Raw genomic sequence first — 42,574 nt, forward strand, 5'->3', positions numbered from 1 at the left:
GGCCATTTTACTGATTCGAAACAGCGCGTCAAGCGTTTATTTCAACTCAATTTTTGAGGCCTTCGCCGTACCGATTTAAGTGGGCGTTTCCGCTGCGGGAGCCGCTCTCCGTGTCGGTGAGGCGGCATTATAGGGAGGTCTAAAAATCTGGCAAGGGCTTTTTTGAGGTTTTTTATGAAAAACGGTGCGTTCGATTACTTTTCACCCAAAACGGCATTAAAGTGAACGAAATCGCTCTGAAAAGTCCTTCACTCTATCCCAGTTGGTGTACTCAACTTCTTTAGTTGGGTCAGTTTCGCCGCCTGTCATCTTCATGATGAACTGAATCATGACACGATCGAAAAGCTTATAGCGGGGATAATAGAGCGCACCGGCGAACACATCTTGCAGTTCTGGCTGCCAAGGCGACAGTTTTCTGAACTTCTTCATATAGACACTACCTTCCGGTGTGTCTTTACCAGGTTTGCGTGCTGTCAGATTCACGCAGAAAAAGGCAGCTTTCTTTTCGTTGAGCGCAGAAAGGTTGTTTTCGATAAAACGGTATAGCTTCTTATTAAGGTGACCATAGCGAATTGACGCACCAATCAGTACCTTGTCATATTCCGCCCAATTCACCTCGGGCATGTCGTGCAGGTCCACCAGCTCACATTCGTAATTGCCTGACAATTCACTTTCAATAGAACGAAGAATCTTTACTGTCTGACCTTCACGACTAGAGTGAAGTAAAAGCGCCTTTTTCATCATTATTCCTATAAAAGCTATTAGCTACGCCAGAAGGTCGGCGTAAACAGAACCAGTAAGGTGAACACTTCGAGACGTCCGAACAGCATGGAGACAATCAGTACCCATTTCGCACCACTATTAATATCGCCAAAGTGAACTGCTACCTCGCCCAAACCAGGACCGAGATTATTGAGGGTCGCCGCAACCGCAGAGAATGCCGTTAACTCATCAATACCCGTAGCGATAAGCCCCAGCATACAGATGACAAATACCAGCGCATAGGCAGAAAAAAATCCCCAAACTGCATCCACCACCTGTTGAGGCAAGGCTTTGTTGCCCACTTTGATGGTGTACACCGCCCTTGGGTGCACCAGACGTTTCAGTTCACGAGAACCTTGTAGTGACAGCAGCAGGATTCGAATCACTTTCATTCCGCCACCTGTTGAGCCTGCACAACCACCTATAAAAGAGGAAAACAGTAGAAGCACCGGCAGGAATAATGGCCACTCGGAAAAACTCGTCGTGGTATAACCCGCTGTCGTGGAAATCGATACGGTCTGGAAGATAGCCTGGTTAAAAGCCTCAAACTCAGACTCGTAAGTGCCATGGTTAATCAACATGCCAAACACAATCGCCAGCAGAATAAGCTGGATCACGATAAACGCACGGAACTCTGGGTCTTTGAAATAGAAACCGGGATGTAGCTTGCCACTGGCAAAAGCGGCAAAGTGTAGCGAGAAATTGCACGCTGAGATAAAGAGAAAGAACACCGTGATGAAGTTAATCGCCGGGCTGTTGAAATAGCCGATACTTGCATCATGGGTTGAGAATCCGCCGATAGCGACCGTCGAGAAACTGTGGCTGATAGCATCGAACACCGACATCCCCGCCAGCCAGTAAGCTGATGCGCAGGAAACTGTCAGCGCAAGATAGATGTACCACAGCGCTTTCGCCGTTTCTGCAATACGCGGTGTCATCTTGCTGTCTTTAACCGGCCCCGGGATTTCAGCACGGTAAAGCTGCATACCACCGATACCAAGCACTGGCAGAATAGCTACCGCAAGCACAATGATACCCATGCCCCCGAACCATTGCAGAAGCTGGCGATAAAACAGTACCGCTTTTGGCAGGTTATCGAGCCCCACCATCACCGTTGCCCCAGTCGTCGTCAGGCCTGAGAAGGATTCAAAGAAGGCGTCGGTTACCGACATATTGGGCTGTTCCGACAGCATGAACGGAATAGACCCTGCACTGCCGATTACCGTCCAGAACAGCACCACAATCAAAAAGCCATCACGGGCTTTCAATTCATGTCTGAAACGTCGGTTAGGAAACCAGAGAAGACCACCGCCCGCGAGAAGAAGGAAGAAAGTGAGAACAAAAGGGAAACCTTCACCATCGCGGTAAATGAATGCCACCACGGCTGGCGCCAGCATGGTGATACTGAAAAGGGCAAGAAGAAGCCCGACAATCCGGATAATTGAACGAAATTGCATAGCCTTGGACGGCTCATCCTTATATTCAGGCGTGAGCCTGAATTATGTATTTTTATCAAGCCCGGCCACGCTAACCTGACCGCGGGAGCGATTAAAAATCTCCGCTGCGATCTGTTCGGCACTCCGTGCATCCACTTCCACTGTCATCTCCACATTATGGCTGAATTCAGTATTAACCTGAACCGCGTTATGGGAAGCCAGTATCGATTCGATCAAGGCAATGTGAGGGTATTCACAGCTTATTGTGAACTGAACCGTAATCGCCTTCTCTTTCGTTGCCAGTTGCAGTAGCGCCTGTTGCACACCGCCACCATAAGCTTTGACAAGCCCACCAGTCCCCAGCCGGATACCACCATAGTAGCGCGTCACCACTGCAGTGACCTCACCCACACCACTGCCAGATAGCTGCGCAAGGATAGGCTTACCGGCCGTACCGGAAGGCTCTCCATCATCACTGAAGCCCCAACTCATCGAGTCCTCAGGACGCCCAGCAACGAATGCCCAACAGTTATGGCGTGCATCAGCATGCTTCGCTTTTATTTCTGCCACAAACGCTTTGGCACTTTCGATGCCAGGCGTATGGGCGAGATAGGTAATAAAGCGGCTCTTCTTTATCTCTTCTTCCGATATCACGGGTGACAACGGGATCAGATAAGGCGAGGTATTCATGCGAGTCACCATAAATTGAAAAGGCGCGGGATTTTAACACAAGAAAATCGTAACACAGCAAAAGCGCTAACTCGTTGAAATAGTGAGAACGCAAGATTTAAACAGATAGTTTAAACACAAATTTCAAACATCTGTTTAACATTTCTATTGCCTTTTTGTTCAGCCCGGCTCAGACTAAAGCTGACTATAACGACTACCCTCTACCTAAAGGTAAACCAAACCAGACAAAGATCTGGCAATACGGAGATAGAACATGATTTACCAAGGTGACACCCTGTCCGTGCGCTATCTGGAAGATGGCCTTGCGGAGCTGAACCTCGATGCACCCGGCTCTGTTAATAAATTCGACCTTGCAACACTGGAAAGTCTCAACGAGGCGCTTAATGCTCTCTCGCAAAAGTCTGACGTAAAAGCCTTGCTGCTGACATCAGCCAAACCAGCGTTTGTCGTAGGCGCAGATATCACTGAATTCCTCGGCTTGTTTGCCAAGCCAGAGGAAGAGCTCTCAAATTGGGTCACGCACGCGAACGATATCTTCAACAAACTCGAAGATCTGCCTTTCCCAACCGTTTCCGTCATTTCCGGTTTCGCGCTGGGCGGTGGCTGCGAGTGCATTCTTGCTACTGATTTCCGTATTGCTGATTCCACCGCGCGTATCGGCCTGCCAGAAACCAAACTTGGTATCATGCCGGGCTTTGGCGGCACCGTGCGTATGCCACGTCTGGTGGGCGCAGATACCGCGATGGAGCTCATCACCGCTGGTAAAGAAAGCAAAGCCGATGCCGCACTCAAAATCGGTCTGGTTGATGCCGTGACGGCACCGGATGACCTGCGTGATGCTGCGATTGCCCTTGCTAAGCAAGCCATTGAAGGCAAGTTGGATTGGCAATCACGTCGCGCACAGAAAAAAGCGCCACTGCAACTGAACAAGATAGAAGCCACCATGAGCTTCACCATGGCCAAAGGCATGGTGGCGCGTGTGGCAGGTTCTCACTACCCAGCTCCTATGACTGCAGTTATGGCGATTGAAGAAGCGTCACGCTCCGACCGCGACGGTGCCCTGTTGGTTGAGAACAAACACTTCGTCAAACTGGCGAAGAACGATGTCACTCAGGCACTGGTTGGTATTTTCCTCAATGATCAGTACCTGAAATCCAAAGCCAAGAAAGCCGCTAAAGAAGGCAAGCCAACTGAGCGTGGCGCTGTATTGGGCGCAGGCATCATGGGTGGCGGTATCGCTTACCAGTCAGCCAGCAAAGGTGTGCCGGTACTGATGAAAGACATCAGCCAGGCCTCGCTTGAAACCGGCATGAAAGAAGCCTCCAAACTGCTGAACAAGCAATTGGAGCGTGGTCGTCTTAACGGTTTGAAAATGGCAGAGGTACTTGCCTCTATTACCCCTAGCCTTCACTACGCAGGTATCGAGCAATCTGACGTAGTTGTTGAAGCCGTGGTAGAGAACCCGAAAGTGAAAGCGGCAGTACTGAGCGAAGTGGAAGCCTTGCTACCAGAAGGTGCAGTACTGACTTCCAACACCTCCACGATTCCTATCGATCTGTTGGCGAAATCGCTCAAGCGACCAGAAAATTTCTGCGGCATGCACTTCTTTAACCCCGTGCACCGCATGCCACTGGTAGAAGTCATTCGAGGTAAGGATACCTCAGAAGAAACCGTGGCACGCGTGGTGGCATATGCCGCCAAGATGGGTAAAAGCCCTGTTGTCGTCAACGATTGCCCAGGGTTCTTCGTAAACCGCGTGCTGTTCCCCTACTTTGCCGGTTTCAGCATGCTGCTTCGTGACGGCGCTGACTTCACCAAAGTCGACAAAGTGATGGAGAAGAAGTTCGGCTGGCCAATGGGTCCTGCTTACCTACTTGATGTCGTAGGCATTGATACTGCGCACCATGCACAGGCTGTGATGGCAGAAGGTTTCCCAGAACGTATGGCGAAAAGCTACCGAGATGCTGTCGATGTGATGTTTGAGTCCGAGCGCTTTGGTCAGAAGAATGGCGTCGGTTTCTACAAATACTCGGTTGACCGTAAAGGCAAGCCTAAGAAAGACGTGGATGCCGATGTCACAGGCCTGCTGTCATCAGTACTCGGTTCGGCGGCCGATTACAGCGACGAAGAAATCATCAACCGCATGATGGTGCCGATGATCAACGAAGTAGTGCGTTGTCTGGAAGAAGGCATTATCGCGACTCCTCAGGAAGCAGACATGGCGCTGGTTTATGGCCTTGGCTTCCCTCCATTCCGAGGCGGTGTATTCCGTTATCTGGATACCATTGGACTGGCAAACTATGTTGCTATGGCTGACCAACTGGCCAATCTGGGCCCAGCCTATGAAGTGCCACAAGGTCTTCGCGACAAAGCTGCCAAAGGCGAAGGGTATTTCGATGCCCAACGACAGTCTGCCTAACCACAAGGAATTGAGAGGGAAAACAACATGAAAAACGTCGTGATTGTCGATTGTATTCGAACCCCGATGGGCCGCTCCAAAGGCGGTGCTTTCCGCCACACCCGTGCGGAAGATTTGTCAGCGCACCTGATGGCATCACTGCTGGCACGTAACCCACAATTAGATCCAACAGAAATCGAGGACATCTACTGGGGCTGTGTGCAGCAAACTCTGGAACAAGGCTTCAACGTCGCCCGTAACGCAGCGCTGCTCGCTGGCATTCCACATACAGTAGCCGCGACTACGGTTAACCGTCTCTGTGGCTCTTCCATGCAGGCACTGCATGATGCCGCACGCGCCATTCAAGTGGGCGATGCCGATGTCTGCTTGATTGGTGGCGTTGAGCACATGGGTCATGTTCCTATGACTCACGGTGTCGACTTCCACCCGGGTCTTTCCAAGTCTGTGGCAAAAGCCGCCGGTATGATGGGTCTGACTGCAGAGATGCTGGGTCGCATCCATGGTATCAGCCGTGAGCAGCAAGATGCCTTTGCTGCCCGCTCCCACCAGCGCGCGTATGCTGCCACCGTGGAAGGCCGCTTTAAAAATGAAATCATGCCTACCGAAGGCCATGATGAGAAAGGCGGACTCTTCCTGATGGAAAACGATGAAGTTATCCGTCCGGAAACCACAGTGGAAACTCTTTCAGGTCTGCGCCCAGTATTCGATCCAGCTAACGGCACAGTAACCGCTGGTACGTCTTCCGCCCTGTCTGACGGTGCGGCGGCTATGTTGGTGATGAGCGAAGACAAAGCCAAAGCGCTCGGTCTGCCAATTCGTGCTCGCGTGCGCTCGATGGCAGTCGCAGGCTGCGATCCTTCTATCATGGGTTATGGTCCTGTACCGGCGACGCAAAAAGCCCTGAAGCGTGCAGGTGTCACCATTGATGACATCGGCATGATTGAGCTCAACGAAGCCTTCGCTGCGCAGTCACTGCCTTGTGCAAAAGATCTGGGCTTGCTGGATAAAGTCGACGAGAAAGTGAACCTCAACGGTGGCGCGATCGCACTGGGGCACCCTCTGGGTTGTTCAGGCGCACGTATCTCTACTACGCTTATCAACCTGATGGAGCACAATGATGTCGAGCTGGGCCTCGCCACCATGTGTATCGGTTTAGGTCAGGGTATTGCTACGGTGTTTGAGCGCGTTTAAACAAAAACGTGTCGTCATCAAAGCCGGGTTTAATACCCGGCTTTGTTATTTGTAGCGGAGCATAGCTATATAGCTATGCGCTTAACGCATATTAATCATGATTTAGTTTCATTATTTTCATGACCACTTTGGTTCTACACTGTATTTCATACGTTTATTCCCCTTTCCGGAGGACATCCCATGTTCAAAGCACTGGTACTGGACCAAGCTGACAAAATCACCACTTCAAGCATTCAAGAACTCGACGTTAGCCGACTGCCACAAGGCGATGTGCTGATCGACGTGGATTACTCCTCACTGAACTACAAAGATGGTCTGGCTATTACAGGCAAGGGCAAGATCTGTCGTGAGTTCCCAATGGTGCCAGGTATCGACCTGACAGGAACAGTGGCAGAATCTTCAGATTCACGTTTTACCACCGGACAGAAAGTGGTACTGACTGGCTGGGGCGTCGGTGAAACCCATTGGGGTGGCATGGCACAAAAAGCGCGCCTCAAAGCTGACTGGTTGGTTCCACTGCCAGAAAAGCTCTCTGGCGATCAGGCAATGAAAATCGGTACTGCGGGTTTGACAGCCATGCTGTGTGTACAGGCACTTCAAGATGCTGGCATCACACCAGAGAAAGGTGAAATCCTGGTGACAGGCGCAAGTGGCGGTGTCGGTTCAGTGGCAGTCACGCTGCTATCTGAACTGGGTTATCAAGTGGTAGCAGTAACAGGCCGTTCAAGCGAGAACGGTGATTGGCTGAAATCGCTGGGCGCGTCGCGCGTGGTAGAGCGTAGTGAATTTGAAGAGCCTGCTCGCCCATTGGAAAAACAAATTTGGGCAGGCGCGGTAGATACCGTTGGCAGCAAGATGCTAGCAAAAGTGCTGGCGCAGGTTGATTACGACGGCGCAGTCGCAGCATGTGGTCTTGCAGGAGGTTTCGACCTGCCAACCACAGTCATGCCATTTATCCTACGCGGCGTGAAACTGCTGGGTGTCGATTCTGTATACGCGCCTTTCGAGCGTCGCCAGAAAGCGTGGCAGCGTATCTCTGAGATATTGCCAGCAAGCTACTACGATAACGGCTGTCGCGAAATCTCACTGGAAGAAGTACCAGAAGCAGCAGAAGCCATCACCAATGGTCAAATCACTGGCCGTGTGGTGATCAAGCTGTAAGCCTTCTTTGAGGTATACAAAAAACGGAGCCCATGGGCTCCGTTTTTAGTTTTATACCAATCACAGTAGGTAGCTGATCAGAAATAGCGCAGGAAAAATGCTAGAGAACAAGGCGAAAAATTTCGATAAGTAGTTACTCTACAATCAAATTTTTCAACGCTGTTATCGAGCATTTTAACAAGCTAGGATGAGCAGATACTTACTATGATTGGTATTAAAGATTGAGGGTCAAACAAACCCCATATCTTTAATTCGCGTATCGATAAGGCGGCTGCATTCTTCTTTAATTAGGTTTCTAAGCCATACCTGCGCCGCGGAATGCTCCGTCCTTGGGTGCCAAATCAGGGAATAATCAAACGGCTTAAATTCGAACGGCAGTGGCTTAATCACCAAATCATATTTTTCACCCACGAGATACGCCAAGTCAGCGGGAACGGTAATGATAAGTGGCAGGCTATCCAACATCGCTACCGCCGCTTCCAGGTGATAAGCACGTAGCGCCAGTTTCGGCTCTGGATGTCCACGCAACGCGTCATCTATCAGCGCTTTCACTCCATCACTGATAGCAATCACTGCATGTGGATAAGCCAGGTAGTCTTCGAGCGTTAGCGCTTTATCGGCCAAAGGGTGATGCTTCGACACCATGCAAAATACGCTCACCAGTCCCAACCTGTCAGACTGAAGCGGGTCAACGGGACCGGTCGGGCGGCAAATCGCCATGTCACACCCTTCCGAGGTCAATTGACGCATTAACTGGTCATGCTGCAAAGGGGCGAACTCCAGTGACAAACCCGGCGCTTCCTCATAAATACGCGGCAATGCAAATGGCAAAATGGTTTGCATGGCGTAATCAGTCGTTGCGATCTTAAAAGACTGCTCACACTTGGCCGGATCAAACTCTTCAGGCGAAAGGACATGACGAAGTGTATCTAGTGGCGATGTCAGTTGAGCATTTAACTCCAACGCTCTTTGGGTTGGGATCAGCTGTTGTCCGTGCCGGGTAAACAAGGGATCGCCCGTAAGGCTTCTCAATCGTCCCAGAACCCTACTCATCGCTGACTGACTAAGGCTTAAACGGATAGCCGCTTTACTCACGCTACCTTCTTCCAGCAGCACACGAAGCGCGATTAGCAGGTTTAGGTCGCGGCGGTAGATATCTTCAAGTTCCATAACATGCCCAAAGAGTGGTAACGTTGCCATTATAAGCATGCCGGTCACCGATAAAGGTGATTAAGAAAGGCGTTTATTGATATTTGGCGAACGCCAGATAAAAAAAATCCCGCATTAAAGCGGGGAAGCCCAAGAAAACTGGGTGTGAGTGTAGTCGATGAGTGAGTTAGCCTAGCTGTTTCGCCATGTTCACGTTCGTTTGAACATCATTCGTTAACAACTTGTTAATTAAGTTACACATGTTTTTTACAAAACCAACCCCTGTTGAATATTTAGTCTTCATAAGTATGATCGGGTCGACGTTTTCAATGTGATAAATGCAGATGAGTTCAGAATTTGAAAATCCGGATCACTTTTTAGACGCAGAAGGCCTGCGTTGTCCGGAACCGGTCATGATGGTAAGAAAAACAATCCGCAACATGGCGGAGGGTGAAACCTTACTGGTGACGGCGGACGATCCGTCAACGACACGCGACATCCCAAGTTTCTGCCGTTTCATGGACCACACCCTTGTTGCCCATGAGTCAGAAACCAGCCCATTCCGCTATCTGATCAAGAAAGGTCTTTAAGATCTTCTGAACGGACAAACGAGCGGAAATGAAAAAGGCAGCCTTGGCTGCCTTTTTCGTGTCTGTCAGTAATCTGATGCTTGCTCAACGTCATTCACTTTCCGCCTGAGCGTGGCGTTTTCATGCTCCAGTTCCCGCATGGCCTTTTTCATTGGTAATACGTAACGCACTCTCACCATAGCATCAATAGATAAGTAAGTGGTTACTATTGCGCCAACCACCATAGGAACCCACATATCAGTTAACACCATTCCAAGAATATTCAGCGCCAGTGCAAAGTGGAACAGCCACATCTGGCTTTTAGGGCTGATCGCCAGAAACCTGTCCATAACACGCTCCTTAATCACGATGACACTAACGCCAAACTACCATGGAACCGTCGGAGAGGTTGCTGATGAAATCACACATTCAGGCGTCTGGTTATGTTTCTTATCGCATAAAGAAAGTACCGATCGCGAGTACCGCAAACAACCCTGCCGTCACATACCGTACAACGTTCAATGGCAATGCATTTGCAGCCTTGTGACCCAGTAAGACCACCGGGACATTAGCCAGCAGCATACCGATAGTCGTACCAATAATGACCATGGTCAGCGCTTCAGCATTTTGAGCACCGAGTACAGTCGTTGCCACCTGGGTTTTGTCGCCAATTTCTGCAATAAAGAAGGCGATGAAACTCGCCACAAATGGACCCCGGTTTGACACACTTTCTTCGTCATCGAGCTTGTCAGGGATTAGCACCCAAACAGCCATCACCGCAAAGCTGACGATCAGCACCCAACGCAAGACTTCTTCGGTAAGATAATCGGCAACAACCACACCCAGCCAGGCAGCAACCGCATGGTTAAGGATTGTGGCGAAAAAGATAGCAAGAATAATAGGTACTGGCTTTCGGTATCGACTGGCCAGTAACAGGGAAAGGAGTTGGGTTTTATCACCAATTTCTGCCAACGCAACGGTGGCAATGGATATCGCTAACACGCTCATTATTGTCTTCCAGGGCGAGGATTATTATTCGAAAACCATGACAACCCACGCGCCCCGCCCGGTTCGCGTAAAGTGTCATTGGTCTCGTCAAACCCACTATCGTGTGTCGCCATTACCATGAAGATTGAGCTTCAAATATGTTGATAATGGCCTCGCTGGCGCGAGAGACTACTCCCCAAGAGCGAGCGCATTTTAGCCTCAACGCCTGACGGAATACAACCTCTCCCCGTTTTACCTTTCGACCCCGCTCACCACCTTTGAAACCAAAGGACAAAAAACCGCCATTACCCCTACTTATCCCAAGCCTTGCGCGCTATAATCGCGTGTTATTTTCACTTCATTAAATCGCGCGAACCTGACGATGCAAAAATTCGACGTTAAAACTTTTCAGGGCATGATCCTCGCGCTGCAGGATTACTGGGCCCAACAAGGTTGTACCATCGTACAACCGCTCGACATGGAGGTAGGTGCAGGCACCTCTCACCCAATGACTTGTCTGCGTGCAATTGGTCCAGAGCCAATCGCAGCAGCTTACGTTCAGCCTTCTCGTCGTCCAACTGACGGCCGTTACGGTGAAAACCCTAACCGTCTGCAACACTACTACCAGTTCCAGACCATCCTGAAGCCGTCTCCAGACAACATTCAGGAACTGTATCTTGGTTCGCTGCGTGTGCTGGGTATTGACCCTGAAGTTCATGACATCCGCTTCGTAGAAGACAACTGGGAGAACCCGACACTGGGTGCCTGGGGTCTTGGGTGGGAAGTTTGGCTGAACGGCATGGAAGTCACCCAGTTTACTTACTTCCAACAAGTAGGTGGTCTTGAGTGTAAGCCTGTTACCGGCGAAATCACTTACGGCATCGAACGTTTGGCGATGTACATCCAGGCCGTCGATTCAGTTTACGATCTGGTATGGACTGATGGCCCATTCGGTAAAGTGACTTATGGCGATATCTTCCACCAAAACGAAGTGGAGCAATCGACCTATAACTTCGAATACGCTGACGTAGACTTCCTATTCACTTACTTCGACCAGTGCGAGAAAGAGTGTAAGTCTCTTCTCGAGCTTGAGAAGCCTCTGCCATTGCCAGCGTATGAGCGCATCCTGAAGGCAGGTCATGCATTTAACCTGCTGGACGCACGCAAAGCTATCTCAGTGACCGAGCGTCAACGCTACATCCTGCGTATCCGCAACCTGACCAAGTCAGTTGCTGAAGCGTACTACGCATCCCGTGAAGCTCTAGGCTTCCCAATGTGTAAAAAGGGTGAGGAGAAGTAAGATGGCGAACAATTTCCTGATTGAGCTGGGTACTGAAGAGCTGCCACCAACGCAACTTCGTACACTGGCTGAAGCATTTGCGGCAAACTTTGAGCAAGAGCTGAAAGACGCTGAACTGACCCACGAAGGTATGGTTTGGTACGCAACCCCTCGTCGTCTGGCACTGAAAGTCACTGCGCTGGCTGGCCAACAAGCTGACAAGATGGTTGAGAAACGTGGCCCTGCCATCTCTGCCGCTTTTGACGCAGACGGCAACCCAACCAAAGCCGCACAAGGTTGGGCGCGTGGTTGTGGTATCGATGTATCAGAAGCCGATCGTATGGTGACTGATAAAGGTGAATGGCTGCTGTTCAAGCAAGAAGTTAAAGGCCAGAACACCAAAGACATCGTTGTTGCACTGGCTGACAAAGCACTGGCGAATCTGCCAATCGCAAAGCCAATGCGCTGGGGTGACAAAGACACCCTGTTCATCCGTCCGGTGAAGACCCTGACTATCCTGTTGGGTGACGAGCTGATTGAAGGCACCATCATGGGTGTTGATTCAGCGCGTACCATTCGTGGTCACCGCTTTATGGGTGAAGCGGAATTTACCATCGACAATGCTGACCAGTATCCTGCGATTCTGGAAGAGCGCGGTAAAGTCATTGCTGATTACGAAGCACGTAAAGCCACTATCATCGCTGATGCCCAAAAGGCAGCAGAGCTGGTTGGTGGTATTGCTGATCTGGAAGATGACCTGGTTGAGGAAGTCACCTCTCTGGTTGAGTGGCCAGTGGTACTGACTGCAACTTTCGAAGAGGAGTTCCTGAAGGTTCCTTCAGAAGCCTTGGTTTACACCATGAAAGGCGATCAGAAGTACTTCCCTGTGTACAGCGAAGACAAGCAGCTTCTACCTAACTTCATCTTCGTATCAAACATCGAATCGAAGGAACCTCGCCACGTTATCGAAGGTAACGAAAAAGTGGTTCGTCCTCGTCTGGCGGATGCAGAGTTCTTCTTCGACACCGACCGTAAGCGTCCTTTGATTGACCGTCTGCCACAGCTGGAAACGGCTATTTTCCAAAAGCAGTTGGGTACCATCAAAGACAAGACAGACCGCATCACTGAGCTTGCCGGCTACATTGCTGACAAGATTGGTGCTGACGTCGAAAAAGCAAAACGTGCAGGCCTTCTGGCGAAATGCGACCTGATGACCTCCATGGTTTTCGAATTCACCGAAACTCAGGGCGTGATGGGTATGCACTACGCGCGTCATGATGGCGAAGCAGAAGACGTTGCCGTTGCACTGAATGAGCAATACATGCCGCGTTTCGCAGGTGATGAACTGCCAGGCAATGGTGTTTCTTCAGCACTGGCGATGGCAGACAAGCTGGATACCATCGTAGGTATCTTCGGTATTGGCCAGGCACCAAAAGGTTCTGACCCATTCGCGCTGCGTCGTGCTTCTCTGGGTGTCCTTCGCATTATCGTTGAGTACGGTTACGATCTGGATCTGACCGATCTGATTGCCAAAGCCAAATCGCTGTTCGGCGACCGTCTGACTAACGATAAGGTTGAAGCTGACGTTATCGAATTCATGCTGGGTCGTTTCCGTGCATGGTATCAGGACGAAGGCCATAGCGTTGATGCCATCCAAGCCGTGCTTGCGATGAACCCTACCCAACCGGCTGATTTCGACAAACGCGTGAAAGCTGTAACGCACTTCCGCTCACTGGATGCCGCTGAGTCTCTGGCAGCAGCAAACAAGCGTGTTGGTAACATCCTGGCGAAATACGACGGCGAATTGTCTGACACCATCAACCGTGATCTGTTAGTTGAAGATGCAGAGAAGGCGTTGGCAGAGAAAGTCACCACAATGGTTGAAACGCTGAAGCCTGTCTTTGCAGCCGGTGATTACCAAGCTGCACTGACCCAATTGGCAGACCTGCGCGAACCTGTTGATACCTTCTTCGACAACGTGATGGTAATGGCTGAAGACGAAGCGCTGAAGGCGAACCGTCTGGCACTGCTCAATACCCTGCGTGGCCAGTTTATGAATGTTGCAGATATCTCTCTGCTTCAGAAATAAGCTCGGCAAGAAAAGTTAATCAAGAGCCCCGTTTGAACGGGGCTTTTTTGTATCTATAAAATTGTCTTTCCACCAGCCTCATTCACAGCCTCTACAGCGATGTCTTCGATTCTATCTAATCTAAAATTTTCAGTATGTTTCACGTGGAACATTTCTCGAAACGCTTACTAACTCCCTCTCTTCCCTTATCTAAAACGACAGCTTTTCCGCCGTCCGCTACATGTTAAAAAGAAAGCAGAAATTGCATTCATTTTGTGCAATGAATCAGTTATGGTTTGTCGACTAACCTGAAGGAACAAAGGATTAAATAGGTTTCGCGCTATGCAGTTTTCTAAGTTTGGAAATAAGTTTTCTCAGCATTCCGGCATCACACAGTTGATGGACGATCTCAATGACGGACTAAGAAACCCGGATGCCATTATGCTTGGTGGTGGCAACCCAGCGGCGATTCCTGAAATGCTTGAGCATTTCGAAGACTTGAGTAGACGGATGCTAGATGATGGCTCTCTTGTCGCAGCACTCTCTAACTATGATGGACCACAAGGTAAGACTGCGTTCATCGCAGCGCTGGCTGAGATGTTGAATAAGACATTTGGATGGCAGGTGACATCTAAAAACATCATGCTGACCAATGGCAGTCAGTGCGCCTTCTTTTATCTCTTCAACCTTTTCGGTGGGCAGTATGATGACGGCAGCTTTAAGAAGATCCTCTTGCCTCTAACACCTGAGTATATTGGTTACGCCGATTCGGGTTTAGACCCTGATATCTTTACCAGCTTCAAGCCGACTATCGAGTATCTGGATAACCGCCAGTTTAAATACCACGTAGATTTTGATGCACTGGAAATTGATGACTCAGTTGCGGCTATTTGTGCCTCACGACCAACAAACCCAACCGGTAATGTTCTTACTGATGAAGAGATCGTAAAGCTTGATAAGCTGGCGCGAGCGAACAATATTCCCCTCATCATCGACAATGCTTATGGCGTCCCCTTCCCTAACATCATCTTCGAAGATGTGAAGCTTTTCTGGAACGAGAACACTATCCTGTGTTCAAGCTTATCAAAGTTAGGTTTGCCCGGTGTACGTTGCGGCATTGTCATTGCGCAGGAAGAGATTATCACTGCCCTATCCAACATCAATGGTATTGTCAGCTTGTCACCTTGTAGTGTTGGCCCTGCACTCGCACTTGAGATGATTAAAACCGGTGACTTACTGTCGCTCAGTGAAACTGTCATTAAGCCTTTCTATCAGAAGAAAGCCAAACGTAGCATCGAGCTTCTTCAGAAAGCGATTCCTGATGAGCGATTCAAAATCCACAAACCAGAAGGTGCTATCTTCCTTTGGCTTTGGTTTGAAGGGCTACCCATCAGCACCAAAGAACTTTACCAGCGCCTAAAGCAACGCGGTTTACTGATAGTACCTGGCGAGTACTTCTTTATTGGTTCAGAACTGGATTGGGACCATACCCGTGAGTGCCTAAGAATGAACTATGTTCAGGATGATGATGCCATTGCGCGAGGTATTGAGATACTTAAAGAGGAAGTGGAAAAGGCTTACGCCGAGTCTTAATTCTCCACAAAAGTTCCACGTGAAACATCGCCCAGTTGGAAAATCGACTGGGCTTTTTTGTGCCCATCTAATAATTGGACTCACTAATCTGCTCGCAAACAGCAAAACGTGTTCTTTAGTCATTTGAATTTAACCGCTAGTGTTTCACGTGAAACACCGATTAGGAGGTTTCAATGACAGTGAATAAAGCAAATTGTGTGGCAGAAACTGATGTTAAAGTTGGAGTTCTGACAGGAACTTTAGTCGAACCAGAATCCTCTCAACATGGCAAAACGGTGTATTTGATCATTGCTGGAAGTGGCCCTACGGATAGAGATGGTAATCAACAATCGATAACAACGGACACATACAAAAAGCTCGCTCGAGGCCTTTCTCACCACAACATCGTTTCATACCTCTATGACAAAAGAGGTGTCGGTGAAAGTAAGGTAGACGGGTTAAAAGAAGAAAACCTCACCATTGATACCTATATTAACGACGCTGTTTACGTGATTGACTGGCTGCGAAAAAAATTTCAACATCTAAAGTGGGTGTCATTGGTCATAGTGAAGGTGGGCTCATCGGTCTGGCTGCAGGACTGAAAACAGACATTGATACGCTTGTGCTCATCGCTACACCGGGTCGCACAATAGACCAAATCATATTGGAACAACTTTCAGCGCGCGCTCCCCAACTTGTTAATGAAGGCGAAGCCATTATCGATGCATTAAAACAAGGTGAAAATGTCACTCACATCAGCGAGAGCCTCTTTCCGTTATTTAGACCCTCAGCCCAGCCTTATATGAATTCCTTACTGAGACAGAATCCCTGCTTACTACTATCCCAAAGAAAGGGTAAAACGACCATTGTTCAGGGGGAGCGTGATTTACAAGTGACAAAAGAAGATGCACTTGCACTTTATGATGATAATGAAAAACAAGTGACCCTAAGATTAGTCGAATCAATGAATCACGTTCTGGTGGAAGTAAACGATAACCTAGAAGATAACTTGGCGTCTTATCAGAATCCGTCTTTAGCCATTCATGAAGAACTGATAAACAGCATTGTTGAATACGCTTAAAGTCTTTCAGATTCAAAAACTTAAACAAACACATCGCGCTACGTAAAAAAAACGCCGCTAATGCGGCGTTAGGTACTCAGATTTTACGTAGCATCACGTGGTTACACGTCGAGGTTGGCAACCTTCAGGGCATTATCTTCGATAAACGCACGACGTGGCTCAACGTGATCACCCATCAACGTCGTGAAGAGCTCATCTGCTGCTACCGCATCCTGAATGGTCACGCGCATCATACGACGTGATTCTGGGTCCATGGTGGTTTCCCAAAGTTGATCAGGGTTCATCTCACCCAGACCTTTGTAGCGCTGACGGCTAAGACCACGGTTAGATTCTTTTATCAACCAAGCCAGTGCATCTGCAAAGCTCTTAACAGGTTGCTTACGCTCACCACGTTGAATATATGCAGTATCATCCAGAAGACCATCAAGAGCTTCTGCCAGATCAGCGATACGTCCGTACTCTTTTGAGTTCAGCAGGTCGTAGCTGATGAGATACTCATGATCAACGCCGTGGGTACGAACAATCAATTCTGGTTGGAAAGCCTGATGCTCTTCATCAAACTTCACCTCAGCGCGGTACTGGCTTTCACCGGTCGAGTTCTTATTAAGAACGTCCACCAGCGTATCAATCCAGGCGCGTACTTCACCTTCGTTGCTCAGCGTATCTACACTCAGGCGCGGTTGGTAAACCAGCTCGTTGAGCATCGCGTATGGGTAACGGCGGTTCATGCGCTTAATTAGCTTCATTACACCGTTGTACTGCTTAACAAGCTCTTCTAACGCCAAACCATTCAGTGCCGGTGCATCTTGGTTAACGAAGAGTGAAGCGTTTTCCAGCGCGATAGATACCTGGTATTGCTCCATCGCTTCATCATCTTTGATGTATTGCTCTTGCTTACCTTTCTTCACTTTGTAAAGCGGTGGCTGAGCGATGTAGACATAACCACGCTCAATCAGCTCAGGCATTTGACGATAGAAGAAGGTCAACAGCAGCGTACGAATGTGCGAGCCGTCGACGTCCGCATCGGTCATGATGATGATGCTGTGGTAACGCAGCTTGTCAGGGTTGTACTCGTCGCGGCCAATACCACAACCTAGTGCAGTGATCAGCGTTGCGACTTCCTGAGAAGAAAGCATCTTGTCGAAACGCGCTTTCTCAACGTTCAGGATTTTACCTTTCAGTGGCAGGATAGCCTGGTTCTTACGGTTACGACCCTGCTTCGCGGAACCGCCCGCAGAGTCACCCTCCACAATGTAGAGTTCAGACAGTGCAGGATCTTTTTCCTGACAGTCTGCAAGCTTGCCTGGAAGGCCAGCCAAATCCAGTGCGCCTTTACGACGGGTCATTTCACGTGCTTTACGTGCCGCTTCACGCGCACGCGCCGCATCAATGATTTTGCTACAAACGATCTTCGAGTCTTGTGGGTTCTCAATCAGGAACTCAGACAGTTTCTCGTTCATTGCTGACTCAACCGCAGACTTCACTTCTGAAGAAACCAGTTTGTCTTTAGTCTGGCTTGAAAACTTAGGATCTGGCACCTTCACAGACACAACGGCAGTCAAACCTTCACGGGCATCGTCGCCAGAAGTCGCTGCTTTGGCTTTCTTCGAATACCCTTCTTTGTCCATGAAAGAGTTCAGCGTACGGGTCAGAGCTGCTCGGAAACCAGCAAGGTGTGTACCGCCATCACGCTGAGGAATGTTGTTGGTGAAACAGTAAATGTTTTCCTGGAAACCATCGTTCCACTGCATTGACACTTCTACCGACACACCGTCTTCGCGTTCATGTTCAAAGTGGAACACAGTTGGGTGAATAGGTGTTTTGTTGCGGTTGAGGTGCTCTACGAATGCGCGGATACCACCTTCATACATGAAGTGGTCTTGTTTGTTCTCTTCACGCTCATCAATCAGCTTGATTGAAACGCCTGAGTTCAGGAATGACAGCTCACGCAGGCGCTTGGCCAGAATGTCGTAATGGAACGTAGTGTCAGAGAAGGTCTCGTCACTTGGCCAGAAGCGGATACGGGTACCGGTTTCGTCAGTATCACCAATCGCTTCCAGAGGCTGCTCAGGCACACCCATTTTGTAGATTTGCTGGTGGATGTTGCCGTGACGCCAGATGGTCAACTCAAGCTTCTCAGACAGGGCATTTACTACCGAAACACCTACACCGTGAAGACCACCGGAGACTTTGTACGAGTTGTCATCGAACTTACCACCGGCATGAAGTACCGTCATGATAACTTCGGCTGCTGATACACCCTCTTCTTCGTGGATGTCGACAGGAATACCACGACCGTCATCTTTTACAGATACCGAACCGTCTTCATGTATGGTGACCACGATGTCATTACAGTGACCAGCGAGAGCTTCATCGATAGAGTTATCGACCACCTCAAAGACCATGTGGTGCAGACCGGTACCGTCGTCAGTATCACCGATGTACATCCCCGGACGCTTTCGTACTGCATCCAGACCCTTGAGTACCTTGATACTCGATGAATCGTAATTGTTGGACATTGAGTTACTCTCGCTTAATTTTATTCTGCGGCTATTTTACCGTTTTCCACATGAAACATCTTACTATTTTCGTCGCACATTTCAGCGACCTGATCGGCACTAATGGCACTTACAAATACCTGCGCGCCTGTGGCTTTTAACTGCTCAGCCAATAGCGCCCGTCGTTGGCTATCCAACTCGGACGCAAAGTCATCTATCAAGTAGATGCATTGCTTTTGTTTGTCTTCGGTCAATTGTTGGCCCTGTGCTAAACGAAGGGCACAAACCATCAACTTTAACTGCCCACGGGAAAGTACATCTTCCACCGGGGTGCCGCCCACGCGAAGGCGAAGATCTGCCTTGTGAGGACCACTGACCGTGTACCCGAGTTGCTGATCGCGTAAAAAGTTCTCGCGCAACAACTCGGCGTAATCTGTCTCTTTATCCCAACCGCGTGTGTAGTTGAGTTTGATTTCATACTCAGGCAGAAACGCTTCACATAGCTTGGAAGCACGTTCTGAGAGCTTTTCAATGTAGTCTTTACGCCACTGGTCAATTTGGTTGGCCAAAGGCGCTAACTCTGCATCCCAGTAGCTAAGCTCACGGTAGCTACGCGCTGTTTTCATCAGCGCATTTCGCTGTTTGGTAAGCCGTTTCACCCTAGACCACGCAGGGTAAAACTGGGGTTCCACGTGGAACACACCCCAGTCGATAAATGCACGGCGGAATTTAGGACCACCGGTTAACAGTTCAAACCCTTCCGGGGTAATCAGCTGCATCGGCAAGACTTCGGCAAGCTGCACCAGCTTCTGCCCTTTTTCCTCACCAATTTTCACTTCTGTCGAACCGTCGCGGTTTTTCTGGAGTCCTACTGGTAGTAAGGACTCACCTGCTTGCACGCGACCGTGTACAACTAATCTGTCTTGCTGGTGTCGGATCACCCTTCCGGTCAGCTGGCTTCGAAACGAACGGCCATGCCCCAGATAGTAAACCGCCTCCAACACGCTGGTTTTTCCACTGCCGTTAGGCCCTACAAGAAAATTGAAGCCTGATGACAGGCTAAGGTCACAGGCTTCAATATTTCTCAAATCATGGATAGAGAGTCGGGATAGCGCCATATTAAAGACGAATAGGCATCACGACGTACATGGCGTCATCATTGCTGACATCTTCTACCAGTGTACTCGCAGTACCATCGGTCATCGAAAAACGCACTTGCTCGCACTTAAGCGTATTTAATACATCCAGCACGTAACTGACGTTAAATCCGATTTCCAAGTCTTCGCCATCGTAATTAACGTCAACAAACTCTTCCGCTTCTTCCTGCTCAGGGTTGTGTGCAGAAATACGAAGCTGGCCTGAGCTTAGGTTCAAGCGCACGCCGCGGAATTTCTCATTCGACAAAATCGCTGCACGTGAAAATGCCTGACGCAGCTCGTCACAATCCGCTTCCATGATTTTGTTGGAAGATTGCGGCATGACACGGCGGTAATCAGGGAATCGGCCATCCACCAACTTAGAAGTGAACACAAACTGGTTCACCTGAGCGCGGATGTTGGCACTGCCAATCTGGATAGTCACTGGCGCTTCTGGGTTATCCAGCATACGCATCAATTCAGTCACGCCTTTACGTGGCACAATCACTTGCTGGCCGGCCAGTTCGTTATCGAGCGCAGTCGTACCTACCGCCATACGGTGACCGTCTGTGGCCACAGAGCGAAGCGTAGTGCCATCAGTCTCCAGCAACATACCATTCAGGAAATAACGAACATCCTGGTTGGCCATGGAGAATGCAGTGCTTTCAATCAATTGGCGCAGCTTGCCCTGTGGCACCGTGAATTCCACGTTGCTCTGCCAATCTTCGATATTCGGGAAGTCGGCGGCTGGCAATGTCGACAGTGTAAAACGGCTGCGGCCTGAACGGATTACTGCGCGATCACCTTCGAGCGTAAAGCTGATAGGTGCGCTGTCTGGCAGACCACGGCAAATATCTAAAAACTTACGAGATGGAACGGTCACTGCCCCATCTTCTGCTTCACTTTCCAGCGGCAGATTAGCAATCAGCTCAACTTCCAAATCCGTACAGGTCATGGAAAGTTGTCCGAACTCTACTTTCAGCAGGATATTGCCAAGAATAGGCAGCGTAGGTCGTCCCCCTAATGCACCAGACACCTGCTGCAGGGGTTTCAAGAATTGGTCACGGGTAACTGTAAATTTCATATTAAGACGACAAAGTCCGGATCAGGTTGGAATAATCTTCTTTTATATCGTGGCTCTCTTCGCGCAGCTGTTCAATCTTTCGGCATGCGTGAAGTACCGTAGTATGATCGCGGCCACCAAATGCGTCGCCAATCTCCGGCAAACTGTGGTTGGTCAACTCTTTTGACAGTGCCATCGCCACCTGGCGTGGACGTGCCACAGAGCGGCTGCGACGTTTCGACAATAGGTCCGCCATTTTAATTTTGTAGTACTCGGCGACGGTTTTCTGGATGTTGTCGATGGTGACCAGTTTTTCCTGGAGCGCCAGCAAATCACGCAGAGCTTCACGGACAAAATCGATGGTGATAGCACGGCCGGTGAAGTTAGCATTCGCTATCACGCGGTTCAGTGCCCCTTCAAGCTCACGAACATTTGAGCGCAGACGTTTAGCGATAAAGAACGCTACTTCGTCTGGCAGGCGAATATTATGGTCTTCCGCCTTTTTCATCAAAATCGCCACGCGGGTTTCAAGCTCTGGTGGCTCGATAGCAACGGTCAAACCCCAGCCAAAACGGGATTTCAGACGATCTTCCACACCGCTGATCTCTTTTGGATAACGGTCAGAGGTGAGGATGATTTGTTGGTTACCTTCCAAGAGCGCATTAAAAGTATGGAAAAACTCTTCCTGTGAGCGCTCTTTGTTAGCGAAGAATTGGATGTCATCGATAAGCAGCGCATCAACACTGCGGTAGTAGCGCTTAAACTCTTCAATCTGGTTGTTCTGCAGCGCTTTAACCATGTCCTGAACAAAACGTTCAGAGTGCATATACACCACGCGCGCATCGGTTTTACGATCAGAAATCGCATTACCCACAGCATGCAACAAGTGGGTTTTACCCAAACCTGTGCCGCCGTAAAGGAAAAGTGGGTTGTATGCAGCGCCTGGGTTATCTGCCACCTGACGAGCTGCAGCCAAAGCGAGTTGGTTCGACTTACCTTCAACGAAGTTAGTGAACTTGTGCTTGGGATTCACGTTAGAGCGGTGATTCACATCTGATTGCACAGGAGAAGGTGCAGGTTCCCAGGTACGACCAACAGGTTTAGCGGCGGGCGCAACAGGAGCTGGAGCTGCAGGCTGGCTTGGCGGCGCCACCGGGGCAACCGGCTTACTGCCAACTTCAAAGCGCAGCACAGGCAAGTCGTTACCGCAAAATTCATTCAGTAATTGGTTGATACTATTTAGGTATTTGTCGCGAACCCAATCCAATACAAAACGGTTTGGCGCGAACAAAGTCAGGGTATTGTCATTTAACTCCGCCTGAAGCGGTCGAACCCACATGCTGAATTCTGTTGCAGGAAGGTCCTCTTGAAGGCGCTGAAGGCACTGCAACCAAAGCGAAGATGACACGTCTGACTCCACACTTATTTATTAATGAAAAGGGAACTAAGTTTATACTTGTACGAGGAGGATCGCTAGCGAAGAGATCCCTTTTGCAGTGAATAAGATCTAAGTTATACACACAGATCGCACATTTAGTTTGCAGATCGGCACAGCCAACACCCCACTTACTCACAAAATTATCCTATTTTGGCTCCAAAATCCGATGATCCGATCACAGCGTTGACTCCCCCACTCCGCAAAATGTCACGGATGATCGATGTTCTTAAAAAATTCATACTGATCAAATTTACACACCCTATACTGGGTTATCCTTGAAGATCGCACATGAAATGAACAAGGAAATGTGGATAAGATCGGCAAAGGATCCTTGCGCTTGACAGGTGACCACGTATAATTGCGCGCCCTGAGAGAATCGGATTGAAACCACCTGTGGTTTTAACATTGACTATAAGTCAGTCAGTGATTACAATCCGCCCTCTTTGTTGAGAGGCGTCGGACTTTTGTCCCACGTCGGGTTAACAAACCTAAAAACTGATCAGTAATTAAGGTAGAAACCATGAAACGCACTTTTCAACCTTCAGTTCTAAAGCGTAAGCGCACTCACGGTTTCCGTGCGCGCATGGCAACTAAGAACGGTCGTAAGGTTATCGCCGCTCGCCGTGCGAAAGGCCGTAGCAAGCTTTCAAAATAATCCTTAGCGATTTGTGAATAAGCTAGCTTTTTCTCGGGAGTTACGTCTGTTAACTCCCGAACATTTCAACTTCGTCTTCCAGCAACCTCACCGCGCTGGCTCTCCACACTTAACCATTCTTGCTCGAAACAACAAACTTGGACGCCCACGTCTAGGCCAAGCTGTTCCAAAAAAACAAATCAAACTTGCCGTTGATAGAAATCGCTTTAAACGTCTGGTACGTGAAAGTTTTCGTCTCAACCAGCACTCGCTGATGGCAAAAGATTATGTTGTGATAGCAAAGAAAAGTGCAAATGAGCTCAGTAACGAAGAACTGAGTCAGCTGCTTGATAAGTTATGGCAACGTTTGTCTCGACCGCCGCGAAAAAAATAGTCACTGGACTGTTTCGCGGATATCAACTCTTCATCAGCCCACTTCTGGGGCCCCGATGTCGCTTCACGCCGACATGCTCCCAATACGCCATAGAAGCGGTCAACCGTCACGGTGTGATAAAAGGGTGTTGGTTCGCCAGCAAACGTTTATTAAAATGCCACCCTCTTAATCATGGTGGGTACGATCCTGTACCCCCGCGTCATCCTAAAAATCGAGACAATTAACAATGGATTCTCAACGCAATATCCTGTTGATTGCCCTAATGTTTGTATCCTTCATGTTGTATCTCAACTGGACGGAAGCAACCAACCCTCAACCACAGGGCCAGGGCGTAACACAGCAAGCACAACACAGTGGTGATGTACCTGCCAGCTCAGATGCGTCTCAGCCTCTGACGCAGGACGCAGTTTCAAACAAGCTGATCACCATCAAAAGTGACGTGCTGACTTTGACCGTTGACACACAAGGCGGTGACATTCTTCGCGCTGAACTGAACAACTATGACGCGGAGTTCGACTCTGTCGACAAGTTCGTGATGCTCAAAAACCAGCCTGACCACGTATTCGTTGCTCAAAGCGGCCTGATTGGCCCTGATGGTATCGATACCCTGGATGGCCGTGCACAGTTCTCTGCAAACGGCACCGACTTTGTTATGGCTGATGGCCAGGACGAGTTGCGTGTTCCTCTGACGCTGGTGAAAGACGGCATTACCTTCACCAAAACCTTTGTACTGAAACGCGACAACTACGCGGTTGACGTTGACTACACGGTAGACAACCAAAGCGGCAAAGCAGCGACAGTACAAATGTATGCGCAGCTGAAGCAAAACCTGCTGGATGACGGCGGAAGCCTGACCATGCCTACCTACCGCGGTGGTGTGTACTCGGCTGACGATGCGAAATACGAGAAATACAGCTTTGACGATATGAAGGACAGAAACCTGAACCTGACTATCGCCAATCAAGGTTGGGCAGGCATGATGCAACACTACTTCGTTGCAGCCTGGATCCCACATTCAGAAGGTGAAGCGAACCTGTATACCCGTACCAGCAATGGCCAGGGCTTTATCGGTGTACGTTACCCAACCACTACAGTTGCAGCAGGTTCAACGGCACAACTGGACGCGACCCTGTGGGTAGGTCCTAAGCTTCAGGACAAAATGGCTGAAGTGGCACCTAACCTGAACCTGACTGTCGACTACGGCTGGTTGTGGTTTATCGCGAGCCCGTTGCACTGGTTGCTATCAACCATTCACGGTTTCGTGGGTAACTGGGGTGTGGCAATCATCATCCTGACCTTCATCGTTCGTGGTGTGATGTACCCGCTGACCAAAGCGCAGTACACCTCGATGGCGAAAATGCGCATGCTGCAGCCAAAACTGGCAGAAATGCGTGAGCGTATTGGCGATGACCGCCAGCGCATGAGCCAGGAAATGATGGAGCTGTATAAGAAAGAGAAAGTGAACCCGCTGGGCGGCTGTTTACCTCTGCTTCTACAAATGCCTATCTTCATCGCACTTTACTGGGCGTTGATGGAATCAGTAGAACTGCGCCACGCGCCGTTCATGCTGTGGATTCAAGACTTGTCTGCACCGGATCCATACTACGTGCTGCCACTGCTGATGGGTGCTTCTATGTTCCTCATCCAGAAGATGAGCCCAAGCACCATCACGGATCCAATGCAGCAGAAGATCATGAACTTCATGCCAGTGATGTTCACCGTGTTCTTCCTGTGGTTCCCGGCCGGTCTGGTACTGTACTGGTTGGTGTCGAACATTGTGACCCTTATCCAGCAGACCATGATTTACCGTGCGCTGGAGAAAAAAGGCCTTCACAGCCGCACTTAATCGCACTGAATACTGACAAGGCGGCCAACTGGCCGCCTTTCTTCTTTCTGAAGACGCGACAGGCGGTCAGGTAAAATTGGTATACACTAAGCAACGTTTTCAAACCGCAGGTAAAGTTTCATGACTCATTCAGACACCATTGTTGCTCAGGCAACACCACCGGGACGCGGTGGTGTGGGCATCATCCGCGTATCAGGCCCTAAAGCCAAAGAAGTTGCCCTGGCGGTAACTGGACGTGAACTTCCGGTGCGACGCGCTGAATACCTGCCGTTTAACGATGAACAGGGCAACGCACTTGATCAGGGGATTGCCCTGTACTTCCAGGCGCCGAATTCATTCACCGGTGAAGATGTGCTGGAACTGCAAGGTCATGGTGGCCCGGTTATCATGGATATGCTGATCAAGCGCATTGTGGATATCGACGGTGTTCGCACTGCCCGTCCGGGCGAGTTTTCCGAACGCGCCTTTTTGAATGACAAACTCGATCTGGCGCAGGCAGAAGCGATTGCCGATTTGATTGATGCCAGCTCAGAACAAGCGGCCAAAAGCGCGCTGCAAAGCCTTCAGGGGGCGTTTTCGGGCAAAGTTAATACGCTGGTGGAAGCGCTGATCCATCTGCGCATATACGTGGAAGCGGCGATAGATTTCCCGGACGAGGAAATCAATTTTCTCTCTGATGGCAAAGTCGCCGCCGATCTCGACAACATCATCAACTCGCTGGATGACGTGCGTAAAACTGCCAACCAAGGCGCTATCATGCGTGAAGGCATGAAAGTGGTGATCGCCGGCCGTCCGAATGCGGGGAAATCCAGCCTGCTCAATGCCCTTTCCGGCAAAGAAAGCGCCATTGTGACCGACATTGCCGGCACCACCCGTGATGTGCTCCGTGAGCATATTCACATTGATGGCATGCCGCTGCACATCATCGACACAGCAGGCTTACGTGATGCTTCCGACGAAGTGGAACGTATCGGTATTGAACGTGCCTGGGATGAAATCGCTCAGGCAGACCGCGTGCTCTTTATGGTGGATGGCACCACTACTGATGCGACATCACCGGAAGAAATCTGGCCGGAGTTTATCGACCGCCTTCCAGAAAATATCGGTATGACGGTTATCCGCAACAAGGCAGACATGACAGGTGAAACCCTGGGAATCTGCCATGCCAGTCAGCCTACCCTTATTCGTTTAAGCGCGAAGACAGGGGCAGGTGTTGATGCCCTGCGTGAGCACCTGAAAGCCTGTATGGGCTTCTCTGGCGCGACAGAGGGTGGCTTTATGGCCCGTCGCCGCCACTTGGAAGCACTGGATGCAGCCGCCCGACACCTCGATATCGGGAAAGAGCAGCTTGAGGGTTACATGGCCGGAGAGATCCTCGCTGAAGAGCTCCGCATTGCCCAGCAGCATCTTTCTGAGATCACCGGTGAATTCAGCTCAGACGATCTGCTTGGCCGGATCTTCAGCTCCTTCTGTATCGGTAAATAAATACATTGCCGCCTTCGGGCGGCTTGTTTCCCGCCTAAATGTCCCGCTTTTGCTACACTTGAAAACATCTTTCATAGATTCAGCCAAAGCGATGATCAACAGCCTCAACCCCATTCTTAATCTGGGGATAACACGCTGCGACAAGCTCCATGTGCATCACCTCCGAATGGTGAATTTGCTCACCTGTCTGTGTGCGAGTGGTACCTTGTTGTTCTCAGCACTTTTCTGGTTCGCCTTTGGTAGTGCTACCGCAGCCCTTTTGAACGGCCTGTTTGCCATACTGTACCTGGTCGCTTTTCTGCTGACCCGGGAAGGTGTTTTGTGGATGGCTAAGTATTGGATATTCATTACTTTCTTCCTCCAACAACTCTTCCTCCCTCTGTTTGTGTTGTCCGCCAACTTTGAAACTGAACTGCTGTTGCTGGTGGTTCCCACCGCTGTTGTTCTGGTGTTTGATCCAAACGAACGCCTGCCCCGCTATGGGTTGTCACTTATCGCCATTTTTCTGCTTTTTCTGGCTAAAACGGTTCCGTCAGCCGATCCTGTGCTGGCACTCACGGACACCAATGCACGGGCAGCATACCTGTGTGTCATCCTGATTCTGGTGCTTGCATCAGTCGCATTGACCGATTTCTATATGGTGGATCTTCACAGCATTGATGAATCTTCCCGAAAACTGGTTCACGAGGATCTTTTAACTGAAACCTCTAACAGCCAAAGTCTCTATAACCAGGCCGATGAACTTTTCTTTCAAGCGCAACGGCGCGGGGAGCCGCTGTCGGTCGTCGCTATAAACCTCGATGACTTCCGGCAAATCAACGAAATGCACGGAAGACAAACAGGTGATCAAGTGCTTATCCATGTTGCAGAACTTCTGCGCGAACAACTCCCGCCAGCCACGCCTATTGGCCGTTTGTACGCCGACAACTTCGCGATCTTATTGAGGAATACACCTTCAAGTGACGCAATGCGTGTGGCCGAACAACTGAAACTGGCCATTGGACGCAGTGTGGTTCTGCTGGATAACACCGCGGTTAAACGCACTGCAAGCCTGGGAGTAACCACATCAAATGATGGCTGCCTTGCTGGTTTTCAGCTGATAGATACGGCAATTCATGCTGTTGCCAATGCCAAAAAGCGAGGCAAGAACAAGATACAAACCTTATCACCCAAAGGGTTTAATGCCCTTTACCGAAGTGAGCACTACCAGCCCAACTGACTTGACGCAGCAGTGACCGTCACTCAATACTAACGGCCATTGATAAACCGTTAGAGAACAATCTTATGAGTGAACTAACCCTGATCACCGGCAGTACATTGGGCGGCGCAGAGTACGTGGGCGATCACCTCTCTGATCTTCTGGAACAAGAAGGCATCACAGTGAATGTGATCAATGAAGCAGAGCCTGATGACGTCGCGAATGCCTCCAGCCTTCTCCTTATCACATCAACCCATGGTGCCGGAGACTATCCGGATAACCTCGCGCCAGCGATGGAAGCCCTGAAAAACACGACACCTGATTTGAGCGCACTGAAGTATGCCGTGATCGCAATCGGCGACTCCAGTTACGACACGTTTTGTGGCGCAGGTATTCAGGCAGATGAACTATTGAAAAGCCTGGGAGCGCAGTCTCTGGCCCCCAGATTAGAGATTGATATTCTTGAGCAGCCTTTGCCTGAAGAAGCGGCTGAAGCATGGTTATCCCAGCACAAATCGGTATTTTGTGAATAAAATGACGCGTCGACCATAAAAACTTTATTCAAAAGTGTGACCTTTGCTTTGTGGATAACTATAGATCTAAACGGTGATCAACCTATAGTTATCCAAATAACAACTTTCCTCTCTTTCCCCACCTGTTGATAACATGCCATTTTGATCCCAAGAAGTACCAGAATAGATCCAAGCAAACACACAGAAAACGATCTTCCCTAAACGCATGATCATGTTGATCATTTATTAGTTATCCACAAAGATCGTCTTCCCTAATAAGAGATCAAAATAAAGATCTATATAAAGATCTTTATATATTTTAAGAGACACACCCTCGATCAAAGATCACACTTTTGGTTCTCTCCGTTTCTGAAAAGCGGTAGAATGATCCTCTTTTGCTCAACCAACCGATCAACACATTCCTTATTGAGGTCACACCATGTTTTACCAGGATAACTTTGATGTCATCGTTGTTGGTGGTGGTCATGCAGGTACGGAAGCCGCACTGGCCGCTGCACGTATGGGTCAGCAAACCCTTCTGCTGACACATAACATCGATACATTGGGGCAAATGTCATGTAACCCTGCCATTGGCGGGATCGGAAAAGGACATCTGGTGAAAGAAGTCGACGCACTAGGCGGCCTGATGGCGCGTGCGATTGACAAAGGTGGTATTCAGTTCCGTACCCTGAATGCATCGAAAGGCCCTGCTGTCCGTGCTACCCGAGCACAGGCTGACCGTGCGCTGTACAAAGCGGCGGTACGTGAGGCATTGGAAAACCAGCCAAATCTGATGTTGTTCCAACAAGCAGTGAATGACCTGATCGTTGAACAGGATCAAGTCATTGGCGTTGTGACCGAAATGGGCCTGAAATTCCGTGCCCGATCGGTGGTGTTGACCGTAGGTACGTTCCTCGGCGGAAAAATCCACATTGGTCTTGAGAATTATTCCGGTGGCCGTGCCGGCGATCCCCCTTCGATCGCGCTGGCTGATCGCCTCCGTGAACTGCCGTTTCGCGTTGACCGCCTGAAAACAGGAACACCACCTCGTATTGATGCACGCACTGTCGATTTCAGTGTGATGCAAACCCAGCATGGTGACGATCCACGTCCTGTGTTTTCTTTCATGGGGGATGTGTCTGAGCATCCACGTCAGGTGCCGTGTTACATCACTTACACCAATGAGAAAACCCATGATGTGATCCGTAATAATCTGGATCGCAGCCCGATGTATGCAGGTGTGATTGAAGGTATTGGTCCGCGTTACTGCCCGTCTATCGAAGACAAGGTGATGCGCTTTGCGGACAAAGATAAACACCAGATTTTCGTTGAGCCAGAAGGCTTGACGACCAACGAACTCTACCCGAATGGGATCTCCACCAGCCTGCCATTTGATGTGCAGATGGGGATCATCAGCTCGATCAAAGGTTTCGAGAACGCACGCGTGATCCGCCCAGGTTATGCGATCGAGTATGATTTCTTCGATCCGCGCGATCTGAAGCAAACCTTTGAAACTAAATTTATCAAAGGCTTATTCTTCGCTGGTCAAATTAACGGCACCACAGGCTATGAAGAAGCGGCAGCACAAGGCTTGCTCGCAGGCACAAACGCAGCATTGTTTGCTCAGGACAAAGAGGGCTGGTGTCCTCGTCGCGATCAAGCTTACATGGGCGTGTTGATTGACGATTTGTCGACCATGGGTACCAAAGAACCGTACCGTATGTTCACTTCCCGCGCTGAATACCGCTTATTGCTTCGTGAAGACAACGCGGATATGCGTTTGACTGAAACCGGTCGCGAACTCGGTTTGGTGGACGATGAGCGTTGGGCCCGTTTCAACCAGAAACTGGAAAACATGGAACAAGAAGCACAGCGTCTTCGCAGTGCCTGGATCCACCCGACTTCAGAGCATGCTGAAGCATTGAACGCGATCCTGAAAACGCCGCTGTCCCGTGAGGCAAACGGCGAAGAACTATTGCGTCGTCCGGAAGTGACGTACAACGATCTGGTGAAAATTCCTACATTCTCGCCAGCGCACGAAGACATTCAAGCGTCTGAGCAGGTAGAAATTCAGGTCAAGTACGCAGGTTATATCGACCGCCAGAAAGACGAGATTGAAAAATCTATCCGCCACGAAAATACCCATTTGCCGATCGAGCTGGATTATTCCCAAATCAAAGGCTTGTCGAACGAGGTGGTGGCGAAACTGAAAGACAGCCGTCCAGAGACCATTGGCAAGGCGTCACGCATTTCCGGTATCACGCCTGCAGCGATCTCTATCCTGCTGGTGCATCTGAAAAAACAAGGCATGCTGAAAAAAGGGGCCTGAGTTTCTGTGAAACAACGTCTAGCACAACTGATTGAACAGGCAGGAATGAATATCCCTGCTGAGCAACAAGCCCAACTGATTGGCTATGTTGAAATGCTCCACAAGTGGAACAAAGCGTACAACCTGACATCGGTGCGCGATCCAAACGAAATGATCGTCAAACACATCATGGACAGCATCGTGGTGAGTCAGCACCTCGATGGCCAAAGTTACATCGATGTGGGGACGGGGCCTGGATTACCGGGGATCCCGCTTGCAATCATCAACCCGGAAAAAACCTTCACGCTGCTCGACAGTCTGGGTAAGCGCATTCGCTTCATCCGTCAGGTGCTGCATGAGCTGAAAATTACCAATGTCACGGCTGTGCAGAGCCGCGTCGAAGATTTCCAGCCTGAACAGGGATTTGATGGCGTATTAAGCCGAGCCTTTGCGTCCATGAGCGACATGGTGAACTGGTGTCATCACCTCCCTTCACCACAAGGTCAGTTCCTCGCTCTCAAGGGACAAGTGGATCAAGTCGAAATTGACGAACTTCCTGCCGGATGTTCTGTGACAGATATCAAACCTTTGACTGTTCCAGGATTGGAAGGTCAACGTCATCTAGTAATCTTGGCTAGATAGGATTATTAGGCGAGGTCGTCTTGTGGGAAAAGTCATTGCTGTTGCAAACCAAAAGGGAGGCGTTGGTAAAACAACGACCTGTATCAACTTGGCTGCGTCGCTGGCAGCGACTCAGCGTAAGGTATTGGTGATTGACCTAGACCCACAGGGCAACGCAACAATGGCCAGTGGTGTGGATAAATACGATGTTCATGCCACCGCTTACGATTTGTTGGTTGAAGAGACCCCGTTTAACGATGTAGTGGTGACAGAGACCACAGGCGGTTATCACCTGATAGCGGCCAATGGCGATGTCACCGCGGCAGAAATCAAACTCATGGAAGTGTTTGCCCGCGAAGTAAGGCTGCGCAACGCATTAGCCGACATTCGTGAAAACTATGATTTCATCTTCATTGATTGTCCCCCTTCTCTTAACCTTCTTACAATCAATGCCATGACGGCGGCAAATTCCGTACTGGTGCCAATGCAGTGTGAATACTTTGCATTGGAAGGCCTGACCGCACTGATGGATACCATCAGTAAGCTTGCAAGCGTAGTGAACGCTGACTTGCATGTGGAAGGCTTGCTCAGAACCATGTACGATCCGCGAAATCGTCTGGCGACAGAAGTGTCTGAACAGATCAAAAAACACTTTGGAGATAAGGTCTACCGTACTGTTATCCCGCGCAATGTCCGTTTGGCAGAAGCGCCGAGTCACGGCAAACCAGCCATGTACTACGACAAATATTCCAGCGGTGCCAAGTCATATCTGGCATTAGCGGGTGAAATATTGCGACGGGAAGAGCAGGCCAAACAGGCCGTTGCCAACGCGTCTTAAAGGAACGTGAATGAACGCTACCAAACGTGGATTGGGTAAAGGACTCGATGCGCTACTGGCCACCAGTGCCAGAGCACAAGCGCGTGTCGATTTGAACAACGATACCCAGGAAGCCGTGAACAACAGTGAGCTGCAGCATTTGCCATTAACGGCATTGCGTCCCGGTGTGTATCAACCGCGTCAGGATATGGCGCAGGAAGCACTGGAAGAGCTGGCGGAGTCTATCCGCGCACAGGGCGTTATCCAACCTTTGGTCGTGCGTCACCTTGGTGACAATCAGTACGAAATTATCGCTGGTGAGCGCCGTTTCAGAGCGTCAAAAATCGCCGGATTGACCCATGTCCCTTGCTTGGTCCGTGACCTAAATGACAAAGCTGCGAGCGCCATCGCACTGATTGAGAATATCCAGCGTGAAGATCTCAACGCGATGGAAGAGGCAGAAGCACTGGATCGTCTGGTCCACGACTTCTCCCTTACCCACCAACAACTGGCTGAAGCACTGGGCAAATCCCGCACCACCATCAGTAACCTTTTACGATTGAACGGCCTTGAAGCTGGCGTAAAGAAATTGCTGTCTGGACGCCAACTGGAAATGGGTCATGCACGTGCATTATTGGCATTAGAAGGTGACGCTCAGATTGAAGCTGCACTGGTCTCCGTCAACAAGAAACTCACAGTAAGACAGACCGAAGCATTGGTGAAAAAATGCCTGACGCCGGCCGTAGAAAAAACGCCGGAACCTGTGTCACCTGAATTGACTGCTGTGCAGGATAGGTTGACTGATAAATTAGGCACCTCTGTTAGCCTGTCACAAAGTAAAAGTGGCAGTGGTAAATTGGTCATCAGCTTTGATCAAAACGAAAAACTTATGCAAATTCTTGCAATTCTTGGCGAAGAAGTGTGACGTAACGCGTTGGGTTTTTGTTACATATTTTTGCTTACTGTGATCAGGTTACCCTGTTGTAAAATTTAGTCTCCCTTTTTGATGTGATGAGATTGCATTCAAAAGGGCGACCCGTATAATTTTCGCAGTTTTCCCAGCACGACATAGTGCTAAGAGGAAAGGAATCGAGGAACGAATACATGGTATCGACGCTCACGCGACCAGGTCGCAAGCTTGCGAAAAGGTTGCTGCTGTTACAGGCGTGCGTCGTGTTAGCAACGGCAATCTTGATGGTCACCACCATCAATGTCGACTGGGGAATTTCCGCACTCATAGGCGGTGGCATTTTTGTAATTGCCAACGCAGCCTTTGCATTGTGTGCATTCCTCTTTAGTGGAGCGAGAGCTGCAAAGCTCGTTGTAGCATCCTTCTACAGCGGCGAAGTGCTTAAGATTCTACTGACCGTCGCGCTGTTTTCCGTTGTTTACCTGTATGCCGAGGTGGAACTTGTTCCCCTCAAACTGACCTATTTGCTGGTACTTGGAATCAACATCCTTGCACCAGTTTTATTCATTAACAACAACAAATAGGATGAGTTATGGCTGCGCCAGGTGAAGCGCTTACACCCTCCGGTTATATCTCCCACCACTTAACCAACCTGTCTTCGGACAAGCTTGGCTTGGTGGAGGAAGGTAGCTTCTGGTCGGTGCATATTGATAGCCTGTTTTTCTCTATTGCCATCGGTATCGGCTTTCTATGGCTGTTCCGTGCAGTGGCGAAAAAAGCTACAACAGGAGTTCCAGGCAAGCTTCAGTGTTTTGTGGAAATGTTGGTGGAGTTCGTTGATGAAAACGTTCGCGAAACCTTCCATGGAAAGAATCCACTGATCGCGCCTTTAGCTCTGACCATATTCGTTTGGATATTCCTGATGAATACGATGGACTTGGTTCCTATCGATTTTATTCCTTATCCAGCGGAACAGCTTGGTATCCCTTATATGAAGGTCGTACCAACAGCTGACGTAAATATCACACTGGCAATGGCGCTGGGCGTGTTCTTCTTGATGATTTACTACAGCATCAAGATCAAAGGCCTAGGTGGCTTTGCAAAAGAGCTGGCTCTTCACCCGTTCAATCACCCTCTCATGATCCCGTTCAACCTGCTGCTTGAAGTGGTATCGCTGCTGGCGAAACCAATCTCTCTCGGCATGCGTCTGTTCGGTAACATGTTCGCAGGTGAAGTGGTATTTATCCTGATTGCGGCTCTTCTGCCGTGGTGGGCGCAATGGTTGGGTTCATTACCGTGGGCAATCTTCCACATTCTGGTTATTACCATCCAAGCGTTCGTCTTTATGATGTTGACCATTGTGTACCTGTCTCAGGCACATGAAGACTCGCATTAATAAAAGATTTTTTAGTAAGCAACTTTGTTCGACCTTCCGGCATATAAGCCGACAACAAGAAACTGGAGATAGTGATGGAAACTTTATTGAGCTTTTCTGCAATTGCCGTTGGCATCATTGTAGGTCTTGCTTCCCTGGGTACAGCGATCGGCTTCGCACTGCTTGGCGGTAAATTCCTTGAGGGTGCTGCTCGTCAACCAGAGATGGCTCCAATGCTGCAAGTTAAGATGTTCATCATCGCTGGTCTGCTGGATGCGGTTCCAATGATCGGTATCGTAATCGCACTGCTGTTCACCTTCGCAAACCCATTCGTTGGTCAGCTGGGTTAAGTCGCCTGATTATACCTGTAGTTAACTATTGGGAGATGGAGAAGCAGTTATGAATATGAACGCTACTCTTATCGGCCAGGCGATCGCGTTTTCAATGTTTGTGTGGTTCTGCATGAAGTATGTATGGCCACCAATCATGCAAGCGATTGAAGAGCGTCAGAAAAAAATTGCTGACGGTCTTGCGGCGGCTGAGCGTGCCGCGAAAGACCTGGATTTGGCCCAGGCTAATGCTTCTGATCAATTGAAAGAAGCAAAGCGCGCTGCAACTGAGATCATCGATTCGGCGAATAAGCGTAAAGCACAAATTCTTGATGAAGCCCGCGAAGAAGCATCTGCTGAACGCGAAAACATCCTTAACCAAGGAAAGGCTGAACTGGAAGCTGAGCGCAACCGTGCCCGCGATGAACTGCGCAAACAAGTTGCAACTCTGGCCGTAATCGGTGCTGAGAAAATCCTTGAGCGTTCAATCGACGAAAATGCTCATAAAGATATTCTCGATAAAATCACTGCAGAACTTTAAGAAGGAGGGGCAGCTATGTCTGAACTGACTACCATCGCACGCCCCTACGCTAAAGCAGCCTTCGATCTGGCAGTAGAAAAAGGCGAATTGGACCAGTGGTCTGAAATGCTGGCTTTTGCTGCTGAAGTTGCCCGCAATGAAACCATCGCAGACTTTCTCGATGGTTCTTATTCAGCTGAAAAGTTGACTGAGATTTTTCTCTCAGTGTGCGGTGAGCAGCTCAATGAATTCGGCCAGAACCTCGTGAAGGTGATGGCTGAAAACGGACGCTTAAAAGCGTTGCCGGAAGTAACTGTCCAGTTCATGGCATTGCGCCGTGAATTAGAAAAGCAGGTTGACGTTGAGGTCACCTCTGCTGTCGCGCTGGAACAAGCGCAACTGGACGCTATTGAAAGCAAGCTGGAAGCCCGCCTTGAGCGAAAAGTGAAGCTGAACTGTAGTGTAGACGAGACCCTGGTTGCCGGGGTTGTGATTCGAGCTGGAGACTTGATCATCGATAACTCAGTTAGCGGCCGTATGCGCCGTCTGAGCGATGCATTGCAGTCTTGATTTGGGGAATTGGAGCATGCAACTTAATTCCACGGAAATTAGCGATCTGATCAAACAGCGTATTGAAAAATTCAACGTTGTTAGTGAAGCACGCAACGAAGGTACCATCGTGTCAGTCAGCGACGGTATCATTCGCATCCATGGCCTTGCAGATGCTATGCAAGGTGAAATGATTGAACTACCTGGCAACCGTTTCGCACTGGCGCTCAACCTTGAGCGTGATTCTGTAGGTGCGGTTGTTATGGGTCCTTATGCCGACCTTCAGGAAGGCATGAAAGTAACCGGTACTGGTCGTATTCTTGAAGTTCCAGTAGGTCCTGAGCTACTGGGCCGTGTGGTTAACACCCTGGGTGAGCCAATTGACGGTAAAGGTCCTATCAACGCAGCACTGACTTCTCCTGTAGAAGTGATTGCACCTGGCGTAATCGCACGTCAGTCGGTAGACCAGCCAGTACAAACCGGTTACAAAGCAGTTGATGCAATGATCCCAATCGGCCGTGGTCAGCGTGAGCTGGTTATCGGTGACCGTCAGACCGGTAAAACGGCACTGGCAATCGATGCGATCATTAACCAGAAGAACTCTGGTATCTACTCTATCTATGTTGCTATCGGCCAGAAAGCGTCAACCATTGCTAACGTGGTTCGCAAACTGGAAGAGCACGACGCACTGAAAAACACCATCGTTGTTGTTGCATCTGCTTCTGAAGCAGCGGCACTGCAATACCTTGCGCCTTACGCAGGTTGTGCGATGGGTGAATACTTCCGTGACCGTGGTGAAGACGCGCTGATCGTATACGATGATCTGTCTAAGCAAGCAGTTGCTTACCGTCAGATTTCTCTGTTGCTGCGTCGTCCACCAGGCCGTGAAGCATTCCCGGGTGACGTTTTCTACCTCCATTCTCGTCTGCTGGAGCGTGCTGCGCGTGTTAACGCTGATTACGTTGCTAAGTTCACCAATGGTGAAGTGACTGGCAAAACCGGTTCTTTGACCGCGCTGCCAATCATTGAGACCCAAGCGGGTGACGTATCTGCGTTCGTACCAACCAACGTTATCTCGATCACCGACGGTCAGATCTTCTTGCAATCGGAACTGTTTAACGCAGGTATCCGTCCGGCAGTTGACCCAGGTATCTCAGTATCTCGTGTAGGTGGTTCTGCACAGACCAAGATCATCAAGAAGCTGTCTGGTGGTATTCGTACCGCTCTGGCTCAGTACCGTGAACTGGCGGCATTTGCTCAGTTCTCTTCTGACCTGGACGATGCAACCAAGAAGCAGCTTGATCACGGTCAGAAAGTGACTGAACTGATGAAGCAGAAGCAATACGCGCCAATGTCTGTGTTTGAGCAGGGATTGATGATTTTTGCTGCGGAAAAAGGCTACCTGGCAGACGTTGAGCTGACCAAACTGGCTGATTTCGAATCTGCTCTGCTTGCATACGCTAAAGGTACGTTTGCTGAGCTGGTTGCACAGATCGATGAGACTGGCGACTACAACGGTGACATTGAAGCGCAACTGGTTAAGCTGGTTGAAGACTTCAAAGCAACGCAAACCTGGTAATGCGTAGAAGGCCGCTCAGCGGCCTTCTAATAACGGAGAGTAACGATGGCCGGCGCAAAAGAAATTCGTAACAAGATCGGAAGTGTAAAAAGTACACAGAAGATCACCAAAGCGATGGAAATGGTTGCCGCTTCTAAAATGCGTCGTTCGCAAGACGCCATGGAAGCCTCCCGTCCATACGCGACTACTATGCGCAAAGTGATCGGTCATGTCGCACTTGGTAACCTTGAGTATCGCCATCCATATCTGGAAGAGCGTGAAGCCAAGCGCGTCGGTTACATCATCGTATCTTCAGACCGCGGTCTGTGTGGTGGCCTGAACATCAACCTGTTCAAACGTGCCATTACAGATATGCAGGCTTACAGCCAAAAGGGTGTGGAAGTTGAAACCGCACTGATTGGCGCGAAAGCAACTGCATTCTTTAACAGCTACGGCGGCAACGTATCCGCACAAGTTTCTGGTCTGGGTGACAGCCCATCACTGGAAGATTTGATCGGTACCGTCGGTGTGATGCTGAAGAAATATGATGAAGGCCAACTGGATCGCCTGTATCTGGTCTACAACAAGTTTGTAAACACCATGACGCAGGAACCAGTGATCGATCAATTGCTGCCTTTGCCTAAGTCGGAAGACGAAGAAATGCAGCGCAACCATGCTTGGGACTACATCTATGAGCCTGAGCCAAAACCACTGCTGGATACCTTGTTGGTTCGCTATGTTGAATCTCAGGTTTATCAGGGCGTGGTCGAAAACCTCGCCTGTGAACAAGCAGCGCGAATGGTTGCGATGAAGGCTGCAACAGACAATGCAGGGAATCTGATTGATGAACTGCAACTGGTGTATAACAAAGCCCGTCAGGCTGCAATTACCCAAGAGCTGTCGGAGATTGTCTCCGGTGCTGCTGCGGTGTAAGGCAAGGGCCAACGAACTATTTTAGAGGAATAACGATGGCTACAGGTAAGATCGTTCAGATCATCGGTGCGGTAGTCGACGTAGAGTTTCCACAGGAATCTGTGCCACAGGTATATGATGCCCTGAACGTGAAACGTGAAGGCGAGCGTCTGGTGCTGGAAGTTCAGCAGCAGCTAGGTGGTGGTATCGTTCGTACCATCGCAATGGGTTCGTCTGATGGTCTGCGTCGTGGACTGGAAGTAGAAAATACTGGTAGACCGATTGAAGTACCAGTAGGTACTGAGACACTGGGACGTATTATGAACGTTCTGGGTGACTCAATCGATGAGCGTGGCGAAATCGGTGAGAAAGAGCGTTACTCTATCCACCGTGAAGCGCCAAGCTACGAAGACCAATCAAATGCAACCGAACTGCTGGAAACCGGCGTTAAGGTTATCGACCTGGTTTGTCCATTCGCTAAGGGTGGTAAAATCGGTCTGTTTGGTGGTGCAGGTGTAGGTAAGACCGTTAACATGATGGAACTTATCAACAACATCGCACTGCAGCACTCTGGTCTGTCTGTATTCGCAGGTGTTGGTGAGCGTACTCGTGAAGGTAACGACTTCTACTACGAGATGCAGGAAGCGGGCGTTGTAAACGTTGAGAATCCAGCAGAATCGAAAGTAGCAATGGTTTACGGTCAGATGAACGAGCCACCGGGTAACCGTCTGCGCGTTGCACTGACTGGCCTGACAATGGCTGAGAAGTTCCGTGATGAAGGCCGTGATGTACTGCTGTTCATCGATAACATCTATCGTTACACCCTTGCAGGTACCGAAGTATCGGCACTGCTGGGTCGTATGCCATCTGCGGTAGGTTACCAGCCTACACTGGCAGAAGAGATGGGTGTTCTTCAGGAGCGTATCACCTCAACCAAGAGTGGTTCTATCACATCTGTACAGGCGGTATACGTACCTGCGGATGACTTGACTGACCCATCTCCAGCAACCACGTTCGCGCACTTGGATGCGACCGTTGTACTTTCACGTAACATCGCTGCACTGGGTCTGTACCCAGCCATCGACCCACTGGATTCGACGTCACGTCAGCTGGATCCTCTGGTTATCGGTCAAGAGCACTATGATGTTGCACGTGGTGTGCAGTCTGTACTGCAACGCTACAAAGAGCTGAAAGACATCATCGCCATTCTGGGTATGGATGAACTGTCTGAAGACGACAAGCTGGCAGTAGCCCGTGCACGTAAGATTGAGCGTTTCCTGACTCAGCCTTACCACGTAGCAGAAGTCTTCACAGGCCAACCTGGTGTGTATGTTTCGCTGAAAGAAACCATCACAGGCTTCAAAGGTCTGTTGGCTGGTGAGTACGACGATATCCCTGAGCAGGCATTCCTGTACTGTGGCGGTATCGAAGAAGTACTGGAAAAAGCGAAGAACCTGTAATAGCTGGTAGGAGGCGACATGGCAGCGATGACCTTTCACCTGGATGTAGTAAGCGCAGAAAAACAACTGTTTTCTGGCCGTGCCGAAGCAATCCAGGTAACGGGTAGCGAAGGTGAATTGGGTATTTACCCAAGCCACACCCCGCTGCTGACCGCTATCACGCCGGGCATGATCCGCATTACTAAGCAACACGGCCATGAAGAGGTAATTTACCTTTCTGGCGGTATGCTGGAAGTGCAACCAAGCACAGTGACTGTGCTGGCTGATACCGCAATTCGCGGCGTCGACCTGGATCAAGCTAAGGCAGAAGAAGCGAAGCGCCGTGCAGAGGATCGTATCCTCAATAAACATGGCGATATGGACTTTGCTCAGGCGGCCAGTGATCTGGCCAAGGCGATTGCCCAGCTACGAGTTATCGAGCTGACCAAAAAGGCACGCTAAGTACCAGGTATCACCCAAAGACTGAAAGGCGACCGAGAGGTCGCCTTTTTTATACTTGTTTTTCTTGTTTTCCAAGCGCCTAATTTTTCGGTCTTTAAATCTTGGTATAAAAAGATATGTTCAGTTTTTATGAGTTAATTATCAATTAGTTGATGTGAATTTATGTGTGGGTTTTCTTAAGTGATTATCTGCGAGGTATCGCCTGAAAATTGCTACAAGATGACGGAAATTTATGAATTTCTTATAGGTTTGAATCCCGTTTTACAAAGCGAACCGTTACAATAAGCGCCATTATTTGAAGTAGACCCTCAATACCAAGGACAACTCTCCATGAACTTCAGTGCTGTGATTCTGGCTGCGGGCAAGGGAACCCGCATGTACTCCAACCTACCTAAGGTACTGCATACGCTTGCAGGTAAACCTATGGTGAAGCATGTCATCGATACCTGCTCCTCACTAGGGGCAAAAAACCTTCATCTGGTGTACGGCCATGGTGGTGATGCAATGAAAGCAGCACTGGCAGAAGAGTCAGTCAATTGGGTCCTTCAGGCGGAGCAGTTAGGTACAGGCCACGCAGTGAACCAGGCTGCCCCGGAATTTTCGGATGATGAGCAGGTTCTTGTGCTTTACGGCGATGTTCCGCTGATTTCTGAGCAAACCATCGAAAACCTGTTGGATGCACAGCCTGATGGCGGCATTGCATTGCTGACTGTGGTACTGGATAAGCCAGCGGGCTACGGACGTATCATTCGCCGTAATGGTCCTGTGGTGGCGATCGTGGAAGATAAAGATGCCACACAAGAGCAAAAGCTTATCAAAGAAATCAACACTGGTGTGATGGTCGCTACCGGACGTGATCTACGCCGTTGGCTGAATGAAGTAAAAAGCGACAACGCACAAGGCGAATACTACCTCACAGATGTGATTGCGATTGCCCACGATGAAGGTCGTGCAGTTGAAGCGGTTCACCCGGAAAGTGCAATTGAGGTAGAAGGTGTCAACAACCGCATTCAGTTGGCTCGTCTGGAACGCGCTTATCAAGCTGCTCAGGCAGAGAAGCTTCTGGAAAGCGGTGTGATGCTCCGCGACCCTGCGCGTTTTGACCTGCGTGGTCAGCTACAGTGTGGCACTGATGTCGAAATCGATGTGAACGTCGTGATTGAAGGTTCAGTTACTCTGGGTGACAACGTGGTCATCGGTGCGGGCTGTGTACTGAAAGATTGTGAAATTGATGACAACACTGTCGTCCGCCCATACAGCGTGATTGAAGGTGCTTCGGTTGGTGAAGATTGCACCGTGGGCCCGTTTGCGCGCCTGCGTCCTGGCGCTGAGCTGGTGGAAGATGCACATGTAGGTAACTTTGTTGAAGTGAAAAATGCACGTATCGGTAAAGGCTCTAAGGCTAATCATCTGACTTACCTTGGTGATGCTGAAGTCGGTGAGCGTGTGAATATCGGTGCAGGTACTATCACATGTAACTACGATGGTGCCAATAAACACAAGACTGTGATTGAAGATGATGTGTTTGTTGGCTCTGATAGCCAGTTGGTGGCCCCGGTAACTATCAAAAAAGGCGCAACGATTGGTGCAGGTACGACACTGACCAGTAATGTGGAAGAGGGCCAACTCGTAATTACCCGCGCAAAAGCGCGTGCAATTGATGGCTGGAAGAGACCGATTAAGCAGAAATAATACTTGTTATGCACAAAAAAACACCGCAAAAGCGGTGTTTTTTTATTGAAGCGATTAAATCGTCATCAAACGAAAAATAGGGGGTTGACGCTCCTCTGAATCCGCAATATTATACGCGCCTCTGTTGGGGTATCGCCAAGCGGTAAGGCAGCGGCTTTTGATGCCGCCATTCCCTGGTTCGAATCCAGGTACCCCAGCCAACAACGCGTCCGTAGCTCAGCTGGATAGAGTACCTGGCTACGAACCAGGCGGTCGGAGGTTCGAATCCTCCCGGACGCGCCATCTCTTCCTTTCCAGAGGTGAGATGAACAATTAGGTTTGCGGAAGTGGCGAAATTGGTAGACGCACCAGATTTAGGTTCTGGCGCCGCAAGGTGTGAGAGTTCAAGTCTCTCCTTCCGCACCATTATTTAAAGATCATGCTTTCGAGCGTGGTTGCTGTTGGGGTATCGCCAAGCGGTAAGGCAGCGGCTTTTGATGCCGCCATTCCCTGGTTCGAATCCAGGTACCCCAGC

40 protein-coding genes and 4 tRNA genes are annotated in these 42,574 nt (G+C 49.6%); 34 read left to right on the forward strand and 10 right to left on the reverse strand.

Annotation, left to right across the window (positions count from 1 at the left end; genetic code table 11):
• Positions 1-216: 216 nt before the first annotated feature.
• Genes hemG through QL223_RS24255 form a run of 3 tightly spaced genes read right to left on the reverse strand, consistent with a single transcriptional unit; the run spans position 217 to position 2,888 of the window.
• Positions 217-741 carry a menaquinone-dependent protoporphyrinogen IX dehydrogenase gene (gene hemG, locus QL223_RS24245; protein WP_281546199.1) on the reverse strand — a complete coding sequence of 175 codons (525 nt, stop codon included), beginning with the start codon at positions 739-741 and terminating at the stop codon, positions 217-219.
• Positions 742-761: 20 nt separating this feature from the next.
• Complete coding sequence (locus QL223_RS24250) at positions 762-2,219, reverse strand: TrkH family potassium uptake protein (protein WP_002540760.1); 1,458 nt, start codon at positions 2,217-2,219, stop codon at positions 762-764.
• A 42-nt stretch (positions 2,220-2,261) separates the two neighbouring features.
• Positions 2,262-2,888, reverse strand: a complete 627-nt coding sequence (locus tag QL223_RS24255; RefSeq protein WP_281546200.1) for a YigZ family protein — start codon at positions 2,886-2,888, stop codon at positions 2,262-2,264.
• Positions 2,889-3,141: 253 nt separating this feature from the next.
• Between QL223_RS24255 and fadB the strand changes: the two genes are divergently transcribed.
• The 3 genes from fadB to QL223_RS24270 all read left to right on the forward strand — a co-directional run bounded on the left by fadB (position 3,142) and on the right by QL223_RS24270 (position 7,659).
• The gene (gene fadB, locus QL223_RS24260) at positions 3,142-5,307 is read left to right on the forward strand and encodes a fatty acid oxidation complex subunit alpha FadB (RefSeq protein ID WP_281546201.1); all 2,166 of its coding nucleotides are present in this window, start codon (positions 3,142-3,144) and stop codon (positions 5,305-5,307) included.
• Positions 5,308-5,334: 27 nt separating this feature from the next.
• Positions 5,335-6,498, forward strand: a complete 1,164-nt coding sequence (gene fadA, locus QL223_RS24265; protein ID WP_281546202.1) for an acetyl-CoA C-acyltransferase FadA — start codon at positions 5,335-5,337, stop codon at positions 6,496-6,498.
• Between the two features lie 180 nt (positions 6,499-6,678).
• On the forward strand, positions 6,679-7,659 hold the full coding sequence (locus tag QL223_RS24270; RefSeq protein ID WP_281546203.1) for an MDR family oxidoreductase: 981 nt from the start codon (positions 6,679-6,681) through the stop codon (positions 7,657-7,659).
• Positions 7,660-7,887: 228 nt separating this feature from the next.
• On the opposite strand, the gene QL223_RS24275 is transcribed toward QL223_RS24270, so the two are convergent.
• Positions 7,888-8,829 (reverse strand): LysR family transcriptional regulator, encoded by a 942-nt coding sequence (locus QL223_RS24275; protein WP_281546217.1) that lies wholly within the window; start codon positions 8,827-8,829, stop codon positions 7,888-7,890.
• A 323-nt stretch (positions 8,830-9,152) separates the two neighbouring features.
• Between QL223_RS24275 and tusA the strand changes: the two genes are divergently transcribed.
• The gene (gene tusA / locus QL223_RS24280) at positions 9,153-9,398 is read left to right on the forward strand and encodes a sulfurtransferase TusA (protein ID WP_046303100.1); all 246 of its coding nucleotides are present in this window, start codon (positions 9,153-9,155) and stop codon (positions 9,396-9,398) included.
• Positions 9,399-9,463: 65 nt separating this feature from the next.
• On the opposite strand, the gene QL223_RS24285 is transcribed toward tusA, so the two are convergent.
• On the reverse strand, positions 9,464-9,727 hold the full coding sequence (locus QL223_RS24285; RefSeq protein ID WP_281546204.1) for a hypothetical protein: 264 nt from the start codon (positions 9,725-9,727) through the stop codon (positions 9,464-9,466).
• Positions 9,728-9,827: 100 nt separating this feature from the next.
• The gene (locus tag QL223_RS24290; protein WP_002540771.1) at positions 9,828-10,385 is read right to left on the reverse strand and encodes a TMEM165/GDT1 family protein; all 558 of its coding nucleotides are present in this window, start codon (positions 10,383-10,385) and stop codon (positions 9,828-9,830) included.
• A gap of 361 nt (positions 10,386-10,746) precedes the next feature.
• Here QL223_RS24290 and glyQ point away from each other — a divergent pair, with 361 nt between their 5' ends.
• The 5 genes from glyQ to QL223_RS24315 all read left to right on the forward strand — a co-directional run bounded on the left by glyQ (position 10,747) and on the right by QL223_RS24315 (position 16,364).
• Positions 10,747-11,664: a glycine--tRNA ligase subunit alpha gene (gene glyQ / locus QL223_RS24295; protein ID WP_046303084.1), complete on the forward strand. Its 918-nt coding sequence runs from the start codon at positions 10,747-10,749 to the stop codon at positions 11,662-11,664.
• Between the two features lies 1 nt (position 11,665).
• Positions 11,666-13,732 (forward strand): glycine--tRNA ligase subunit beta, encoded by a 2,067-nt coding sequence (gene glyS / locus QL223_RS24300; protein ID WP_281546205.1) that lies wholly within the window; start codon positions 11,666-11,668, stop codon positions 13,730-13,732.
• A 321-nt stretch (positions 13,733-14,053) separates the two neighbouring features.
• Entirely contained in the window at positions 14,054-15,304 is a 1,251-nt protein-coding gene (locus tag QL223_RS24305) for a valine--pyruvate transaminase (protein WP_281546206.1), read from the forward strand.
• Between the two features lie 173 nt (positions 15,305-15,477).
• Positions 15,478-15,885 (forward strand): hypothetical protein, encoded by a 408-nt coding sequence (locus QL223_RS24310; protein ID WP_281546207.1) that lies wholly within the window; start codon positions 15,478-15,480, stop codon positions 15,883-15,885.
• Positions 15,831-16,364 (forward strand): hypothetical protein, encoded by a 534-nt coding sequence (locus tag QL223_RS24315; RefSeq protein WP_281546208.1) that lies wholly within the window; start codon positions 15,831-15,833, stop codon positions 16,362-16,364. Before QL223_RS24310 ends, QL223_RS24315 begins: the two co-directional genes overlap by 55 nt.
• A gap of 101 nt (positions 16,365-16,465) precedes the next feature.
• Here the strand turns inward: QL223_RS24315 and gyrB are convergent, their stop codons facing one another.
• Genes gyrB through dnaA form a run of 4 tightly spaced genes read right to left on the reverse strand, consistent with a single transcriptional unit; the run spans position 16,466 to position 22,469 of the window.
• Positions 16,466-18,883 (reverse strand): DNA topoisomerase (ATP-hydrolyzing) subunit B, encoded by a 2,418-nt coding sequence (gene gyrB, locus QL223_RS24320; RefSeq protein WP_281546209.1) that lies wholly within the window; start codon positions 18,881-18,883, stop codon positions 16,466-16,468.
• A gap of 20 nt (positions 18,884-18,903) precedes the next feature.
• Entirely contained in the window at positions 18,904-19,980 is a 1,077-nt protein-coding gene (recF, locus tag QL223_RS24325) for a DNA replication/repair protein RecF (RefSeq protein WP_165018194.1), read from the reverse strand.
• 1 nt (position 19,981) lies between these two features.
• Positions 19,982-21,082 (reverse strand): DNA polymerase III subunit beta, encoded by a 1,101-nt coding sequence (gene dnaN / locus QL223_RS24330; RefSeq protein WP_046303087.1) that lies wholly within the window; start codon positions 21,080-21,082, stop codon positions 19,982-19,984.
• Between the two features lies 1 nt (position 21,083).
• Positions 21,084-22,469, reverse strand: a complete 1,386-nt coding sequence (gene dnaA, locus QL223_RS24335) for a chromosomal replication initiator protein DnaA (protein ID WP_002540782.1) — start codon at positions 22,467-22,469, stop codon at positions 21,084-21,086.
• 550 nt (positions 22,470-23,019) lie between these two features.
• On the opposite strand from dnaA, the gene rpmH reads away from it, so the two are divergent.
• The 25 genes from rpmH to QL223_RS24460 all read left to right on the forward strand — a co-directional run bounded on the left by rpmH (position 23,020) and on the right by QL223_RS24460 (position 42,573).
• Positions 23,020-23,154, forward strand: coding sequence for a 50S ribosomal protein L34 (gene rpmH, locus QL223_RS24340; RefSeq protein ID WP_002540783.1), 135 nt, complete (start codon positions 23,020-23,022; stop codon positions 23,152-23,154).
• Positions 23,155-23,167: 13 nt separating this feature from the next.
• On the forward strand, positions 23,168-23,527 hold the full coding sequence (rnpA, locus tag QL223_RS24345) for a ribonuclease P protein component (protein WP_039850324.1): 360 nt from the start codon (positions 23,168-23,170) through the stop codon (positions 23,525-23,527).
• Positions 23,491-23,751, forward strand: a complete 261-nt coding sequence (gene yidD, locus QL223_RS24350) for a membrane protein insertion efficiency factor YidD (protein ID WP_082111347.1) — start codon at positions 23,491-23,493, stop codon at positions 23,749-23,751. Before rnpA ends, yidD begins: the two co-directional genes overlap by 37 nt.
• Positions 23,752-23,753: 2 nt before the next feature.
• Entirely contained in the window at positions 23,754-25,373 is a 1,620-nt protein-coding gene (gene yidC, locus QL223_RS24355) for a membrane protein insertase YidC (protein ID WP_281546210.1), read from the forward strand.
• A 120-nt stretch (positions 25,374-25,493) separates the two neighbouring features.
• Positions 25,494-26,858 carry a tRNA uridine-5-carboxymethylaminomethyl(34) synthesis GTPase MnmE gene (mnmE, locus tag QL223_RS24360; RefSeq protein WP_281546211.1) on the forward strand — a complete coding sequence of 455 codons (1,365 nt, stop codon included), beginning with the start codon at positions 25,494-25,496 and terminating at the stop codon, positions 26,856-26,858.
• Positions 26,859-26,949: 91 nt separating this feature from the next.
• Complete coding sequence (locus QL223_RS24365) at positions 26,950-28,077, forward strand: GGDEF domain-containing protein (RefSeq protein ID WP_281546212.1); 1,128 nt, start codon at positions 26,950-26,952, stop codon at positions 28,075-28,077.
• 65 nt (positions 28,078-28,142) lie between these two features.
• A complete protein-coding gene (gene mioC / locus QL223_RS24370; protein ID WP_281546213.1) occupies positions 28,143-28,589 on the forward strand; it encodes an FMN-binding protein MioC in 447 nt (148 codons plus the stop codon).
• Between the two features lie 418 nt (positions 28,590-29,007).
• The gene (gene mnmG, locus QL223_RS24375; RefSeq protein WP_281546214.1) at positions 29,008-30,897 is read left to right on the forward strand and encodes a tRNA uridine-5-carboxymethylaminomethyl(34) synthesis enzyme MnmG; all 1,890 of its coding nucleotides are present in this window, start codon (positions 29,008-29,010) and stop codon (positions 30,895-30,897) included.
• A 45-nt stretch (positions 30,898-30,942) separates the two neighbouring features.
• Complete coding sequence (rsmG, locus tag QL223_RS24380; protein ID WP_281546218.1) at positions 30,943-31,518, forward strand: 16S rRNA (guanine(527)-N(7))-methyltransferase RsmG; 576 nt, start codon at positions 30,943-30,945, stop codon at positions 31,516-31,518.
• Between the two features lie 22 nt (positions 31,519-31,540).
• Positions 31,541-32,335 (forward strand): ParA family protein, encoded by a 795-nt coding sequence (locus tag QL223_RS24385; protein ID WP_046303093.1) that lies wholly within the window; start codon positions 31,541-31,543, stop codon positions 32,333-32,335.
• Positions 32,336-32,345: 10 nt separating this feature from the next.
• Entirely contained in the window at positions 32,346-33,239 is an 894-nt protein-coding gene (locus tag QL223_RS24390; RefSeq protein WP_165018182.1) for a ParB/RepB/Spo0J family partition protein, read from the forward strand.
• Positions 33,240-33,418: 179 nt separating this feature from the next.
• Positions 33,419-33,808, forward strand: a complete 390-nt coding sequence (locus tag QL223_RS24395; RefSeq protein WP_046303095.1) for a F0F1 ATP synthase subunit I — start codon at positions 33,419-33,421, stop codon at positions 33,806-33,808.
• Between the two features lie 8 nt (positions 33,809-33,816).
• A complete protein-coding gene (gene atpB / locus QL223_RS24400) occupies positions 33,817-34,620 on the forward strand; it encodes a F0F1 ATP synthase subunit A (protein ID WP_002540796.1) in 804 nt (267 codons plus the stop codon).
• Positions 34,621-34,694: 74 nt separating this feature from the next.
• Positions 34,695-34,949, forward strand: coding sequence for a F0F1 ATP synthase subunit C (gene atpE / locus QL223_RS24405; RefSeq protein ID WP_002540812.1), 255 nt, complete (start codon positions 34,695-34,697; stop codon positions 34,947-34,949).
• Between the two features lie 49 nt (positions 34,950-34,998).
• Positions 34,999-35,469, forward strand: a complete 471-nt coding sequence (gene atpF, locus QL223_RS24410) for a F0F1 ATP synthase subunit B (protein ID WP_062712229.1) — start codon at positions 34,999-35,001, stop codon at positions 35,467-35,469.
• 15 nt (positions 35,470-35,484) lie between these two features.
• Entirely contained in the window at positions 35,485-36,018 is a 534-nt protein-coding gene (gene atpH / locus QL223_RS24415; protein ID WP_002540814.1) for a F0F1 ATP synthase subunit delta, read from the forward strand.
• Between the two features lie 16 nt (positions 36,019-36,034).
• Positions 36,035-37,576 carry a F0F1 ATP synthase subunit alpha gene (gene atpA, locus QL223_RS24420; protein WP_046303096.1) on the forward strand — a complete coding sequence of 514 codons (1,542 nt, stop codon included), beginning with the start codon at positions 36,035-36,037 and terminating at the stop codon, positions 37,574-37,576.
• 45 nt (positions 37,577-37,621) lie between these two features.
• Positions 37,622-38,488 (forward strand): F0F1 ATP synthase subunit gamma, encoded by an 867-nt coding sequence (gene atpG / locus QL223_RS24425; RefSeq protein WP_281546215.1) that lies wholly within the window; start codon positions 37,622-37,624, stop codon positions 38,486-38,488.
• Positions 38,489-38,523: 35 nt separating this feature from the next.
• Positions 38,524-39,927: a F0F1 ATP synthase subunit beta gene (gene atpD / locus QL223_RS24430; RefSeq protein WP_281546216.1), complete on the forward strand. Its 1,404-nt coding sequence runs from the start codon at positions 38,524-38,526 to the stop codon at positions 39,925-39,927.
• An 18-nt stretch (positions 39,928-39,945) separates the two neighbouring features.
• Positions 39,946-40,368, forward strand: coding sequence for a F0F1 ATP synthase subunit epsilon (locus tag QL223_RS24435; RefSeq protein WP_002540819.1), 423 nt, complete (start codon positions 39,946-39,948; stop codon positions 40,366-40,368).
• Positions 40,369-40,698: 330 nt separating this feature from the next.
• A complete protein-coding gene (gene glmU, locus QL223_RS24440; protein WP_002540820.1) occupies positions 40,699-42,060 on the forward strand; it encodes a bifunctional UDP-N-acetylglucosamine diphosphorylase/glucosamine-1-phosphate N-acetyltransferase GlmU in 1,362 nt (453 codons plus the stop codon).
• Positions 42,061-42,185: 125 nt separating this feature from the next.
• A tRNA-Gln gene (locus QL223_RS24445) sits at positions 42,186-42,260 on the forward strand.
• Between the two features lie 5 nt (positions 42,261-42,265).
• Positions 42,266-42,342 (forward strand) — tRNA-Arg (locus QL223_RS24450).
• 38 nt (positions 42,343-42,380) lie between these two features.
• A tRNA-Leu gene (locus QL223_RS24455) sits at positions 42,381-42,465 on the forward strand.
• Positions 42,466-42,501: 36 nt separating this feature from the next.
• Positions 42,502-42,573, forward strand: a tRNA-Gln gene (locus tag QL223_RS24460).
• The last annotated feature ends 1 nt before the right edge of the window (position 42,574 follow it).

This window comes from Grimontia sp. SpTr1, assembly GCF_947387585.1.
In the GTDB taxonomy this organism is placed as follows: domain Bacteria; phylum Pseudomonadota; class Gammaproteobacteria; order Enterobacterales; family Vibrionaceae; genus Enterovibrio; species Enterovibrio indicus.

Bases quoted from the DNA above. Each gene is read 5' to 3' on its own strand.
- hemG (WP_281546199.1), bottom strand. From the start codon at position 741: ATGAAAAAGGCGCTTTTACTTCACTCTAGTCGTGAAGGTCAGACAGTA.
- QL223_RS24250 (WP_002540760.1), bottom strand. From the start codon at position 2,219: ATGCAATTTCGTTCAATTATCCGGATTGTCGGGCTTCTTCTTGCCCTT.
- QL223_RS24255 (WP_281546200.1), bottom strand. From the start codon at position 2,888: ATGAATACCTCGCCTTATCTGATCCCGTTGTCACCCGTGATATCGGAA.
- fadB (WP_281546201.1), top strand. From the start codon at position 3,142: ATGATTTACCAAGGTGACACCCTGTCCGTGCGCTATCTGGAAGATGGC.
- fadA (WP_281546202.1), top strand. From the start codon at position 5,335: ATGAAAAACGTCGTGATTGTCGATTGTATTCGAACCCCGATGGGCCGC.
- QL223_RS24270 (WP_281546203.1), top strand. From the start codon at position 6,679: ATGTTCAAAGCACTGGTACTGGACCAAGCTGACAAAATCACCACTTCA.
- QL223_RS24275 (WP_281546217.1), bottom strand. From the start codon at position 8,829: ATGGAACTTGAAGATATCTACCGCCGCGACCTAAACCTGCTAATCGCG.
- tusA (WP_046303100.1), top strand. From the start codon at position 9,153: ATGAGTTCAGAATTTGAAAATCCGGATCACTTTTTAGACGCAGAAGGC.
- QL223_RS24285 (WP_281546204.1), bottom strand. From the start codon at position 9,727: ATGGACAGGTTTCTGGCGATCAGCCCTAAAAGCCAGATGTGGCTGTTC.
- QL223_RS24290 (WP_002540771.1), bottom strand. From the start codon at position 10,385: ATGAGCGTGTTAGCGATATCCATTGCCACCGTTGCGTTGGCAGAAATT.
- glyQ (WP_046303084.1), top strand. From the start codon at position 10,747: ATGCAAAAATTCGACGTTAAAACTTTTCAGGGCATGATCCTCGCGCTG.
- glyS (WP_281546205.1), top strand. From the start codon at position 11,666: ATGGCGAACAATTTCCTGATTGAGCTGGGTACTGAAGAGCTGCCACCA.
- QL223_RS24305 (WP_281546206.1), top strand. From the start codon at position 14,054: ATGCAGTTTTCTAAGTTTGGAAATAAGTTTTCTCAGCATTCCGGCATC.
- QL223_RS24310 (WP_281546207.1), top strand. From the start codon at position 15,478: ATGACAGTGAATAAAGCAAATTGTGTGGCAGAAACTGATGTTAAAGTT.
- gyrB (WP_281546209.1), bottom strand. From the start codon at position 18,883: ATGTCCAACAATTACGATTCATCGAGTATCAAGGTACTCAAGGGTCTG.
- recF (WP_165018194.1), bottom strand. From the start codon at position 19,980: ATGGCGCTATCCCGACTCTCTATCCATGATTTGAGAAATATTGAAGCC.
- dnaN (WP_046303087.1), bottom strand. From the start codon at position 21,082: ATGAAATTTACAGTTACCCGTGACCAATTCTTGAAACCCCTGCAGCAG.
- rpmH (WP_002540783.1), top strand. From the start codon at position 23,020: ATGAAACGCACTTTTCAACCTTCAGTTCTAAAGCGTAAGCGCACTCAC.
- yidD (WP_082111347.1), top strand. From the start codon at position 23,491: ATGGCAACGTTTGTCTCGACCGCCGCGAAAAAAATAGTCACTGGACTG.
- yidC (WP_281546210.1), top strand. From the start codon at position 23,754: ATGGATTCTCAACGCAATATCCTGTTGATTGCCCTAATGTTTGTATCC.
- mnmE (WP_281546211.1), top strand. From the start codon at position 25,494: ATGACTCATTCAGACACCATTGTTGCTCAGGCAACACCACCGGGACGC.
- QL223_RS24365 (WP_281546212.1), top strand. From the start codon at position 26,950: ATGATCAACAGCCTCAACCCCATTCTTAATCTGGGGATAACACGCTGC.
- mioC (WP_281546213.1), top strand. From the start codon at position 28,143: ATGAGTGAACTAACCCTGATCACCGGCAGTACATTGGGCGGCGCAGAG.
- mnmG (WP_281546214.1), top strand. From the start codon at position 29,008: ATGTTTTACCAGGATAACTTTGATGTCATCGTTGTTGGTGGTGGTCAT.
- rsmG (WP_281546218.1), top strand. From the start codon at position 30,943: ATGAATATCCCTGCTGAGCAACAAGCCCAACTGATTGGCTATGTTGAA.
- QL223_RS24390 (WP_165018182.1), top strand. From the start codon at position 32,346: ATGAACGCTACCAAACGTGGATTGGGTAAAGGACTCGATGCGCTACTG.
- QL223_RS24395 (WP_046303095.1), top strand. From the start codon at position 33,419: ATGGTATCGACGCTCACGCGACCAGGTCGCAAGCTTGCGAAAAGGTTG.
- atpB (WP_002540796.1), top strand. From the start codon at position 33,817: ATGGCTGCGCCAGGTGAAGCGCTTACACCCTCCGGTTATATCTCCCAC.
- atpE (WP_002540812.1), top strand. From the start codon at position 34,695: ATGGAAACTTTATTGAGCTTTTCTGCAATTGCCGTTGGCATCATTGTA.
- atpF (WP_062712229.1), top strand. From the start codon at position 34,999: ATGAATATGAACGCTACTCTTATCGGCCAGGCGATCGCGTTTTCAATG.
- atpH (WP_002540814.1), top strand. From the start codon at position 35,485: ATGTCTGAACTGACTACCATCGCACGCCCCTACGCTAAAGCAGCCTTC.
- atpA (WP_046303096.1), top strand. From the start codon at position 36,035: ATGCAACTTAATTCCACGGAAATTAGCGATCTGATCAAACAGCGTATT.
- atpG (WP_281546215.1), top strand. From the start codon at position 37,622: ATGGCCGGCGCAAAAGAAATTCGTAACAAGATCGGAAGTGTAAAAAGT.
- atpD (WP_281546216.1), top strand. From the start codon at position 38,524: ATGGCTACAGGTAAGATCGTTCAGATCATCGGTGCGGTAGTCGACGTA.
- QL223_RS24435 (WP_002540819.1), top strand. From the start codon at position 39,946: ATGGCAGCGATGACCTTTCACCTGGATGTAGTAAGCGCAGAAAAACAA.
- glmU (WP_002540820.1), top strand. From the start codon at position 40,699: ATGAACTTCAGTGCTGTGATTCTGGCTGCGGGCAAGGGAACCCGCATG.